General features: G+C 68.5%; 49 protein-coding genes (1 of these 49 cut by a window edge). 17 read left to right on the forward strand and 32 right to left on the reverse strand.

Annotated elements, in window-relative coordinates:
- Positions 1 to 2 carry a 2-nt sliver of an ABC transporter ATP-binding protein gene (locus E4J89_RS02980; RefSeq protein ID WP_136784635.1) on the forward strand. The gene continues 1,816 nt to the left of window position 1, outside the view, so only 2 of the gene's 1,818 nt are visible here; its start codon lies beyond the left edge, outside the window; only part of the stop codon is in view: it crosses the left edge, with 2 bases visible at positions 1 to 2.
- A gap of 92 nt (positions 3 to 94) precedes the next feature.
- Here the strand turns inward: E4J89_RS02980 and fdhA are convergent, their stop codons facing one another.
- The 8 genes from fdhA to E4J89_RS03020 all read right to left on the reverse strand — a co-directional run bounded on the left by fdhA (position 95) and on the right by E4J89_RS03020 (position 7,959).
- Positions 95 to 1,309 (reverse strand): formaldehyde dehydrogenase, glutathione-independent, encoded by a 1,215-nt coding sequence (gene fdhA / locus E4J89_RS02985; RefSeq protein ID WP_136784636.1) that lies wholly within the window; start codon positions 1,307 to 1,309, stop codon positions 95 to 97.
- Between the two features lie 81 nt (positions 1,310 to 1,390).
- Entirely contained in the window at positions 1,391 to 2,176 is a 786-nt protein-coding gene (locus E4J89_RS02990; RefSeq protein WP_136784637.1) for an MIP/aquaporin family protein, read from the reverse strand.
- Positions 2,177 to 2,413: 237 nt separating this feature from the next.
- A complete protein-coding gene (locus E4J89_RS02995) occupies positions 2,414 to 3,391 on the reverse strand; it encodes a glycosyltransferase (protein ID WP_136784638.1) in 978 nt (325 codons plus the stop codon).
- A 3-nt stretch (positions 3,392 to 3,394) separates the two neighbouring features.
- Positions 3,395 to 4,531, reverse strand: coding sequence for a glycosyltransferase (locus E4J89_RS03000; protein WP_240691672.1), 1,137 nt, complete (start codon positions 4,529 to 4,531; stop codon positions 3,395 to 3,397).
- On the reverse strand, positions 4,528 to 5,721 hold the full coding sequence (locus E4J89_RS03005) for a glycosyltransferase (RefSeq protein ID WP_169303911.1): 1,194 nt from the start codon (positions 5,719 to 5,721) through the stop codon (positions 4,528 to 4,530). The genes E4J89_RS03000 and E4J89_RS03005 overlap by 4 nt, the downstream gene beginning before the upstream one ends.
- Positions 5,718 to 6,101, reverse strand: coding sequence for a DUF2304 domain-containing protein (locus tag E4J89_RS03010; protein WP_136784640.1), 384 nt, complete (start codon positions 6,099 to 6,101; stop codon positions 5,718 to 5,720). The genes E4J89_RS03005 and E4J89_RS03010 overlap by 4 nt, the downstream gene beginning before the upstream one ends.
- 4 nt (positions 6,102 to 6,105) lie before the next feature.
- Complete coding sequence (locus E4J89_RS03015) at positions 6,106 to 6,744, reverse strand: glycosyltransferase family 2 protein (protein ID WP_136784988.1); 639 nt, start codon at positions 6,742 to 6,744, stop codon at positions 6,106 to 6,108.
- A 78-nt stretch (positions 6,745 to 6,822) separates the two neighbouring features.
- Positions 6,823 to 7,959 carry a glycosyltransferase gene (locus E4J89_RS03020; protein ID WP_169303912.1) on the reverse strand — a complete coding sequence of 379 codons (1,137 nt, stop codon included), beginning with the start codon at positions 7,957 to 7,959 and terminating at the stop codon, positions 6,823 to 6,825.
- 311 nt (positions 7,960 to 8,270) lie between these two features.
- Between E4J89_RS03020 and E4J89_RS03025 the strand changes: the two genes are divergently transcribed.
- Positions 8,271 to 9,410 carry a glycosyltransferase gene (locus E4J89_RS03025; protein ID WP_136784642.1) on the forward strand — a complete coding sequence of 380 codons (1,140 nt, stop codon included), beginning with the start codon at positions 8,271 to 8,273 and terminating at the stop codon, positions 9,408 to 9,410.
- 31 nt (positions 9,411 to 9,441) lie between these two features.
- On the opposite strand, the gene E4J89_RS03030 is transcribed toward E4J89_RS03025, so the two are convergent.
- The 5 genes from E4J89_RS03030 to E4J89_RS03050 all read right to left on the reverse strand — a co-directional run bounded on the left by E4J89_RS03030 (position 9,442) and on the right by E4J89_RS03050 (position 14,811).
- Entirely contained in the window at positions 9,442 to 10,662 is a 1,221-nt protein-coding gene (locus E4J89_RS03030) for a glycosyltransferase (RefSeq protein ID WP_136784643.1), read from the reverse strand.
- Positions 10,662 to 11,744 carry a Gfo/Idh/MocA family oxidoreductase gene (locus E4J89_RS03035; RefSeq protein WP_136784644.1) on the reverse strand — a complete coding sequence of 361 codons (1,083 nt, stop codon included), beginning with the start codon at positions 11,742 to 11,744 and terminating at the stop codon, positions 10,662 to 10,664. The genes E4J89_RS03030 and E4J89_RS03035 overlap by 1 nt, the downstream gene beginning before the upstream one ends.
- A gap of 2 nt (positions 11,745 to 11,746) precedes the next feature.
- Complete coding sequence (locus tag E4J89_RS03040; protein ID WP_136784645.1) at positions 11,747 to 12,841, reverse strand: DegT/DnrJ/EryC1/StrS family aminotransferase; 1,095 nt, start codon at positions 12,839 to 12,841, stop codon at positions 11,747 to 11,749.
- Positions 12,838 to 13,458, reverse strand: a complete 621-nt coding sequence (locus E4J89_RS03045; protein WP_136784646.1) for an acyltransferase — start codon at positions 13,456 to 13,458, stop codon at positions 12,838 to 12,840. The genes E4J89_RS03040 and E4J89_RS03045 overlap by 4 nt, the downstream gene beginning before the upstream one ends.
- A 63-nt stretch (positions 13,459 to 13,521) precedes the next feature.
- Positions 13,522 to 14,811, reverse strand: a complete 1,290-nt coding sequence (locus E4J89_RS03050; protein ID WP_136784647.1) for a nucleotide sugar dehydrogenase — start codon at positions 14,809 to 14,811, stop codon at positions 13,522 to 13,524.
- A gap of 155 nt (positions 14,812 to 14,966) precedes the next feature.
- Here E4J89_RS03050 and E4J89_RS03055 point away from each other — a divergent pair, with 155 nt between their 5' ends.
- Positions 14,967 to 18,857, forward strand: coding sequence for an FtsK/SpoIIIE domain-containing protein (locus tag E4J89_RS03055; protein ID WP_136784648.1), 3,891 nt, complete (start codon positions 14,967 to 14,969; stop codon positions 18,855 to 18,857).
- Here the strand turns inward: E4J89_RS03055 and E4J89_RS03060 are convergent.
- Positions 18,829 to 19,245: a hypothetical protein gene (locus tag E4J89_RS03060; protein WP_240691709.1), complete on the reverse strand. Its 417-nt coding sequence runs from the start codon at positions 19,243 to 19,245 to the stop codon at positions 18,829 to 18,831. The genes E4J89_RS03055 and E4J89_RS03060 overlap by 29 nt on opposite strands.
- A 271-nt stretch (positions 19,246 to 19,516) precedes the next feature.
- Here E4J89_RS03060 and E4J89_RS03065 point away from each other — a divergent pair, with 271 nt between their 5' ends.
- Positions 19,517 to 19,765: a WhiB family transcriptional regulator gene (locus E4J89_RS03065; protein WP_086994524.1), complete on the forward strand. Its 249-nt coding sequence runs from the start codon at positions 19,517 to 19,519 to the stop codon at positions 19,763 to 19,765.
- A gap of 82 nt (positions 19,766 to 19,847) precedes the next feature.
- Here E4J89_RS03065 and E4J89_RS03070 read toward each other — a convergent pair whose 3' ends face one another.
- The 4 genes from E4J89_RS03070 to E4J89_RS03085 all read right to left on the reverse strand — a co-directional run bounded on the left by E4J89_RS03070 (position 19,848) and on the right by E4J89_RS03085 (position 28,188).
- Entirely contained in the window at positions 19,848 to 21,323 is a 1,476-nt protein-coding gene (locus E4J89_RS03070; protein ID WP_136784649.1) for a PAS domain-containing sensor histidine kinase, read from the reverse strand.
- Position 21,324: 1 nt separating this feature from the next.
- Positions 21,325 to 26,157 carry an NAD-glutamate dehydrogenase gene (locus tag E4J89_RS03075; RefSeq protein WP_136784650.1) on the reverse strand — a complete coding sequence of 1,611 codons (4,833 nt, stop codon included), beginning with the start codon at positions 26,155 to 26,157 and terminating at the stop codon, positions 21,325 to 21,327.
- Positions 26,158 to 26,227: 70 nt separating this feature from the next.
- Positions 26,228 to 27,544 carry a chromosome partitioning protein gene (locus E4J89_RS03080; protein ID WP_136784651.1) on the reverse strand — a complete coding sequence of 439 codons (1,317 nt, stop codon included), beginning with the start codon at positions 27,542 to 27,544 and terminating at the stop codon, positions 26,228 to 26,230.
- Positions 27,541 to 28,188 (reverse strand): SAF domain-containing protein, encoded by a 648-nt coding sequence (locus E4J89_RS03085; RefSeq protein ID WP_240691673.1) that lies wholly within the window; start codon positions 28,186 to 28,188, stop codon positions 27,541 to 27,543. Before E4J89_RS03085 ends, E4J89_RS03080 begins: the two co-directional genes overlap by 4 nt.
- A gap of 242 nt (positions 28,189 to 28,430) precedes the next feature.
- Here E4J89_RS03085 and E4J89_RS03090 point away from each other — a divergent pair, with 242 nt between their 5' ends.
- Complete coding sequence (locus tag E4J89_RS03090; RefSeq protein WP_136784652.1) at positions 28,431 to 28,646, forward strand: helix-turn-helix domain-containing protein; 216 nt, start codon at positions 28,431 to 28,433, stop codon at positions 28,644 to 28,646.
- A 54-nt stretch (positions 28,647 to 28,700) separates the two neighbouring features.
- Here the strand turns inward: E4J89_RS03090 and E4J89_RS03095 are convergent, their stop codons facing one another.
- Positions 28,701 to 29,261, reverse strand: a complete 561-nt coding sequence (locus E4J89_RS03095) for a hypothetical protein (protein ID WP_136784653.1) — start codon at positions 29,259 to 29,261, stop codon at positions 28,701 to 28,703.
- A gap of 162 nt (positions 29,262 to 29,423) precedes the next feature.
- Between E4J89_RS03095 and E4J89_RS03100 the strand changes: the two genes are divergently transcribed.
- The gene (locus tag E4J89_RS03100) at positions 29,424 to 30,134 is read left to right on the forward strand and encodes a hypothetical protein (protein WP_136784654.1); all 711 of its coding nucleotides are present in this window, start codon (positions 29,424 to 29,426) and stop codon (positions 30,132 to 30,134) included.
- Positions 30,135 to 30,171: 37 nt separating this feature from the next.
- Positions 30,172 to 30,792 carry an Rv3235 family protein gene (locus E4J89_RS19640; RefSeq protein ID WP_240691674.1) on the forward strand — a complete coding sequence of 207 codons (621 nt, stop codon included), beginning with the start codon at positions 30,172 to 30,174 and terminating at the stop codon, positions 30,790 to 30,792.
- 15 nt (positions 30,793 to 30,807) lie between these two features.
- Here E4J89_RS19640 and secA read toward each other — a convergent pair whose 3' ends face one another.
- The 7 genes from secA to mtrA form a co-directional block, all read right to left on the reverse strand.
- The gene (secA, locus tag E4J89_RS03110) at positions 30,808 to 33,534 is read right to left on the reverse strand and encodes a preprotein translocase subunit SecA (protein ID WP_136784655.1); all 2,727 of its coding nucleotides are present in this window, start codon (positions 33,532 to 33,534) and stop codon (positions 30,808 to 30,810) included.
- Between the two features lie 39 nt (positions 33,535 to 33,573).
- The gene (locus tag E4J89_RS03115; RefSeq protein WP_136784656.1) at positions 33,574 to 34,830 is read right to left on the reverse strand and encodes a crosslink repair DNA glycosylase YcaQ family protein; all 1,257 of its coding nucleotides are present in this window, start codon (positions 34,828 to 34,830) and stop codon (positions 33,574 to 33,576) included.
- Between the two features lie 40 nt (positions 34,831 to 34,870).
- Positions 34,871 to 35,593, reverse strand: coding sequence for a ribosome-associated translation inhibitor RaiA (gene raiA, locus E4J89_RS03120; protein ID WP_136784657.1), 723 nt, complete (start codon positions 35,591 to 35,593; stop codon positions 34,871 to 34,873).
- A 126-nt stretch (positions 35,594 to 35,719) separates the two neighbouring features.
- Positions 35,720 to 36,616 carry a phosphoribosyltransferase family protein gene (locus tag E4J89_RS19525; RefSeq protein ID WP_136784658.1) on the reverse strand — a complete coding sequence of 299 codons (897 nt, stop codon included), beginning with the start codon at positions 36,614 to 36,616 and terminating at the stop codon, positions 35,720 to 35,722.
- Positions 36,617 to 36,832: 216 nt separating this feature from the next.
- Positions 36,833 to 38,560, reverse strand: a complete 1,728-nt coding sequence (locus E4J89_RS03130; protein ID WP_136784659.1) for an LpqB family beta-propeller domain-containing protein — start codon at positions 38,558 to 38,560, stop codon at positions 36,833 to 36,835.
- Positions 38,541 to 40,166, reverse strand: a complete 1,626-nt coding sequence (gene mtrB, locus E4J89_RS03135) for an MtrAB system histidine kinase MtrB (RefSeq protein WP_240691710.1) — start codon at positions 40,164 to 40,166, stop codon at positions 38,541 to 38,543. Before mtrB ends, E4J89_RS03130 begins: the two co-directional genes overlap by 20 nt.
- Before the next feature lie 69 nt (positions 40,167 to 40,235).
- Positions 40,236 to 40,913: an MtrAB system response regulator MtrA gene (gene mtrA / locus E4J89_RS03140; RefSeq protein ID WP_127511342.1), complete on the reverse strand. Its 678-nt coding sequence runs from the start codon at positions 40,911 to 40,913 to the stop codon at positions 40,236 to 40,238.
- A gap of 193 nt (positions 40,914 to 41,106) precedes the next feature.
- Between mtrA and E4J89_RS19880 the strand changes: the two genes are divergently transcribed.
- The 6 genes from E4J89_RS19880 to E4J89_RS03170 are packed head-to-tail and all read left to right on the forward strand — an operon-like array spanning position 41,107 to position 47,753.
- Positions 41,107 to 42,798, forward strand: a complete 1,692-nt coding sequence (locus E4J89_RS19880; protein WP_136784661.1) for a glycerophosphoryl diester phosphodiesterase membrane domain-containing protein — start codon at positions 41,107 to 41,109, stop codon at positions 42,796 to 42,798.
- Positions 42,786 to 43,475, forward strand: a complete 690-nt coding sequence (locus E4J89_RS03150; RefSeq protein WP_205754388.1) for a DUF4129 domain-containing protein — start codon at positions 42,786 to 42,788, stop codon at positions 43,473 to 43,475. The genes E4J89_RS19880 and E4J89_RS03150 overlap by 13 nt, the downstream gene beginning before the upstream one ends.
- A complete protein-coding gene (locus E4J89_RS03155; RefSeq protein ID WP_136784663.1) occupies positions 43,472 to 44,737 on the forward strand; it encodes a DUF4350 domain-containing protein in 1,266 nt (421 codons plus the stop codon). The genes E4J89_RS03150 and E4J89_RS03155 overlap by 4 nt, the downstream gene beginning before the upstream one ends.
- Positions 44,734 to 45,753, forward strand: a complete 1,020-nt coding sequence (locus E4J89_RS03160) for a MoxR family ATPase (protein ID WP_136784664.1) — start codon at positions 44,734 to 44,736, stop codon at positions 45,751 to 45,753. Before E4J89_RS03155 ends, E4J89_RS03160 begins: the two co-directional genes overlap by 4 nt.
- Positions 45,754 to 45,760: 7 nt before the next feature.
- Entirely contained in the window at positions 45,761 to 47,053 is a 1,293-nt protein-coding gene (locus E4J89_RS03165; RefSeq protein ID WP_136784665.1) for a DUF58 domain-containing protein, read from the forward strand.
- A 58-nt stretch (positions 47,054 to 47,111) separates the two neighbouring features.
- Complete coding sequence (locus tag E4J89_RS03170) at positions 47,112 to 47,753, forward strand: DUF4166 domain-containing protein (RefSeq protein WP_169303913.1); 642 nt, start codon at positions 47,112 to 47,114, stop codon at positions 47,751 to 47,753.
- Between the two features lie 145 nt (positions 47,754 to 47,898).
- Here the strand turns inward: E4J89_RS03170 and E4J89_RS03175 are convergent, their stop codons facing one another.
- The 5 genes from E4J89_RS03175 to E4J89_RS03195 form a co-directional block, all read right to left on the reverse strand.
- A complete protein-coding gene (locus E4J89_RS03175; protein WP_136784667.1) occupies positions 47,899 to 48,981 on the reverse strand; it encodes a hypothetical protein in 1,083 nt (360 codons plus the stop codon).
- Positions 48,959 to 49,324, reverse strand: a complete 366-nt coding sequence (locus tag E4J89_RS03180; RefSeq protein WP_136784668.1) for a chorismate mutase — start codon at positions 49,322 to 49,324, stop codon at positions 48,959 to 48,961. The genes E4J89_RS03175 and E4J89_RS03180 overlap by 23 nt, the downstream gene beginning before the upstream one ends.
- 73 nt (positions 49,325 to 49,397) lie before the next feature.
- The gene (mnmA, locus tag E4J89_RS03185; RefSeq protein ID WP_136784669.1) at positions 49,398 to 50,534 is read right to left on the reverse strand and encodes a tRNA 2-thiouridine(34) synthase MnmA; all 1,137 of its coding nucleotides are present in this window, start codon (positions 50,532 to 50,534) and stop codon (positions 49,398 to 49,400) included.
- An 80-nt stretch (positions 50,535 to 50,614) separates the two neighbouring features.
- Positions 50,615 to 51,838 (reverse strand): cysteine desulfurase family protein, encoded by a 1,224-nt coding sequence (locus E4J89_RS03190; protein WP_136784670.1) that lies wholly within the window; start codon positions 51,836 to 51,838, stop codon positions 50,615 to 50,617.
- A 45-nt stretch (positions 51,839 to 51,883) separates the two neighbouring features.
- Positions 51,884 to 52,549 carry a helix-turn-helix domain-containing protein gene (locus E4J89_RS03195; protein WP_136784671.1) on the reverse strand — a complete coding sequence of 222 codons (666 nt, stop codon included), beginning with the start codon at positions 52,547 to 52,549 and terminating at the stop codon, positions 51,884 to 51,886.
- 179 nt (positions 52,550 to 52,728) lie between these two features.
- Here E4J89_RS03195 and E4J89_RS03200 point away from each other — a divergent pair, with 179 nt between their 5' ends.
- The 3 genes from E4J89_RS03200 to E4J89_RS03210 are packed head-to-tail and all read left to right on the forward strand — an operon-like array spanning position 52,729 to position 55,714.
- The gene (locus tag E4J89_RS03200; RefSeq protein WP_136784672.1) at positions 52,729 to 53,964 is read left to right on the forward strand and encodes an FAD-dependent oxidoreductase; all 1,236 of its coding nucleotides are present in this window, start codon (positions 52,729 to 52,731) and stop codon (positions 53,962 to 53,964) included.
- Positions 53,961 to 54,905, forward strand: a complete 945-nt coding sequence (gene folP / locus E4J89_RS03205; RefSeq protein ID WP_240691675.1) for a dihydropteroate synthase — start codon at positions 53,961 to 53,963, stop codon at positions 54,903 to 54,905. Before E4J89_RS03200 ends, folP begins: the two co-directional genes overlap by 4 nt.
- The gene (locus E4J89_RS03210; RefSeq protein WP_136784673.1) at positions 54,902 to 55,714 is read left to right on the forward strand and encodes a pyrimidine reductase family protein; all 813 of its coding nucleotides are present in this window, start codon (positions 54,902 to 54,904) and stop codon (positions 55,712 to 55,714) included. The genes folP and E4J89_RS03210 overlap by 4 nt, the downstream gene beginning before the upstream one ends.
- Here the strand turns inward: E4J89_RS03210 and E4J89_RS03215 are convergent.
- A complete protein-coding gene (locus tag E4J89_RS03215) occupies positions 55,636 to 56,541 on the reverse strand; it encodes a diacylglycerol kinase family protein (protein ID WP_136784674.1) in 906 nt (301 codons plus the stop codon). The two genes, E4J89_RS03210 and E4J89_RS03215, sit on opposite strands and share 79 nt — an antisense overlap.
- A 134-nt stretch (positions 56,542 to 56,675) precedes the next feature.
- Here E4J89_RS03215 and E4J89_RS03220 point away from each other — a divergent pair, with 134 nt between their 5' ends.
- Entirely contained in the window at positions 56,676 to 57,611 is a 936-nt protein-coding gene (locus E4J89_RS03220) for a J domain-containing protein (RefSeq protein WP_136784675.1), read from the forward strand.
- Positions 57,612 to 57,671 lie beyond the last annotated feature (60 nt).

Genomic DNA, 57,671 nt, shown 5'->3' on the forward strand with positions numbered 1-57,671 from the left:
GAGGCGGCGGTACGCGAACGCCGCTAAGACGGCGGTGGCTGCGCCCAGGTACCGGACCTGGGCGCAGCCACCACTTTGTGTCTGGACAGCCGTCCTACGCGGGGACCATCCCATGCGGATCGATGACGTACTTCCTGGCCGCGCCCTTGTCGAACGCCTGGTAACTCTCAGGCGCCTCGTCCAGGCTGATCGTGGTGGCATTCACCGCCTTGGAGATGTCGGCCTTACCGGCCAGGATCAGTTCCATCAGCCGACGGTTGTACCGCTTCACCGGGCACTGTCCGGTGGTGAACGAGAGCGACTTCGCCCAACCGGTGCCCAGTTGCACGCCGATTTGGCCCACCTTGGCGTTCTCGTCGATGCCGCCCGGGTCACCGGTGACGTAGAGGCCCGGGATACCGAGGGCACCGCCCACCTGGGTCACCGACATGATGTCGTTCAGTACCGTGGCCGGCGCCTCTGCAGCATTGGCACCGTGCCCGCGGGCCTCGAACCCGACCGCGTCCACCGCGGCATCGACCAGCGGGACGCCGAGGATTTGCTCGAGTTTGTCCGGCAGCGAGCCTTCCTTGCTCAGGTCGATGGTCTCGCAGCCGAAGCTTGCGGCCTGCTTCAGCCGGTCGGCGTTCATGTCGCCCACGACGACCGCCGAGGCGCCCAGCACGTGTGCGGAGAATGCCGCGGCCAGTCCCACCGGCCCTGCTCCGGCGACGTAGACGGTGGAACCTGTGGTGACGCCGGCGGTAAAGGCGCCGTGGTAGCCGGTGGGGAAGATGTCCGAGAGCATGGTCAGGTCCAGGATCTTCTCCAGCGCCTGGTCCCGGTCCGGGAACTTGAGCAGGTTAAAGTCCGCATACGGCACCATCACGTACTCGGCCTGTCCGCCGATCCAGCCTCCCATGTCCACGTAGCCGTAGGCTGCGCCGGGCCGGGCGGGATTCACGTTGAGGCAGACGCCGGTTTTGCCTTCGTTGCACATCCGGCAGCGGCCGCAGGCGATGTTGAAGGGCACCGAACAAATATCGCCCTCCTTCACGAAGAGCACGTCGTCGCCGGTCTCGACCACTTCCCCGGTGATCTCGTGGCCAAGCGACTGGCCGACCGGCGCGGTGGTGCGCCCGCGGACCATGTGCTGGTCACTGCCGCAGATGTTGGTAGTGACCAGCTTGAGGATCGCGGCGTGCGGTGCCTTCTGCTGGATTCCCATTTTGCTGGCGACTTCGGACGGCAGTTCCAGCTTGGGGTAGTCGATCGTTTCAACCGCAACTTCCCCTGGGCCCTTGTAGACGACTACACGATTTCCCGTCATGGTTTTTCCCTTTCGTATTTATCCCTCAACCGCGCTCAAGCCGACGGGCCCGCGCAGCCGCGTTATTTTTCTGCGTGTTTTCTATCCTTTGTCGGAATCGGGTCTCTTGTCCTTCTCCGCCGAGACTGCCCGGTCGTCGGCGCGTGGCTCGCCTTCCGGGACTTCGCGCGGGCGGACCACCAGGTCGTAGACAACGGCGGCGGCAACGCTGCCGATGAAGGGACCGAGGATGTACAGCGGGTACTGGTACCACTCGACCGTGCCGCCGAAGATGGACTGCACCAGGTTGGGGCCGAAGGTCCGGGCCGGATTCAGCGACCCGCCGGTCAGCGGAGCCATCACAAAAATGGCGGCGGCGACAGCGAGCCCGATGATCAGGCCCGCCCAGCCCTTCGGTGCCCGCCTGTCCACCGCCACGGCCATGATCGAGAGCATGAGCAGGAAGGTTCCCACCGCCTCCGCCACGATGCCTTGGCCGTAAGAGACGTCCGGCCCCAGTGCGGTCGCGCCTCCGCCAAAGTCCACCGCCCGTGTCCCGAACGACGCGACCAGCAGCAGGCTCCCGATGGTGGCTCCGACCAGTTGGGCAACGATGTAGGGAACCACTTCTACCCAGGAAAAGCGCCTGGTCACCGCCAGTGCGAAGGTCACAGCCGGGTTGATGTGGGCGCCGGAAACCGCCAGGAATGCATAGATGGCCACGGCAATGGCAATGGCGAACCCCAGGGAGATAAACCCGATGCCCGGATAGGTGATCTCCCCGGCGCCGACCGTGAACGCCGCGATCACCGACCCGACGCCGAACGTCACCAGTATTGCCGTGCCGATCACTTCGGCTGCAAGCCGCCGCATTAAGGTGGGGGTCATTTTGCACCATTTCATGTAGATACGAGGAAATGTCACGAAAATGGAACGAGCTGGAAGTTCAGCGAGTCTAGGCGGGACCGCGGAAGGGCGTCAATAGGGCGGGTGGTTGGCACCTTTAACCATAGCCAGCACGATGTGCGGCTGATTATGCCCAGCTGCAGCGGCCCGGCGGATTATCCCGCGGTGGCCTGCGGAGCGGCCTGCTCCCGCGGCGGCGCGACGAAGCGGTCGGGCGGACTAGCCTGCGGCGGCGTAGATTCCAGCGAGCCGGTGCACTAGGCGCACCGGATCGTGGTGTTCCTGGAGCCAGCTTCGGGCGGCCAGGGCGGCGGAGGTGCCGGACGGGTCGGCCAGCGCGGCGGCGGCCGCAGCGGCCAGCGCCTCGGCGGAGTCCCCCTGCAGCACCGGGGGCGACTGGTAGTACCCCTCCCCCAACGGCATGACGACGGGAACGCCGATGCCCATGGCCTGCAGTTCGCTCATGGCCAGGATGCCGGCGCTCTGGCCGATCGCCACGTGAGCCGACGCGAGCCAGCGCAGGTACTCCGGCTTGGCCATTTTCGGCACCAGGTTGACGCCGAGCTCGGCTGCCTGCGGCGCACCGTCGCCCCAGTCCAGCCCCTGCAGTTCCACGTCCGGCCCGACGGCGGCGCGCAGCACCCGCACCAGCTCCAACTGCTGCTGGCCTCCCTTGGAGGAATGCCAGCGGGAGGCGAAAACAATGCGGGGTCGGCCGGCGGGCCGCCACTGGGGCAGTTCCTCCAGGTCCACCGGGTTCGGCAGGTACACCGCGTCGGACCGGGCGGACTCGGCGTGTTCGCGCAGGTCCGGGGTGGAGTACAGCACCGTGACCGCATGGTCGGCGCCCCACTGCAGCGCCGGCCGACGGGCGGGGTCGTAGTACTGGGTGCGGATGTCCGTGCCGTGGAAATGCAGCAGGAACGGTTTGATCGGGCGGGACCGGACGACGCCGATCCGCGAACCGGAATGCACATGCAGCAGGTCCGACCGCAGGATGGCGGCCGTCCGCCGGGCCTGCCAGAGTGCACCGGCGGCCAGTTTCCCGGCGCGGGCGGCCGCCGACGGTGCCGCTCCCTCGGGCGGTAGCGCGGTGAAGTGGCGCCATGGCCGCCCCTCGCGCCGGCTGTACTTGACCAAGGTGGCACCGACGTCGGCCGCGTCATAGATGTGCAGGACGCGCGGGTCTGCGGCCAAGGCTCAGGCCTCCTGCGGGGTGAACAGGCTGGCCACCGCTTGCTCCCAGCCCTTGATCTGGTGCTCGGAGGACAGCTCCCGGGCGGCGGCGTGTGCGTTCGCTTTCCAGCCGTCCACCATCTCCGGTGTCAGCGTCTTGAGCACCTCCACCAGCGCCGCCGGGCTGAAGTCTGCGGTGACGGCGCCCAGTCCGTGCCGGCGCAGCAAGGTTTCCATCGCCGGCGAGGGGCCGATGATCAGCCCGGTGCGGGCTTGGACCGCCTCGAAGAACTTGTTCGGCAGGGCGTGCGCCAGGTTGAAGTTGGTGGGCGGAATGATGGAGATGGCAACATCGTATTCGGCCACGGTGTCCACCAGTTGGTCGTACGGGACCGGTTCGCGGAAGCGCACCCGCGGCAGCTCCTCGCCGAGTGCTTTGAGCTCGGCGACGTAGGCCGGTTCGTTCGGCATCACGATCAGGTCCAGTTCCAGGTGCTCCGGAGCGCCGCGCATGGCTTCCATGATGTCTTCGATCTTGCGGTACCGCTGACCGGCGGAGCTGTAGATCATCCGGATCTTCTCGCCGGTGGGCCGCGGCTGCTTGTCCGCGTACGGGGCCGCGTTGGTGACCACCGAGGCCGCGACGCCGAAGTCCTTGGTGTACTGCTCCGCAATGCCCTCGGCCACCGTGGTGACGGAGCGCACCGCCGGCAGGTAGGTGCGGCAGAGCCAACGCACGTACGGGGCCACCAGCGCCCGCCAGGCGGGCTTGTTGAAGTGTTCCTTCGGCGCGAATTCATGCAGGTCCGCGTGCACGCCGTGCTTCGGTTTAAGGCTCAGCGCCAGCGGCACGGTGTTGGTGTCGTTGGCCAGCACGGCGTCGAATTGCTGGCCGCGCAGCAGCTTGCGCGCCTGCGCCACGGCGGCAATGTTCCAGTACACGTCGGTGTAGCGCCGCAGGGCCAGCCGCTGCGGATCGCGCGGCCAGCTCGCCAACCCGGTGTCCAGTTCAACGTGTCCGGCGACGCCGTCCGGCGCCGGGCCGAACCCGCAGGTAATGACCCGGTACTGGTCGCGGAACAGTGTGATCTGCTTGAGCACCCGCGGGTCGCTGCGCAGCGGCGAGAGCGAGAGGATCAGCAGGGAGCGGGGTCCGGTCAACGTGGCTGCCTTCCGTCGGTTCTGTCGGGTGCAGGTGCCGGTGCGGGTGCCGGTGCGCCGGATGTTGCCGCACCTGCGGCCGCGGCGCGGGCCGTGGGCAGCATGCCGTGAAGCCGGCTGGCCGCGCTGAATATGAGCGAGTTCAGGTTGGTCCGCAGCGGTGCTTCACGCCGGAGGTTCGCCAGCCAGCGCCGGGTGAAGGTGCGCTGCAGCGCCCCGGCGGCCGCCCGCCGTCGTACTTCTGCTGCTATGTCCGTGCCGGATACCGCGTCGCGCAGCGCCAGCAGCAAGCGTTCGTCCGGGGCGCTGAGCAGGTGCGGCGCGCCGGGTGCGGCGGCGGTCAGGGAACGCACGACGGCGGAGATCGCCTTCCGGTCCTCGGCTCCCCATACGAACTCCCCGCCTCGGCGGACGGCCGCGCTGATCACGTGGCCGCGCAGCAGCTTCACCGCGATGGCTTCGCGCTGGGCGGCGGGCAGTGCCGGGAACCAGGCGCCGGAAACCAGCCCGGTGACGTCCTGGAACTGGGTGTCCAGCGGCAGCACGGCGGACGTCACACGTTCGTCCGCGTCCTGTCCCACCAGGTAGGCCGGGGCGTGGGCCGGGTAGGCGATCCTTTCACCGGAGAACCACAGCCGCAGGCCGAATTCCAGGTCCTCGCCGGTGCGCAGCCCTTGGCGCAGCCGCAGCCCGAGCCGGTTGAGTGCCTCACGCCGGATCAGTCCCAGCGGCGCGGTCCGGTAGGCCAGCCGGTCGCGCAGCGGATCCACCAGCGGGCCGCGGAACACGCGGGCCCGCGGGGTCAGGATCCGCGCGCCGCCGCGGTAGCGGACCGGCGCGATGACGGCGGCAGCGCCGGTGGCCTGCGCAACGTCCAGCCAGGCGGACACCGCACCCGGTTCCAGTGTGTCGTCCGACCCCATGATCCCGACGAACCCGGCACGTGCCTGGTCAAGGCCAAAGTTGAACGGGCCGGCCGGGGACGGAATGCCGTCGGCGAGTTCGAGCAGCCGCACGGTCTCCGGCAGGCCCGCCAGTTGTTCGCGCACCGGGCCGGGGTCCATGTTGTGGCACACCACCGTGGCGCCCACCCGTCCCGGCGCGGCGGCCAGCACGGATTCCACCGCCCGCCTGACGGGCCGGTCCGCCGTGTGGACGGCAATCACGATTTCGGCTTCCGGAGCCGTCACGGGCCGTCCCCCGGCCGTGCCGCTTCCTCGGGGCCGGCGGCCTCTTCCGGGCGCGGCGCTTCGTCCAGCGCAATCCGGCGGGCCAGCTTGGTGATCCGGGCCTCCAGCTGGCGCGTCCGCTGGAACGAACTGGCCATGAAGATCAGGAAACACACGATCAGCCCGTACAGCACCAGGTCGGTGCCGCGGCCAATGCCCAGCGCGTTCGCGGCGGCGGTCAGCATGCGGGGGAAGAACACGGACAGCGCGGCCAGCACGGCGAAGAGCATCAGCAGGATCCGGCGCACGGCCTGGTGGCGGGCATTCTGGCCGCCGCGCATGAGCGCCAGGGCGCCGAGGGCGACGGCCAGGACCAGGACAATTTGGACGACTATAAGCATGGGTTCACCGGAAGAAGAGGTCTGCGAGGATGTTGACTCCATTGAGCAGCGACTGCCCCTTGGATTTGGAATATTCCGTATAGACGATGTGTACCGGCTGCTCCACCACCCGCGCCTCGAGCGCGGAGAATTGATGGATCAGCTCGGAGGCGTGTGCCATCCGATTCTGCGTCAGGTGGATGTTGCGCACCACGTCGGCGGACAGCGCGCGCAGTCCGTTGTGCGCGTCGGTGAGGCGGTAGCCGGTGGACAGCCTGGATTGGACGGCAGCCGTGCGCAGCACCAGCCGCTTGAGTGCCGACACCTCGCCCCGGCCGTCGAGGAACCGGGAGCCCAGCACCACGTCGGCCTCGCCGGCCCGGACCCGTTCCAGCATGGCGGCCGCGTCCTGGACCCGGTGCTGGCCGTCGGCGTCGAAAGTGATGACCGCGTCCAGGTTCGGATCCTGGGCGGCATATTCGAATCCGGTTTGCAGCGCGGCGCCCTGGCCAAGATTCACCGGATGGGCCACGACGACGGCGCCCGCTTTGCGCGCCATAGCGGCGGAATCGTCGCTGCTGCCGTCGTCGACGCAGACCACGTTCGGAAAGGTCTGCAGTAGCTCCTGGATGACCGAGCCGACAACGGTGGCCTCGTTATACATCGGCACGACGACCCAGCAGCGACTCACCCGCCTAGTATTCCACAATGGGAATGGTCCAGGTCGCAGCAGCACCGGCACCTAAGGCCGCCGCGGGGCCGGTGCCTGCGCTGCCAGATCCCGGTAGTGGCCATCCAGCTCCCGGACGCTGCCGGCCAGGCTCCGCTGGTCGACCACAAACTTGCGCGCATCCCGGCGCATGGCCAGGTATTCGGCGCTGCCCAACTGCAGTAATTGCTGCAGGCCGTCCTGCAGCTGGCGGAAGTCCGCTTCCGGCGCGAGCAGGCCGGTGACGCCGTCCTCCATCATTTCCGGAATGCCGCCGCTACGGTACGCCAGCACCGGAGTGCCGCAGGCCTGGGCTTCCAGCAGCACCAAGCCGGCCGCTTCCCGTGCGCCGCCGGCTTCCTGGCTGGGAGCCACCAGGATCTGTGCCTGCTGCATCCAGGCGCGGACACCGGCCCGGTCCTGGCGGCCCACAAAATCGATGTGCGGATGGCTGGCCGCGTGCTCGGCCACGGCGTCGCGCAACGGCCCGTCGCCGATCACCACCAGCCGGTGCCTGGCTTTGCGCCAGACGGCCAGCGAGGCGTCCAGCAGGTCACGGATGCCCTTTTGCATGTTCAGCGCGCCGACGAACAACACCACCGGCGTCTCGTCGGACTGATGGCGGGTGGGCACAAAGTAATCGGTGTCCACGCCTTGGTAGTGCACATGGATTTTTCCGGTATCGAGTTCCAGGTCGGCGGCCCGCCCGGCCATGTAGTTGCTGACCACCAGCAGGCGGGAGCTGTGCGCCGCTGCGGAGAGGACGTTGCGGTGGTGCCACCGGGCCATCATGGTGTCCGCCGGATTGGCCAGCGACACCAGATCGGAACCGTGCATGGTGGTGAGCAGCGGGGCTCCGGAGACGGTGGAGGCCTTGACCGCTGGCTCCGACCAGGTGGCGAAGTGCTGGTGGATAATGTCCGGGTTAAAGCGGGTCACCGCCACGGCCATGGACCGCATGAAGGCGGGCATCACCAGCTCGCGGCGGCGGAAGCCCAGCCCGGGAGCCGGGACAAAGTCGGTGACCGGGATCGTGACCGAAGCGTCCTCGATCTGGGCCACCAAGGTGAATACGTGGAAGTCGTGCCGGTCCTTCAACCGCTCGGCGTGCGCCGTGGCGAAGTACGTTGGCGGAATCCGCAACGTGCTCTTGGTGATGGCGATCTTCACGGGGCTCCTGGACCTTTTCGGCTGCAGCCGGCTGCGTCCGGCTTCCATCGCAATCCTAGCCCGGCGGCCTGCACGCCATCTGGTGCTTCCGCCCCGTGCCAAGCTCCGGCCATGCTCCGGCGGCCAGGCTTCGGCAGCCGCGCTTCAGCAGCCAGCTCCGGCCGCCGCGTGCCGGCCGCCGCCTGATGGCGGTGGGCGCGCAGGGTGCGGTGGTCGGCGCGCCGGGTGCGCTGCCCGCACCGCCAGCCGTTCGCCGGACGGTAATCTTTCACTGTCCGGCATCCGCCAGGCATCGGTGACAAGGAGCAGTAGTGGCCCAGCAGATCCTGTGTATCTCTTTCTCGGATATCCAGGCCGATTCCCGCGTGCTGCGGCAGCTGAAACTGCTGGCCGAAGCCGGTGAAGTCACCACGCTCAGCTACGGCGAGCGTCCGCCCGGCGCCACCCACCATCTGGAAATCGACGCCTCGCTGCCGTCGCTTCCGCAGACACCGCTGGGCGTCCTGCTGCTGGCTTTGCGCCAGCATTCCGCGGTGGAGCTCAGCGCTCCCGCGATCAAGCAGGCCCGCGCCCTCGTTGCAGGCCGCCGCTTTGACCTGGTGGTGGCGAACGAGGCCAGGGCCCTGCCGCTGGCCCACGCTCTCGCCCAGGGAGCACCGGTCTGGGGCGACCTGCACGAGTGGGCTCCGGAGGAACGCTCGCATGTGCTGCCGTGGAAGCTGCTGGTAGCTCCCTACATGCGCAGCATCTGCGCCAAGTATCTGCCGCGCACCACGGCGATCACGGCCGTCAACGCGTCCATCGCCCGGATGTATGCGGAACAGTTCGGCTGCACCGTCGAAGTGGTCCGCAACGCGGGGCCGTTCCGGCATCTGGAGCCGTCCCCGCCGCTGCCCGGGAAGATCCGGCTGGTACACAGCGGCGCCGCGGTGCCGGGCCGGAATCTGGAGGGAACCATCGAGGCGGTCAAGATGCTCGATGACCGCTTCACCCTGGACCTCTACCTGGTCAAGGCACGCGATGGCGGACGCTACTGGCAGCAGCTCAAGGACCTGGCCGCCAGCGACCCCCGCATCACCTTCCACGATGCCGTCCCGCCGGAAGAGCTGCCTGCCACGCTCAACGCCTACGACGTGGGGGTCTTCTCGCTGCCGCCGCAGACCATGAACCACCATTTCATGCTGCCGAACAAGTTTTTCGATTTCGTCCAGGCCCGGCTGGCCCTGGTGTTCAGCCCGTCCCCGGAAACCGCAGCCTTAATGCAGACCTACGATCTGGGCGTGGTGACCGAAGACTTCAGTACGGAGTCGCTGGCGCGCGCACTGGCATCGCTGACCACGGAGCAGGTGGACAAGTACAAGGCCAATGCTCACGGCGCCGCCGCAGCGCTCAGCTCCGCCGAAGACGAGGCCGTCACCCGCGGCATCCTCGCCGCCGTGCTCACCCCCTGACCTAGACGGTCCGGGCGCAGTCAGGCGTCAGCTAGCGCTGGCGGAAGGCCTCGGCGGCGTCGGCGATGGCTGCGGCCGCGCGGTTTCCCACGCTGCGCAGCGAGTAGTTTCGCTCCACCCATTCAGACAGTCGGCGGCGTTCGGCGTCGGACAAGGGCTGTTCCAGGGCCGTGGCCATCGCCTCGGCCGCTTGGCCGGCATCCCAGTCCACGCTCTGCCCCAGCCCGTGGTCGGCGACCAGCTGGCGCAGCGGTCCGACGCCGGCGTAGACCACCGGGGCTCCGCAGCTGAGCGAGACGAAGGCTTTGGTGGCGAAGGCGAAGTCATAGCCGCGGGCAGGCCGCACTGAGGCGAGGCCCGCGGTGGCGCTGCGCAGCGCCCGGGCGATGGTGCCGCCGTCGGCCGTTCCCATAAAGCGGATGCGCTCCCCCGCCGGCGCCGCACGCCGGCGCAGCTCCTCCAGCTCGACTCCGCCGCCGTACATCAGCAGCCGGGCATCTGGGTAGCGGTCCAGGATCTTGAGGAAGCCGTCCACGAAGACGCCCGCGCCCTGAATCTCGGACATGGTCCCCGCGTAGACGAAGGTGGGGCCGGGATGAGGATCTGCGGGGCCGGCCAGGCTGAAGGTATCCGTATCGATGCCGGTGCCGACTTCCGCCACCTTGGCCCGTCCAGCGGTCAGCCGGGCCAGCGCCAGCGTCACGCCGGTGGAAATACTGAGCACGCCGGACGCGCCGGTGATCACCCAGCGCTCCACCGCGCGCAGCACCGCGACCACGCGCGGATCCACCCCGATCCCGGCCGCAGCGTCGGAGCTGACGTCGGCGGAGAAGTAGACGTAGGGTCTGCGGCGCAGCGCGGCAGCCAGCCGGACCACCACCCCGGTGGTCGGCGGCGGTTCCACCAGCAGCAGATCGAACGGTTTCTGCGCCAGCAGGCGGAAGAACAGCGGGATGTCGAAGCTGGCGTACTGCAGGTAGCCGCGCACCGCACCGCTGGCATCCCGCAGCACCGGCCAGCGCAGAATCCGTGGGCCGTCGCCGGCCGCCGCTCCCTCCGCGGCCGCTGCCCCCTCCGAAGCACCGGCGGCCGCACCTCCCGCGGCGCGAAGTCCGCGCGGCGGACGGGTGGTCAGCACCGTCACGTCGTGGCCGGCCTCGGTCAGCGCCCGCACCGTCGCGGCCAGCCGGTAGGCGGCAGCGCCGGCCTCCGGGAGGAAAATCCGGCTGGCCAGCAGAATCCGCAGGCCCATCAGGCGTGCAGCCCGACGGTGCGGGATTCCTTTGCGCTGGCGATCATCGCTTCGGCCACGCGCAGCGTGTTCAGCCCTTCCCGCATGGTGACGATCCCGGCGGCAGGACGCTCGGGGCGGTCACCGCCGTCGTGCTCCGCAGCCGCACTACCGTGGGCATCCTGGGGCAGCAGCCCCCGGTTGGCCAGCACTGCGTCGCGGAACGCTTCGTGTTCCACCTTCAGCGGTTCGCGCTTGGGGATGGCCAGGCGGGTGATGTTGCCTTCGGAGACGCCGCGGAAGTTGGCCACGGACTCCCACTCGGTGTTGAAGGTGCCGTTCTCGTGGAAGGTCAGGTCGGCGGTCAGGGTGTCGGCCACAAACGCGCCGCGTTCGCCGGTGACCACGGTGACGCGTTCCTTCGTCGGCGAGAGCCAGTTCACCAAATGGCTGGTGATCACGCCGTTCTCCAGCAGCCCGGTGGCCGCCACCATGTCCTCATGCTCGCGTCCGGAGCGGATGGTGGTGTTGGCGCTGACGGAGGCGTAGCCGGCCTGCGCCAGCCAGGCGGTGAGGTCGATGTCGTGCGTGCCCAGGTCCTTGATCACGCCGACGTCGGCGATCCGCGCCGGGAAGGGACCCTGCCGGCGGGTGGCGATCTGGAAGATCCGGCCCAGTTCGCCGGCTTCCAGCCGCGCCCGCAGCGACTGCAGCGCGGGGTTGTAGCGCTCGATGTGGCCGACTGCGCCGACCAGCCCGCGGGCTTCGAACGCAGCAGCCAGCTTCTCCCCGCCGGCGACCGTGTCCGCAATCGGCTTCTCTACCATCGTGTGGACGCCGGCTTCGGCCAGGGCCAAACCGACCTCCACGTGCAGGCCGGTGGGCACCGCGCACATGGCGATGTCGATCCCGGCGTTGATCAGTTCCTCCACCCCGGAGTAGACCGGCAGGCCGGGTGCGGCGCCGTGCGGGTCGCCGTAGGCGTCGGCGACAGCCACCAGTTCCACGCCGTCGGTCTCCCGGAGCACGCGGGCGTGGTGCCGGCCCATCATGCCCAGCCCGATCAGTCCGGCGCGGAGCACGGTTTTTCCGTTCGCTGCCATGCTCAGGCTCCTGCCTTCGCCAGCGCGTTGACCGCGGTGGCGATCCGGTCCAGGTCCTCGGCGTCCAGCGACGGGTGCACCGGCAGCGAGAGCACCTCCGCGGCGGCAGCCTCGGTGGCCGGCAGGTCCGCGGTGATGTTGAAGGAGGGCAGCCGGTGGTTCGGGATCGGGTAGTAGACGCCGGAGCCGATGTTGTACTCGTCCTTCAGCGCCGCGGCGAACCGGTCCCGCTCCCCCGCGCCGATCCGCACCGTGTACTGGTGGTACACGTGCACCGCCCCGTCGGCCACCTTGGGCGTGGCGACGCCGGCCAGGTTCGCGTCCAGGAACGCGGCGTTGGCCTGGCGTTGTCCGGTCCAGCCGCCGACCTTGCCCAGCTGCACCCGGCCGATTGCGGCGTGCAGGTTGGTCATCCGGGCGTTGAAGCCCACCAGTTCGTTTTCGTACTGGCGTTCCATGCCCTGGTTGCGCAGCAGCTTCAGCCGCCGTGCCACCTCGTCGCTGCCGGTGGACACCATGCCACCTTCGCCCGAGGTCATGTTCTTCGTCGGGTACAGGCTGAACATGGCGAACTCACCAAACGTGCCGACCGGACGGCCTCCCAGCGACGCGCCGTGGGCCTGGGCTGCGTCCTCGAAGAGCAGCAGTGACTTCTCCGCGGCCAGCGCCCCCAGCGCGTCCATGTTGGCCGGGTGCCCGTACAGGTGCACCGGCATGATCGCCTTGGTCCGCGGCGTCACGGCGGCAGCGACCGCCTCCGGGTCCAGGCAGTAATGCTCCGGCTCGATGTCGGCGAACACGGGCGTGGCACCGGTCAGGGCCACCGAATTGGCGGTGGCCGCGAAGGTGAACGATGGCACGATCACCTCGTCCCCGGGTCCGATGCCGGCGGCCAGCAGGCCCAGATGCAGGCCCGAGGTGCCGGAATTGACCGCCACCGCATGCCGGCCGTCCAGCAGCACCTGCGAGAACTCCTGCTCGAAGGCGGCCACCTCGGACCCCTGGGCGAGCATGCCGGAGGCCAGCACCGCGTCCACCGCGGCCCGCTCTTCGTCGCCGATGATCGGCTTGGCCGCCGGTATGAAGTCCTTGCTCACTGCTGTTCTCCTCGCGTTTCGTGGCCAACTTCCTGCAAGATGCCCGCTTCCTCCCGGTACTGCGCGCCGGTGGCCGGACACACCCACAGCGCAGGGTCCGCCGGGTCCTGGCCCAGCCGCTGCCCGGCCCGGCCCACCCAGCCGATCCGTTTGGCCGGCACCCCGGCCACCAGCGCAAAGTCCGGCACGTCGCGGGTCACCACGGACCCGGCAGCCACCGTGGCCCAGGCGCCGATGGTGACCGGCGCCACGCAGACCGCCCGTGCACCGATCGATGCGCCGTCGCGGATCTCCACGCCCACCGGCGTCCAGTCGTCGGCGCTCTTCAGCGACCCGTCGGGCGAGACGGCGCGCGGGTAGGTGTCATTGGTCAGCACCACCGCCGGGCCGATGAACACGCCGTGGCCCAGCCGCGCCGGCTCGTACACCAGCGCGTAGTTCTGCACCTTGCAGTTGTCCCCGGCCTGCACCCCGGTGCCGATGTAGGCGCCGCGGCCCACGATGCAGTTTTCGCCCAACACCGCATCTTCGCGGACCTGCGCCAGATGCCAGATTTTCGTGCCCTCGCCCAACCGGGCGGCGGCGGCCACATCTGCCGAATCGGCGATGAACGCCATAGCTTCCCTCTTTCCGCTCACGGCCGCAGCCGCCGTCGTCAATTCTTTCCCGCGGCAGCGGGTTCAGGCCTTGCCGATCACCCGGTACGCCACGCCCGGCCAGCGCTCGGCCGAGCTGACCCGCCGGCCGTCGATGAACACCTTCACGCCGGGCAGGTCGTCCGGGCCCAGCTCCGCGTAGGCGGCGTGGTTGGCCTGCACCACGGCGGCGTCGGCCGGCTCGCCCAGATGGTAGGGCGTAAAGCCCAGGGCGCTGAGTTCCGCATCGCTGAACAGCGGATCATGCACGACGGCGGTGCCTCCGCGCGCGGTGATCGCCTCCACTGCGCCGAACACCCCGGAAAATGCGGTTTCCTTCACTCCGCCCCGGTAGGCCGCGCCGAGCACCACCACGCGGGCGCCGGCCAGGTCGCCGTAGGCACCCTCCAGCAGGCCGACGGTGTAGTCCGGCATGCCCGCATTGGCCGCGCGCGCCGCCGCCACCACCGTGGCCGACGGGTCATTCCACAGATACAGCCGCGGATACACCGGAATGCAGTGCCCGCCGACGGCGATGCCGGGCTGGTGGATGTGGCTGTACGGCTGGGAGTTGGAGGCTTCGATGACCTGGTAAATATCGATGCCGGCGGTGGCGGCGTAGCGGGCGAACTGGTTGGCCAGCCCGATGTTCACGTCGCGGTAGGTGGTCTCGGCCAGTTTGGCCAGCTCGGAGGCCTCGGCCGAGCCCAGGTCCCAGACGCCGTTGCCGCGCGCCAGGTCGGGGCGCTCGTCGAAATCCAGCACGGCCTCGTAGAACTTCTGCGCCACGGCGGCACCGGTCTCGGACAGCCCGCCGATCAGCTTGGGGTATTTGCGCAGGTCCTCGAACACCCGCCCGGTGAGCACCCGCTCCGGGGAAAAGACCACGTGCAAGTCCTGCCCCTCGACCAGTCCGGAACCGGCTTCCAGCATCGGCTTCCATCGGGTCCGGGTGGTGCCCACCGGCAGCGTGGTCTCGTAGGACACCAGCGTGCCCGGGGTCAGATGCCGGGCCAGTTCCTGGGTGGCGGCGTCCATCCAGCCGAAGTCCGGCTTGGCCTCGGCGTCGACGAACAGAGGCACCACCAGCACCACCGCGTCCGCTCCGGGCACCGCTTCGGCATAGTCGGTGGTGGCACGCAGACGGCCGGCCGGCACCAGTTCGGCCAGCTTTTCCTGCAGTCCCGCCTCGCCCGGGAACGGCTCGGTGCCCGCGTTGACCAGGTCCACCACGGCGGCGTTTACATCCACGCCGATGACCTGGTGCCCCTTCGAAGCAAACTGGGCAGCCAACGGCAGCCCGATCTTTCCCAGAGCAATGACAGCGATCTTCAAGAGCTAAGGCCTTTTCTCGTTAGGTCAACGTGGCGGCCGCTTCCGGCCCAGAGTCAAGCGTATCGCTTGAACCGGCAGCCTTGAGGTCCGGACGTTATCCACAGCTCGGGCGGCCGTGGAGGAAAGGGTCGCGGCAATCTGCCTAGGTTCTTGTCATGGTCCTTCAGCTGACGCTCGCGGCCGCGCCCGGCATCCCGGCCGCGGCTGCTGCCTGGATCGCCGGGAGTGCCGAAGCGGTCTGCGGACTGGAGGCCGGAAGCAGCGCTGCCCCGCTGGACCTGTGGCTGCGCGAGCGGCTGGCCGGCGTTGCCTTCACGGTGGCCGGCCACAGCCTGGCTTCGCTGACCGCCGGGATGCACCCGCTGGTGGACGGGGCCGTGGTGGTCTGTGCCCCGGAGGGCGCCTCTTTTCCGCGGCGGGACACAACCCCGCTGCCACCGCTGATGCTGGCCGTGACCGCCGGACCGGACGCCGGCCGGCTGTTCAGCCTGCAGCGCGGCAGGTTCACCGTCGGCCGGCACGCCTGCGCGGTGACGATCGCGGATCCTTCCTTGTCCCGGCTGCATGCCACGCTGGACGTGACCGACCGCCAGGTGCTGCTGCGCGACGCCGGATCGGCCAACGGCATCATCTCCGGCGGCAAGCGTACTCGGCAGGTGGCGCTGGCGTCCGGACGCTCCGTGTGGATCGGCAACAGCCAGCTTCGGCTGGTCCTGGGCAGCGAACCCGGCGAACCGTTCCAGCCGGAAGCCGAGCTGTCCGCTCCCGTCCCGGTGGCGGAAAAACGCCCGGAACCGCGGACCACCATGACCCTGCTGCTGGCTGGACTCCCGCTCATCGCCGGCCTGGCTCTGGCCCTGCTGACGGGCATGTGGTTCTTCCTGGTCTTCAGTGCCATGTCCCTGCTGGCCGCCGCCGTGCCTTACGCCGCCGGGCGCCGCCAGCGCCGACGCTACCGGGCGGCAGTGGCCGCGGCGGCTGAAGCCGATGCCCGCCGCCGCCGTCTGGCAGCCCCGGATGCCGCCGCCCTGACGGTGTCCCTGCTGCGTTGCGGTGCCCCGGCGCGCGGCCCGACTGCGCAGCCGCGCGAACACCAGCCGGGTCCGGACCATGTCTGGATACGTCTGGGGACGGCCAGCCTGCCGGCCCACATCGGCTCGGTGGAGGCACCCGTGGCGGAGCCTCCGCTGCTGGAGCATGTCCCGGTCTGCGTGGACCTGCTGGCCGAGCAGGGGCAGAAGTTCGAGGGCACAGCGGCAGGCTTGGACGGCATGCTGAGGTCGGTGCTGCTGCAACTGACCGCCCGGGCCGGTGGCAGCAGCGCGCTGCGGGTGGTCTGTTATGCCTTGCCGGAACCGATCCGGTCGGCGGCGCGGTTCCTGCCCGGGATCGGGCTCGCGGAGCGGCCTGGCCAGCTGGCAGAGTTGCTGTCCGCCGGAAGCGGCAGCGCCGTGCTGTTGGTAGCCGGTCGCCATGCCGAGGCGGCCCGGGTGCTGGCGGCCGGCGCTGCGCCGGCGGCGGCGCTGTGGTTCGGCGGGCCCGACGGACCGGCGACGCGGATCGTGCTGGCAGGGACGGAGAGCCTGCTGATCGGCGACGGGGCCAGCGACCGGTTTGCAGCCGACCTGGCCACCGAGGTGGTGCTGGACCGGTTCGCCCGGCGGGCGGCGGCAGTCTTCGGTGGCGGCGCGCAGGCCAAAGGTTCCGTGCCCGCCAGCTGCCGGCTGCAGGCGCTGCTTCCGCCGGAGCCGCTCGCCGAACGCTGGTCCCGCGGCGACCTCAGTCCCGGCCTGACCGCCATCCTCGGCGCCGGCGCTGAGGGACCGCTGGCGCTCGACCTGGCCGTGCACGGGCCGCATCTGCTGGTCGCCGGAACCACCGGGGCTGGCAAGTCCGAGCTGCTGCGCAGCCTGGTCCTCTCGCTGGCCCTGGCCCAGTCTCCTGTCGCGATCAACTTCCTGTTGCTGGACTTCAAGGGCGGTTCGGGCCTCGGCCCGCTCGCCCGGCTGCCGCACTGCGCGGGCCTGCTGACCGATCTCACCCTAGAGTCAGTGAACCGGGCGCTGGCCTGGCTGCAGGCGGAAGTACGTCGCCGCGAAACGCTGCTGGCCGGCCTCGGGGTGAGCGACGTTGCCGACTGCACGCCGGGCAGCTTGCCACGACTTGTCGTGGTGGTGGACGAGTTCCGGATGCTCGGCGAGGACGCGCCGCAGGCGCTTCCGGAACTGATGCGCATAGCCACGGTCGGCCGTGCCCTGGGCATCCACCTGGTCCTGGCCACGCAGCGGCCGCAGGGTGCGGTGTCCTCCGACATCCGTGCCAATGTGACCGCCATGATTGCGCTGCGGACGCAGAACACCGCCGAGTCGCGGGACCTGCTCGATGCGCCGGTGGCGGCGGAGATCCCGGTGACTTCACGGGGCAGGGCGTTTCTGCGCATCGGCACCGGGGATGCCGTGCCGTTCCAATCAGCATCCAGCACATTGCCGGCGCCGAGTTCCGAGGCACTCTTCCGAACCGTGGACGAATGGCTGCGGGCGGAAGACGGCCCGGCTCCGGACGACGCGCACGGCACCGGGCAGCTCGAGCAACTCGTGGCCGAAGCCGCCCGTGCCGCCGCCGGCCTGGGTTTGGCCGGCGCCCGGAAGCTGCTGCCGGCACTGCCGGGTCAGTTGGCCGTCTCCGATCTGGGCGGTGACCGGTTCCCGCCCGACGCGGGCGGCAGCATCGCCATCGGGCTGCTGGATCTGCCCTCACGGCAGCGGCAGGAGCTGTTGCGCTGGCTACCGGAGCGCGACGGGCACCTGGCGATTCTCGGCGTCGAAGGCGGCGGGCACCGGGAGTTCCTGCGGACGCTGGCGGCTCAGATCCTCGGCAGTCCGTCGGAGCGGCACTGCTATGTGCTGGACGGTGACGGTTCGCTGGGGCCGGTGTCCGGCGCGGCCCGTACGGGCGCCTACGTCGGGCCGGAGGACGTCGAGCGGGCCGCACGGGTCCTCCGCCGACTGGCCGGCGAGGTCTCCTCCCGGCTGGGCGCCCTGGCAGCGACGCCGGATCCGGCCGGTCCGGCGGCCGGTGTTCCAATGGTCCTGCTGGTGAGCGGATGGGGCCGCTGGCTCGGCGGCTTCCGCTCCGGCCGGCTCGGCTGGGCCGAAGACTGCCTGCAGGACATCGCCCGCGACGGCCCAGCGACCGGAGTCACCCTCGCCGTGACCGGCGAGCGCGAGCTGGCCAGCAGTCGGTTCCTGCCGCTGCTGGCCAACAGGATCCACCTTCCAGCCGGCGCCGGAGGGGAGACCTTGATGAGCTGGCCGCGGCTTCCTCCGATGGAACCGGTACCCGGCAGGGCGCTGGTGCTGGGGCGGATCGGCGGCGAGGGCGGCGTCTGCCAGCTGATCACGGCGGGGGCTCCCCCGCCGGCCGGGACCCGGATCCGCCCGTTCCGGGTTGAAGCACTGCCGCGGTCGGTTCCCGCGAGCGCACTGCCACGCGTTCGGCAGGGACACCCGGTGATCGGTGTGGAAGGCGACGAACTGGAGCCTTCCACCCTGCCGCTGCCCGCCGGCGACGTGTACCTGGTCCTCGGCCCCGAGGGCAGCGGGAAAACAAATCTGCTGGCGCTCCTGCGGCGGGCGCTCGACGGAGTGCGGCCGTGTTCGGGCCCGCTCGACGGCGCCGACGCCGACGGTTTCTGGTCCTGCCACTCCCCCGTGGCGCGGGGCACCGTGCTGCTGGTCGACGACGCCGCCAGTCTCGGTGCCCGGGCGCAGGAGTCCGTCGCCGCCCTGGTGGCCGGCGGCGCTTCGGCCGTCGTGGCGACCTGTCCGGGGCCGATGCTGCTGCAGCAAGTCCCGCTGGTCCTGCAGGCCCGGGCCGGTGGACGCGGCATGGTTTTGGCTCCGCGGGCAGCAGCGGATGCAGAGTTTTTTGGCGTCAGGCTGGACGACGGGTGGCGACCTCCAGGGCGTGCCTACCGGATCGGCTCCGGACGGGTCGTGCCGTTGCAGGTTGCGCTGGCTACAGGGCGCGCGGAGCGGCGCCTTTGACCAGGAACGCCGTCACTGGCTTGGTCAGCAGCAGCACGAAGGAGGCTCCGGCCGCCGCCAGCAGGATCGGGCCAAGCACCAGCTGGCCGGCCTGGATCATCGAGATGGCCACCACCACAACGAACACCTGCCACACCAGGGCAGCGGCCCGGGTCCAGCGGTAGCCGCGGAACAGGAAATGCCCGACCACCAGCAGCCAGCTGCCGAAGACCAGCATCAGGACCAGAAGGAAGACGCTTCCGGCGAAGGATATCGGGGTTTGCGTGGCCAGGCCGTAGCCATACAGGGCTGCCCCGGCCAGCAACACGAGCGCTTCCAGAACGACGGCGGCGGCGATGATCTTGATGGCAATCGGGCGGGAGGCAGAGCTGGACGGCGGGGCAGGCATTGACACATTCGCACCCTACCTTAGATAGTCAGGTATCGGCTTCCGGGCCGGAACCACACCAACCACCCGTGTGATGAATGACTCACGATCTACTGCCGGATAAGTCGGCATGACCCCTTGTTTACATGGATTTAACATGAAACGCTGGATGGCGAAGCAAAGGGGGCCGGTCCGGCTCCCTTTTCTATGAGTCTGTTCGTGAATGTTTTCACGAATCCCCCAGCCGGACACTATTTAACCCGGACACCATTTAGAGGAGTATGTGATCAGCATGGATTGGCGTAGCCGCGCGGCATGCCTGGATAAGGACCCCGAACTGTTCTTCCCCGTGGGGAACACCGGGCCGGCACTCCTGCAGATCGAAGAGGCCAAGAGCGTATGCCGACGCTGCCCGGTAATCGATACCTGCCTGCAGTGGGCCATCGAATCCGGCCAGGACGCCGGTGTGTGGGGCGGCATGAGCGAGGACGAGCGCCGTGCACTTAAGCGCCGCGCTGCCCGGGCCCGTCGGGCGTCCTGACCCGAACCCAGGTTTTACCAGAGGCCGCTGCCGATTCATTCCGGCAGCGGCCTCTGGCGTTTCCAGGCCCGGCAGCTCCGGCCTAACGGGCCGTGTTGTTGTTCAGCACCAGATCGATCCGCACGCAAGTTCCGCCACCATTCCGGGCCGTCCATTCGATCCGGCCGCCCAGTTCGCTGGTGACCAGGGTGCGCACAATCTGCAGCCCCAGGCCCTCCCGCCGAGGTTCATCGGGCAGCCCCACTCCGTCGTCTTCCACCGAGACGGTGAGCAGCTCTTCTTCGCCGCGCCGGGACCGCTCGGCCGTCAGCAGGACGGTGCCGTGCCGCCCGGCCAAGCCGTGCTCGACGGCGTTGGTCACCAGCTCGTTAATGACCAGCGCCAACGGGGTGGCGAATTCGCTGGGCAGCTCGCCGAACTCGCCGGTGCGTTCGGTGCGGACGGCCTGGGTGGGTGAGGCGACTTCGGCCGAGAGCCGGAACTGCCGCCCGATCAGTTCGTCGAAGTCGACATTCTGCGCCAAGCCCTGCGAGAGCGTCTCGTGCACCAACGCGATCGTTGCCACGCGGCGCATGGCCTGCTCCAGCCCCTGCTTGGCCTCGTCGCTGACCATCCGCCGCGATTGCATGCGCAGCAGCGCCGCCACCGTTTGCAGATTGTTCTTCACCCGGTGGTGGATTTCCCGAATGGTGGCGTCCTTCGACACCAGCTCCATCTCCCGCCGGCGCAGTTCGGAGACATCCCGGCAGAGCACCAGGGCGCCGAACCGCTCCCGTTCGTTCCTCAGCGGGATGGCCCGGAGCGAGAGCGAAACGCCGCGGGATTCGATTTCGGTGCGCCACGGCATGCGTCCGGTCACGACCAACGGCAGGGTCTCATCGACCATCCGGCGGTCCTTGAGCAGGGCCGTGGTCACTTCCGCGAGGGAACGGCCTTCCAATGACTCGACGTCGCCGAGCCGGCGGAAGGCGGAGACGCCGTTCGGGCTGGCGTACTCCACCACCCCGTCGGCATCCAGCCGAATCAGCCCGTCTCCGACACGGGGAGCGCCGCGGCGCGACCCGGTCGGAGACGCGAAGTCCGGCCATAACCCCAGCGTGCCCATCTTCAGCAGATCGTAGGCGCACTGCCGGTAAGTCAGCTCCAGCCGGGACGGCATCCGTGAGCTGGACAGATCCATGTGCGAGGTCACGATCGCCAGGGTCCGGCCGTTGCGGACCATGGGAACCGCCTCGACGCGCATGGCCATCTCCGTGGTCCAGTCCGCCTCCGACGACCGCTCGATCGTCTGCGACTCCCGCGCCGCGTCCACCAGCGGCTTCAGGTCCGCACGGATGCGCTCCCCGACGAAGTCGCGGTGGAACACGGTATGGGTGGTCGACGGCCGCACGTGCGCCAGGGCCACGTAGCTGCCGTCCGGCGTCGGGAACCAGAGGGCCAAGTCGGCGAACGCCAGGTCGGCGATCAGCTGCCAGTCGCCGACCAGGAGATGCAGCCATTCTGCATCGCCCGGCCGGAAATCGGCGTAGTCGCGGATGGGGTCGGTGAAGATCGCCAAGCTACCGCCGCACTGTCGAACGCATCAGGCGCAAGGCCACCGACAAGGAGGCCATGTCGTCCTGCTCGAGCTTGTTCACTTCTTCGAACATGTCCCTGGCACGCTTGATGTTCTCGGCGTTGGCCTGCTCCCACTCGTCGAGCCTGGCTTCCGCTTGCCCGTCCGGCTGGGTGCTTTGCATCACCGCAACGGTGATGTCGGTGACGGTGGTGTACAGGTCGTCGCGCATGGCGGCCCGGGCCAGCGACTGCCAGCGGTCTTCCCGCGGGAGCGCGGTGATGCGCTCGAGCAGATTGTCCACCTCGAACCGGTCGTAGATCGTGTAGTAGACGTGTGCGACCGACTCGACCGGCTCGTCCACCTGCCCGGCGATCCGGGCGACGTCGAGCAAGCCGAAGCTCTCGAACTGCTCGGCCCACTGCCGGGCGATCTCCTCCGGAAGCCCCCGCTCTTCCGCCCTGGCGAGCCATCCGCGCACCCGTTCCAGGTCCTCACCGCGCAGGTACTTGACCAGTTGGCTGCGCAACGGGTCCATCTGCGGCTTGAACGCGGCGATGCCCTCGGCGACCGGCGTGCCGCTGTCAACATGGTTGATGTACCAGCGCACCGTCCTGTCCAGCAGACGGCGCATGTCCAGGTGCACCGTGCACCACAGCTCCGTCGGGAAGCTGGCCGGCAGCTCGTTCAGCTCCTCCACGAGCTTGTCGAATTCAAAGATCTCGCGCAGCGCCACGAAGGCCCGTGCTACCTCGGCCTCCGAGACCGAGGTCTCCTCCAAGACGCGGAAGGCGAAGGTAATGCCGCCCATGTTGATCATGTCGTTGGCCACCACGGTGGCAATGATTTCCCGTCGCAGCGGGTGGCCGGACAGGTCGTCGCCGAACCGCTCCACCAACTCCTGCGGGAAGTAGCCGCGCAGTACCCGGTCGAAATACGGGTCGTCGGCCAAATTGCTGATGCTCAGCGCATGCGTCAATTCGATCTTGGCGTAGGCCGCCAGCACGGACAGCTCCGGCGAGGTCAGGCCCAGGCCTGCATCAATCCGTTCGTGCAGTTCTTCGGTGGTCGGCAGCGCCTCCAGCTGCCGGTCCAGTTCCGCATGGCTCTCCAGCCAGTCCATCAGGCGTTCAAAGCTCGGGCTTGCCTTGATAATCTGTTGGCGGTCATTGAGCAGCAGGACGTTCTGGTCGATATTGTCCTGGATCACCAGCCGGCCGACTTCCTCGGTCATCGAGTGCAGCAGGTCGGCCCGCTCCGCCACCGGCAGTTTCCCGGCGGCGACCATCTGGTCCACCAAAATCTTGATGTTGACCTCGTGGTCGGAGCAGTCCACACCGGCCGAGTTGTCGATGGCGTCGGTGTTGAGGATGATCCCCTGGCTGGCGGCTTCGATCCGCCCGCGCTGGGTCATGCCCAGGTTGCCGCCCTCGCCGATCACCTTGACCCTGAGCTCGCCACCGTTCACCCGGATGGCGTCATTGGCCTTGTCACCCACCTCGGCATTCGACTCGGTCGACGCCTTCACATAGGTGCCGATGCCGCCGTTGTACAGCAGATCCACCGGCGCGCGCAGGATGGCCTGCAGCAATTCGGGCGGGCTCATGCTGGTGACCTGCGGATCCAATCCGAGCACGGCCCGGACCTGCTCGGAGACTGGAATCGACTTCACCGACCGCGGGTAGACCCCGCCACCGGTGCTGATCAGTTTGTCGTCGTAGTCGGCCCAGGACGACCGGGGCAGCTCGAACAGCCGGCGGCGCTCCTTGAAGGAGGCAGCGGCGTCGGGGTCCGGGTCCAGGAAGATGTGCCGGTGGTCGAAGGCAGCGACCAGCCGGATGTGCTCGGACAGCAGCATGCCGTTGCCGAACACGTCGCCGCTCATGTCTCCCACCCCGACGACGGTGAAATCCTCGGCTTGTGTGTCGACGCCGAGCTCGCTGAAGTGCCGCTTGACCGATTCCCACGCGCCCCGGGCGGTGATGCCCATTTCCTTGTGGTCGTAACCCACCGAGCCGCCGGATGCGAAGGCGTCGCCCAGCCAGTGTCCGTACTCCAAGGAGATGTCGTTGGCGATGTCGGAGAAGCTCGCGGTTCCCTTGTCGGCGGCGACCACCAGGTAGGTATCGTCGCCGTCCATCCGAACCACCCGCTCGGGTGGCACCACTTCCTGGCCGGATTCGGTCCGGACCAGGTTGTCGGTGATGTCCAGCAAGCCGCGGATGAAGGTGCGGTAGCTGTCCTGGCCTTCGGCCATCCAGGCCGCGCGGTCCACCGTCGGGTCCGGCAGCCGCTTGGCGTAGAACCCGCCCTTGGCGCCGGTCGGCACGATCACCGCGTTCTTGACCGTCTGTGCCTTGACCAGTCCAAGGATTTCGGTGCGGAAATCCTCGCGCCGGTCGGACCAGCGCAGGCCGCCGCGGGCCACGTCGCCGAACCGCAGGTGGACGCCTTCGACGCGCGGCGAATAGACCCAGATTTCATACTTCGGCCGCGGGAAGGGTGCTCCTTCAATCTGCGCGGGACTGATTTTGAAGCTGAAGTACGGCTTGTTCTGGAAATAGTTGGTGCGCAGCGTTGCCTCGATCAGATTGGCCAGCGAGCGCAGCACCCGGTCGGCGTCCAGGGTCGGCACGGCCTCCAGGCCGGCTGCCAAGTCGGAACGGGCAGCCTCGATTGCCGCCTCGCGGTCACCGTCGAGATCCGGATCAAAGGTGGTGTTGAACACCGCCAGCAGTGCCCGGGCCACGGCGGGGTTGGCCAACAGCGTGTCCGAAACGAACGCGTAGGACACCAGGTTGCCCAACTGGCGCAAATAGCGGGTGTAGGCGCGCAGTACGGCCACCTGGCGCCAGCCGATTCCCTCGGCCAGCACCAGCCGGTCGAAGCCGTCCGACTCGCTACGCCCGGTGATGGCGGCGCCGAAGGCTTCTTCGAGCAGGCCGCCGGTGGCGATGGGATCAACGCCGGCAGGGTACCGGAGGCCGAAGTCGTACAGGAAGTAGTCCTCGCCGCCGGCCGTCAAGATCTCGAACGGCCGCTCGTCCAGCACTTCCAGGCCGGTGTTCTGCAGCACCGGCATGATGTTGCTCAGCGACCGTGCTTCCGGCAGGTACAGCTTCAGCCGGGCGTCGGCGGCCAGCACATCGTTCCGCTTCTCCGGGACATAGACATGCAGGACCGGGGCGGCCCCGGCTTCGCCGTCTTCGTAGCTGCGGAAGCGGCTGATGTCCTCCAGCGCGTCTTCCACTTCATAGTCCACCCGGTAGCTGGGCGGGAACGCGTCCTTCCAGTCCGCCGAAAGCCGGGCGGCGCTTTCGGCGTCGAAGTTGGCGCGGAGCACCTCGTCGATGCCCTCCGACCAGGACCGGGAGGCTTGTGCCAGCCGGCGCTCGAGGTCGGCGGCATCCACCTTGGGCACCCCGGAGTCCCGCTTCAACCGGATGCGGAAAAACAGCCGGGCCAGGGCGGATTCGGACATCCGCGCCTCGTAGTCAATGCTCTGCGGGTCAAAAGTGCGGCGCAGCTCGTCCTGGATGCGCAGGCGGACTGCGGTGGTGTAGCGGTCGCGCGGCAGGAACACCAGCGCTGAGACAAACCTGCCGTAGACGTCCGCACGCAGGAACAGGCGGGTCCGGCGCCGCTCCTGCAGCCGCAGGATGCCCATCGCCGTTGCTGCCAGCTCCTCGGTGTCCATCTGGAACAGCTCGTCGCGCGGATAGGTTTCCAGGATCGAGAGCAGATCCTTGCCGGAGTGGGAATCGGCCGGGAAACCGCTGTGCCGCAGCACTGCAGCGACCTTCTGCCGGACAATCGGGACGTTCTTCACCGAACGGTTGTAGGCGCTGGTGGCGAAGAGGCCGATAAAGCGGCGCTCGCCGTCGACGTTGCCCTGCGCGTCGAAGCTTTTCACTCCGATGTAGTCCAGATACGCGGCACGGTGCACGGTGGAACGCGAGTTTGCCTTGGTGATCACCAGGGCGCGCTTCTCCCGGGCCCGGGCGCGGCCTTCCTCGGTGAGGTGCTGGACGCGCCGTGCATCGCTGGTGCGGCGCATCATGCCCAGGCCGCTGTCCTGGCGGACCAGCAGGACATCCTCGCCGTCCTGGGTGACGAGGTCGTACTCGCGGTAGCCCAGGAAGGTGAAATTGCCGTCGTCGAGCCATTCCAGCAGGGCCTTGGCCTCGTTGAGGTCCGGTACCTCCTCGGCGCCCACCACCGAATCCAGCGACGCAGCGACCTGCCGCACCTGCCGGCGCATGGCCGGCCAGTCCTCAACCGAGGCGCGGACATCCGCCAGGACGCTCTTGAGCCCGGCTTCCAGCTCTGCGGCTTTCGCCGGGTCGATCCGGGCGGTTTCCACCGCCATCCAGGATTCGATCCGCAGGACCTTGTCGCCGCCGGCCTCGAACGAGGCCAGGTTGGGCAGCGCCGCCGTGTCGCCGCTGGAGACTCCGGCGCTGGTGGGAACCCGCTCCACGCCGGTCAGGTTGTGGCTGTCCCGCTCGCGGGTTGCCACAAAAGTCGGGTGCATGATCATCCGGATGGCAATGCCATGCCGGACCACCTCGGCCGTGACGGAATCCACCAGGAACGGCATGTCATCGGTGACGATCATGACGACGCTGGCGTCGGGTTCGTCATGGATCCCGATCACTGGTTGGGCCGGCGGCCGGTGGGCGGCCAGGTCGCGGTGTGCCAGCGCCCGGGAACTGAGCACATCGGGACTGTAGCTGGCCGCATCGTCCGCGGCCAGGTGCTCGTAGTATTTGGCGATGAATTCCTCATCGTTCGTTGCTGAGCTGGACAGATCCGCCATGCTGGATCCAGTCGACATGTAAAACGCCTCCGATAGGTGTGTCCAAACCGCGCCTTTGCGGTCCTTTCGCAAGCCTAACCCGGCAGGTTCAAAACTTCACTTTGGCCAAAGCCCGACGGCGGAGTCCCCGCCTTGGCGCCGGCAGCTGGCTGCCTGCCAAGCCGGCGATGGCATGGCGCAGCGCAGAGCCCGGCGCAGACTCCAGCAGCACCGAGCCGCCCAGCAACGCCGCATCGGCGGCCGTCGGATCGGCCGGGAGCAGGGCACGGATTTCGCGCACCGGCCCGAACCGTTCCCATGCTTCCCGCAACTGTGCCTCCGGCCGCGCCCCCACTGCCGCCGACCGGACCTTGTTGAGCACCACCTCCGCGGACGCCGAAGGCACGGCGTGTTCCAGCTCGTCCAGGGCCCGCACCAAGCGCGGCAGCCCGACCGCATCGGCGCTGCCCACGGCCAGCACCCGGTCGGCGAGCTCCAGCACCCGCAAGGTGGCACCGTTGCGCCGCGGAGCCATCGAATCGAAGCTCAGCTCCTCGTCGTGCTCGAGCGAAAACCCGCAGTCCACCACGACCACGTCCGCCACGCCGCGCGCCAGCTCCAGCACGGTTGCCAGAGCCGCTGGCCGCAGCTCGGTCCAGCGGTCCACCCGGGTAATCCCGGTCAGCACCCGCAGCGTAGTTCCGGTCACCGCCACCTTCAAGCAGACCCGCTCGAAGGCCTCCCGGTCCAGCACGCCCTGGTCCGCCATCCGGCAGGCGTGGGCCAAAGCCGCAGACTCGTCCAGCAGGCCCAGGAAAGCCGCCACGCTTGCCCCATAGGTATCCGCATCAACCAGCAGCGCGCGTTGCCCGGCGGCTGCGTATTCGGCGGCGAGGTTGACCGCCACCGTGGTGCGGCCGGGAGCCCCGGCCGGGCCCCACACCGCCACCAGTTGGCCCTGCGCGGCCGGCAGTCCGGGTGGCACAGGGTCGGCGTCGCGTGGCTGCAATGCCCTGGCTGGGTCGGCCAGCCCCGCCAGCCGCGGGATGCCGGAGCCCGCTGCTTGTGCCCCTAAGCCCTGCAGCTGGGCGGCCGACTCGGCCACCAGGGCTGCCAAGGCCTCGGGCTCGACGGATTCCGCGACGGTGCGGATGCCAAGCCCGTCAAGCCGGAGCCGTTCGCCGTCGTCGTCGGTGAGCGCCACCACGGAGACCTCTGCGCTGTGCAGCCGCTCCACCACCCCGCCGTCAAGGGCCTGGGTTTGGCCGGCGACAATGGCAGCGCGGGCCAGTCCGGACTGCGCCGCCGCCAGCATTTCCGCCAGTTCGGTGCAGCGCCGGACCACCGTTACCGGCCCGTGCAGCCGCTCCAGGCCGGAGACAAAGTCCGTGGCCGCCGTGCCCAGGGTCAGCACCGGCAGGCTCACGACGTGCCGCCCGGATTAAGCACCACGGTAATGCGGGCACCGTTGGCCAGCGCGTGCAGCAGCGCCGGCATGGACTCATCACCGACCAGCACGTGCAGCCGTTCCGCACCGGACGAACCGAACGCCGAGGCGGTGTCGGCCAATTGCGACACCTCGGCCGCGGCGAGCAGCAGTTCCGGCTGGTCGAAGCCGTTGCGGCCATCGGGCAAGGACACCCAGACGTCCACCCTGGAGCCGGGGCCGGCGCCCTCCGGCAGCGGGCTGTCAATGTTCAGTCCGATCGGTTTCCGATCCAGGTCGTCAGCTGTGCCCAGCACCGACGCCGGCAGCAGTTCCCCGCCGCGGACCAGCCCGGTGGCCACCGCGCCTGCCGGCAGCCCGGTGTCCGCCGCCAGGTAGCGGGATGCGGCCTCGCCCAGCCTGACGTCCACGACCACCAGGTCATCAGCGGTGACGGGCTGCCCTACCGCAATGTCCGTTCTGGCTGCCAAGACGCCTACGGTCTGGTCCGCCGTGGCCACCAGCGCGGAAACACCGGCGACTGACGCCAGCACCAGCAGCAGTCCCACCAGCAGCCGTGGGTCTTTCCAGGACGGGCGCTTCAAGCGTGGCGCCGCGGCTTTTTCCGCGATGGCAGCAGTCAAGGATCTCCCCCTCAGTCCCCCGCGTCCGGACGGACAGCGATGCTGCGGTCCGAACCTTTGCCCCGGGACCGCGGGTGGCACCATTCTGGTCGAGCCGGTGCCGCTTGGGAACCACACCCGCCTGTTCAGGACGCCAGCTGTGGAAAAACCCTCGGTATGAACAACTGCGCCTCAGCTCCGTCAAACGGCATCAAACGGTGCCATAATGGGGAAAACTTGTTCCCGCTCCAAAGGATCTGCCCATGCCACGGTTCCTCACTTTGGCCGACGTGGCCGAAGAACTGCAGATTTCCTCGTCCCAGACCTACGCCCTGGTGCGCAGCGGAGAGCTGCCTGCCATCCAGATCGGCGGCCGGGGCCAGTGGCGGGTGGAGCAGGTCGTGCTGGACCAATACATCCAGGACAAGTACGCGCAGACGCGCCGGTTGATCGAAGAAGCCAAGTCGAACGCCGAGTGATCATCCGGACACGGCGCCGCGCAACGAATGCCGCAACTGCAGTGAACGGCGCCGTCACGTCAGGCGTCGCGAAACGAGCGCCGCAATAGCAGTGAACGGCACAGTCAAGACCGAACGGACGTTCGCCGCGCGCCGGTCCTCTCCGGACGGCACAGCTGCAAGGTCGAAGGAATCGGCGCCGACCCTGTCGATCACGCCCTCGGCCGCCACCGTGCCGGAACTGCCCGCCAGATAGACGCCGATCGCGGCCCGGTCCCGGCCGAGCCCGCGCAGCGCCGAGCCCAGCCCCAGCCGGCGAGCGGCAGACACCTCCGCCGCCGCATGCCGGCCCATGCCTTCGATCAACTGCACGGCAGCCAACGGCACGAGCACGTTCCGGCTTCCCTCGTTGAGCACCAGCCACGTCGACCCGACGTGGGAGAGCGCTCCGTCGAACCCGAGCTGGTTGCCGACACTGACGCGCAGCTGGGTCCCCAGTTGTCCGCGCAGCCTGTTGGCGAGATCCACGGCGGCCAGCTCAATCCGGGCGCGTTCGTTGACCTCGGCTTCCAGCTCCAGCCGGTCTGCGGCGTGCAACTGGGCCTCCAGATCCTCGAACAGGGCGTCCCATCGCATGGCGCAAGCCTAAGAACGTCGGCCAAACAACGTCAATCGTCCACAGCCCTTTACAACCAACTGCCCTGAGTGCCACGATGTGGACTCCTCTAGTTGCAAACGCAACTAAACAGCATCAAATGACATCAAAGACTGCTCAGAGGGGTAAGGAAAGGGCATCCGATGCGCAGAATGATCTCCGACCTCGTCACCACCGGGCTGATCCTGGCAAGCGGCGCAGTGCTGGTTCTGGCCGGGACGAGGATCAGCCCCGGTTCGTTGTGGCCGCCGCGCAACTACCAGGACGCGCTGGCGCTTCTGTCCCTCGGGGCCGGTGCCGCTGTGCTGTGCTGGCTTCTCTTGGGCTTCTCAGCAGCTGCGGCCGGCGCCATGCTGGCGAAGTCCGGACACCTCCGGCTGGCAGCGCTCTCCGCCGCAGCGAGTCCGGCCTTCCTGCTGCGGTTGGCGGGCGCCGTCGTCGGACTGAATCTGATGGTTCTTCCGGTCGCCCATGGCTCCGCCGCGGCGGGCGTGGCTGGACCGCCGGCTTCCACGGCCCCAGCCGATGCGGGTGTCATCGATCCACGGTGGCAACCGGCCGGTCCCGCCGACGACGCCGTGGACCCTGCGTGGCAACCTGCCCCTCCGGCAGCGTCACCCGGCCTGGTCGCCAAACCGCTCACCCGGCATGACCCTCGCAGCGTGCGGACCGTAACCGTCACGGCCGGCGACTCCCTGTGGCAGCTCGCGGCTGCCGAGCTCGGCCCGCTGGCGACGGATGTGGAAATAGCCGAACGGTGGCCGGACTGGCATGCCGCCAACCGGGCCACCATCGGCCAGGACCCCTCACTGATCCGGCCGGGACAGGTTCTCGCCGTTCCCCCGCCGCGTTAGGACACCAGGCACCACCAATGGAAAGAAAGGGCAGGACATGGACAACGTACGACGGCTCCAGGCGGTACCGGCCGAACACGCTGAAGCTGCGGCCCAGGCCGACGCGCTGGCACCCGCCAGCGGCGCGCCCCGGCCGCTGACGGTCCGGCGGGTCACTCCGCCGGGACCTGACAGCTACTACGCTCCCGTCATCCGGCTGCAGCCCAGGAGACCGGACCCTGCAGCGGACCGGCCAGCCGGGCCCAGGGCTGCGGCTCCGCCGGTCCTGCTGCATCCCCCTGCTGCCCCGGTTGCAGAGGCCGAAGTGCGCCAGGTGACGGCTACGGCCCGGTCCGTGGCGCAGGCCTGTCTGGAAGCGGTCGCCGGTACTCGGCCTGTCCAGCAGTTGGCCCGCTGGCTCGACCCCGCCTGCTACGAAAAGCTGGTGCACCGGGCAGACATCGTCAAGGCGCACCAAGCCAGACTGCGGTCCACCGGAGGCGCGCCGCTACGGCTGCACCGCAGCACCGTAGTGAGGTCCTCCCGGGTCTGCCGGGCCGCCGAGGGCGCCTACGAAGCGTCGCTGGTGGTCGCCGAAGCCCGGCGTGTGCGCGCCATAGCCCTGCGGCTGGAACTGGTCCGTGGGCTGTGGAAAGTCACCGCACTGGAGATCGGCTGACCGGCAGCGTGCCTGCTACTTCCGCCGTTTGCCGCTCTTCGCGGGCCGCTTGTCCTTGGCGGAATCGGCGGTCTTGGCTGTGTTTTGGCGCTCAACCCGGGTTTCGGCCTCTCCGGATGCAGTCGGTGCCGTGAACTGCAGCGAGGCAGGACGCTGCGGCGCTTCCAAACCTGCCGCCGTGATCTGCGGACCTGCTGCCGCCCGGGCGTCAGCCACACCCGGTGCGGACACCTCGGCGGGCTGCTGGACCTGGACCTCAAGGTTGAAGAGGTAGCCGATGCTCTCTTCCCGGATGGACTCCATCATGGTCTGGAACATGACGAATCCCTCGCGCTGGTATTCAACCAGCGGATCGCGCTGCGCCATGGCGCGCAGGCCGATGCCTTCCTTGAGGTAGTCCATCTCGTAGAGATGTTCCTGCCACTTCCGGCCGATCACCGACAGCACCACGCGGCGTTCCAACTCGCGCATGGTCTCCGATCCGAGGGTTTGCTCGCGCTGTGCGTAGGAAACCTTGGCGTCGGAGACAATTTCTGCGCGCAGGAAATCCGCGGTGACCTTGGATTGGCCGCCTGCTTCCTCGAGCACTTCGTCGATCGTCAGTTCAATCGGGTAGAGCTGCTTGAGGTTGGTCCACAGCTGCTCATAATCCCAGTCGTCGCCGTGGCCTTCCTGGGTGGCTTCGTTGACCATCGCGGTCACCACGTCTTCGAGGAAGAAGGAGACCTTCTCGTGCAGGTCGTCGCCCTCCAGGATCCGCCGCCGGTCGTTGTAGATGGCTTCGCGCTGCCGGTTGAGCACGTCGTCGTACTTCAGCACGTTCTTGCGCTGCTCGGCGTTGCGGCCCTCGACCTGGGCCTGGGCGTTCTGGATGGCCTTGGAGACCATCTTGGACTCCAGCGCCACGTCGTCGGGCATCCGCGAGGAGTTCATGATCCGCTCGGCGGCACCGGCGTTGAACAGCCGCATCAGGTCATCGGTCAGGGACAGGTAGAAGCGCGATTCGCCGGGATCGCCCTGCCGGCCCGAACGGCCGCGCAGCTGGTTGTCGATGCGGCGCGACTCATGCCGTTCCGTACCCAGCACGTAGAGCCCGCCCAACGCCCTGACGTCGTCGTGCTCGGCCTGGACTGCCTTCTGCGTCGATTCCAGCACCGCGGGCCACGCGGCCTCGTACTCCTCCGGATTCTCGGCCGGGTCCAGGCCGCGGCGTTCCAGTTCGGCGACGGCGTTGAACTCGGCATTGCCGCCGAGCATGATGTCGGTGCCGCGGCCGGCCATGTTGGTGGCCACCGTGACCGCACCCTTGCGGCCGGCCTGTGCGACGATCGCCGCTTCACGGGCATGGTTCTTCGCGTTGAGCACTTCGTGGCGGATGCCCTGCTTGGCCAACTGCTTGGACAGGTACTCGCTCTTCTCCACGCTGGTGGTGCCGACCAGGACCGGCTGGCCCTTCTCATGGCGCGAGGCGATGTCCTTCACCACCGCGTCAAACTTGGCGATCTCGTTCTTGTAGATCAGATCCGACTGGTCGATGCGGGCCATCGGCTTGTTGGTCGGGATCGGCACGACGCCCAGCTTGTACGTGCTCATGAACTCGGCGGCTTCCGTTTCGGCCGTACCGGTCATGCCGGACAGCTTCCCGTAGAGGCGGAAGTAGTTCTGCAGCGTCACGGTGGCCAAGGTCTGGTTCTCGGCCTTGATCTCAACGCCTTCTTTGGCCTCGATCGCCTGGTGCATGCCTTCGTTGTAGCGGCGGCCGGCCAGAATGCGGCCGGTGTGCTCGTCCACGATGAGGACCTCGCCCTTGAGCACCACGTAGTCCTTGTCCCGCTTGAACAGTTCCTTGGCCTTGATGGCGTTGTTCAGGAACCCGATCAGCGGTGTGTTGGCCGACTCGTAGAGGTTGTCGATGCCGAGGTAGTCCTCGACTTTTTCAATGCCGGACTCGAGCACGCCGACCGTGCGCTTCTTCTCGTCGACTTCGTAGTCTTCGGTGTCCTTCAGCCGCATCACCACGCGGGCGAATTCCGTGTACCAGCGGTTGACGTCGCCGGAGGCCTGGCCGGAAATGATCAACGGGGTGCGGGCCTCGTCGATCAGGATCGAGTCAACCTCGTCCACGATCGCGAAGTGGTGTCCGCGCTGCACCAGTTCGTCGCGGCTCCAGGCCATGTTGTCGCGCAGGTAGTCGAAGCCGAACTCATTGTTCGTGCCGTAGGTGATGTCCGCGGCATACTGTTCGCGCCGTGTGGCCGGGTTCTGGTTCGCCAGGATGCAGCCGCTGGTCAGGCCGAGGAAGCGGTAAACGCGGCCCATCAGGTCGGACTGGTACTCGGCCAGATAGTCGTTGACCGTCACGACGTGGACGCCCTTGCCGGTGAGCGCGTTCAGATAGGCCGGTGCGGTAGCCACCAGCGTCTTGCCTTCACCGGTCTTCATCTCCGCGATGTTGCCCAGGTGCAAGGCAGCCCCGCCCATGAGCTGGACGTCGAAGTGGCGCAGCCCGAGGGTGCGGCTGGCGGCTTCGCGGACCGCGGCGAATGCTTCAGGGAGCAGGTCATCCAGCAGCTCCCCGTCCTGGTAGCGCTGTTTAAGCGTGTCGGTTTCCCCGCGCAGCTCGGCGTCTGTGAGGGACTTGAAGTCCTCTTCCAGCACGTTGATCGCATCGGCGTAACCGCGCAGCCTCTTCAGCGTCTTCTTGTCGCCGGTACGAAGCACACGCTCGAGAATCGTTGGCACTACATTGCTCCCAGTCAGTCGCGCAGAATTCTGGCTTGTTCAGTCTACGTGAGAGACGTGCCGCGCACTGTTTTGGTTCCCCCGAGCCCGTCTCGCAACTTCCCGACCCAGTCCGGCAGCCAGATCCCCGCTGTCCTCAACCGCCACAGTGTCCAGCTTCAACCACCCGGCCATCGCTGCGAGTTCGGCTGCCAACTCCGCAGCCGTTTCGGCCGGAGCGTCGGCTTCGGAATGCGCAGACCTGACCACCAGCCTGCCGGTTGACCGGTCTGCCTTCAAATCCACCCGGGCGCACAACCGGTCCCCCAGCAGGAACGGCAAAACGTAGTAGCCGTAGGTCCGCTTCTCCGCCGGGGTATAGATTTCGATCCGGTAGCGGAAGCCAAACAGTTGTTCGACCCGCTGACGTTCGAAAACCATTGAATCGAAGGGGCTCAGCAGCGCCCGGCCGGCGACCCGGCGCGGCCGCGCCGCGTCGCCGTGCAGATAGACGTCTGCCTTCCAGCCGTCCACCTGTACGCGTTCCAACGTTCCATCGGCCTCCAGCGCCTGCACCGCGCCGGCCGCGGCGCGTGCCGGGACCCGGTAGTAGTCGGCAAAGCATTTGACCGTCCCAATGCCATGGGCGCGGGCCGCGGCTTCGATCAGCCGCAGCATCGCTTCTTCCGGATGAGGCCGGTGCGTGGCCTCGTACGGTGCCGGCAGCACTTTCTCGGTCAGCGTGTAGAGCCGTTCGAATTGCGGTGTCCGGGCGGCCGCGCTGACCAGTCCCTCTTCGAAGAGTGCCTCCAGAACCCGCTTGACCGCGTTCCAGTTCCAGCCCCAATCGGTGGTGGACCGGGTCTCTTCATGGCCAATCCGGTCTGCCACCGCCCGCGCGGTCAGGCCGCGCGACGAGGCCAGCGCGGCCAGGATCCGAGCCGTCAAATCCTGGACAACGTCCGGATCCATTCCGGCAGCACCCACCCAGTGGCGCCGCTGCCATTGGCGCAGATCGGCAAAATCCTCCGGCTTGATGTAGCTGGCTTCGTGGGCCCAGTACTCGATCATCCGGCGCGGCGCCTTCCCGGCCAACCGGTGCAGGATGTCGACGTCGTAGCCGCCGAGCCGGGAGAAGAACGGCAGGTAGTGAGAGCGCACCAGCACATTCACGGAATCGATCTGCAGCAACCGGATGCGGTCAAAGGTCCGGCCCACCTGCCTTGCGGTAACAAGGCCGGTGGGCCGTTCCTTGGCCAATCCCTGGGCTGCCAGCGCAATGCGGCGGGCCTGGGCCGGACTGATGCGGGCTGTCATGCCTTCATACTAGGCATCCATGTGGCAGCCGCTGCTGCAATCAGGCGGTGGCGTCCTCACGGGAGCGGTAGGCCAGCAACTCTTCGCGCGCCTTGGCTTCTTCGGCGCTGCAATCGGCATCGAGGGTAATCACGCCGTAGGTCCAGCCGCGGCGGCGGTAAACCACACTCGGCGCGCTGGTCTCCTTGTCAATGAACAGGTAGAAGTCGTGTCCCACCAGTTCCATATTGTCGACGGCGTCGTCGAGGGTCATTGCCGCAGCCGGGAAGACTTTGCGGCGAATCAGCACCGGGGAGTCTCCGGCAGGGACGTCGTTTTCAATCTCGTAGCCGGTCCGTTCCTCGGCCGGTTCCTGGCGGGCGGCCGCAGAGGCCATCATTTCGTGCAGCGGCACATCGGTACTGGCTGGTTCCAGCGTGGCGGTGGCCTGGTGGACGGCGGTCGGAGTGTGGCGTCCGTGATGGACCTTGCGGCGGTCCCGGGCGCGGCGCAGGCGCTCCAGAAGCTTGTTGTAGGCGATGTCAAAAGCTGCGAACTTGTCCGCCGCCTTGGCCTCGGCACGGACCACGGTGCCTCGACCGAGCACGGTGAGTTCAACCGTCATCGAGCTCTCGGCATTGCGGGCATTGGCTTCTTTGGTGACTTTGGCATCAAGCCGTTGGACCTTGTCGCCCAGCTGCTCGATCTTGGAGATCTTCTCCTCAGCGTACTCGCGGAACCTATCGGAAACAGACAGGTTGCGGCCGTTGATGTTGAATTCCATGGTGCCCTCCATAGTTGCCTAGATGACACAACAGCGACCGAAAGAGAAACTCCTTTCAGCCGCTGAAGACGGGAACCCTCCCTTACGGGAGCCCATACCTCACGTTAGATCACGGATGCTTTTTATTCACCCTTTAGACGATTTATCTCCAACATTTCCTGCGGATTCTTCCCGGTCACCCGAACCGCCCGGCGCTGGAGGGGAAGGCGCGTCGGCGTGTCCAGCCGGTGCCGAGGCAGCTGCCAGCACCGCTCCTCCCAAGGGGACTCCGCCGGCGGCACGGAGCGCTCTGGCCAGCTCGGCCATGGTTGCCCCGGTGGTGAGCACGTCGTCCACCAGAAGGCAGCCACGGCCGGCGATCAGCGGGATGTATCGAGGCGGCACGGCCATGCTGCCGGCCACGTTCCGTTGCCGGGCGGTTCGGCCCAGCGACTTCTGCCCGGCCGAAGTCCGCCACCGTATCAGCCGTTTCCCGGTTGCCACCGGGCGTACGGCCGGCAGCAACTGGAGTCCGGCCGGCAGCAGGTCCTGGCGTTCCATCCGGGCGAGCAGCAGTTGCAGCGGATCATAGCCGCGGCGACGGCGGGACGTTCCGCGCGCGGGCACCTGCACCAGCACTGCGGCGACTGGCCCTCCGGCACGCTCGGCCGCCGCGTCCACGGCAGCCGCCAAGACAACGGCCAGGACCTGGGCCAGCTCGGTCCGGCCATGGTTCTTGAAGGCCAGGATCGCCTGCGACAACTCGCGCCGATAGGGTCCGCCGGCCGTCACCGGCAGAGGCAGGCCGGCCTCGTCCAGCGGCAGCGATTCGGCCGTCTCCTCGGCCGCCACGGGGCGCACCGTGGCGCGGCGCAGTCGCCTCCTGCAGCCTGCGCACAGCACTTGGTCCGGCGCGCCGCACGCCACGCAGTCTGTCGGCAGCAGCAGCCGTCCAAACTGCCCGGACCAGATCCGCAGTGCCTGGACGGTCCGGCTGAAGTACAGCCGGTCCAGCCTGCTGCCCACTTCCGTCGTCGTGATCACCGCCGTTGTCCCGCCATGCACCAAGCCTTGCCGCGCCGGTTCCTTCCGGCCACCGGTATGGGGCGGATGTGGACAAGGCTGTGGCCGGCGCGGCCTGTGAAGGAGCGCTTACCCGGGGAGGTGCGGAGCGGCTTACCCGGGGAAGGAAGGAGCGGCTTGCCCGGGGAAGGAGCGGCTTGCCCGGGGAAGGAGCGGCTTACCCGGGGAAGGAGCGGCTTACCCGGGGAAGGAGGGGTCGATCACCAGCGGCGAATTGCGCTGCGGGGCCCAGCTGTTGCCGACCCGGATGTAGAGCATCTCGTTCGTTTGGGCGTAGACGTCCTGGTCGCCGTTGCCCGCGCTGATCTCTACCATGCCCTGCAGTGGTGCGGTCCTCTGGCTGCTGCCGTCCAGATGCAGAATTTCCGCGGTGACTGCCTCTTCCGCCGAGGACTTCATGACGATGACGGTATCCTCATCCGCCCAGACGCCGGTGTCGACCGGAACCGACGCCTTCAGCCGCTTGGGGGTGGTGATACCGCGCGGCCGCCCGTCCCGGTCGCGGACCACACCGGCGATGTAGACGGCAGCGCTCTCGCCTTCACGCGCGATGATCAAAGCCCTGGAACCTTCGCGGGAGATCTGCAGCTCAGTCACCGTCCGCTCGTTCAACCACTGTGCACCCACGGCGACCACTTTGTCCGGCTCCTCCACGGAGACCGCAAATACCTTCCCGCTGGCATCGCCGGCGGCGGTCCAGGCCCAGCCGAAGGGATCGACGCTGGGGCCGGTCAGTTCCCTCCCGGACGCCGCCTGCACCGCCTTGCGGTCCTCGCCGATCACAAACATCCGGTTGTGCTCGGCGGTCAAGAAGGCGAAGCGCTCCTGGTCCAGCGACATCGCCGGTTCGCGGGGGCTCAGCTGGTCGACCGAGGGCAGGCCCTCGGGCTTGACCGGCCGCGACCCCTCGTAGAAGACCAGTTCCTCATTCAGGATCCCGATCTGTACATTGCCGACGGCCGGGTCCGTCACCGCGGCTTGAAACTCGGGATCGGGCCCCGTGCCCAGATCCACGTCCCGCTGGTCCACGGTCATCCGCACGGTGGAGACCGTATTGAGCTCGCCGAGCGTCAATTCCAGCTGCTGCTGCATCTGCTGGCGGCGCAGGAACGTAGTGCCGGTCAGGACTTCGGCGGAGAGGTCGACGCTGGCAGCGCCTGATTCGATGGGCACGGCACGGCGCACCAGCTGGGACCCTTCCGGGAAGGCGCTGATCACCGCGCCGGCCAGATACGGTGCGGGTCCCTCCAACATGGCGGCCACGATCGCCGCAGTAATTCCCTGCCGGTTGGCGAACCAGCGCACATCCGGGACGGCGTAGGTGTAGGTGGGGTCGTAGAAGTACAGGTTGTAGGGGGAGAACAACGTGCGGAAGTCCACGGTGGAGACCATGGTTCCGTCCGGAATGCTGGAGATCCGCCATTCGCCGTCCACCTCCGTCAGTTCCACCGGCAGCGATTCGGTGGCGCCCTCCTCTGCCACCGTCCGCACGCCTGATTCGTTGATGGAGGTGTCGACTTCGACTTGCAGCACGAACTCGGTTTCGGACGGCGATCCGACGGTCTTCACGACGTTTCGGTACACCAGCGTCCGTTGCACCGGTTGCCATTCGCCGGCCAGATCGGGGGCCAGGAATTCCCGCGCTATCCGGTAGTCGTCCTGGGGCGCTGTGCCGGCCTGGATGAACCCTTCGACGATTTCCTTGGGGTCGTCCCCGGGCGTCGGTCCCGGCGGGTTGAAGGTGTATCCGGTCCCCTGGCTCGCGCCGGAGTCGGCCTGGACCGTCGCCACCGGCCCCGACATCGGAATCGAGGAGCAGGAGGCCAGCGCCAGCATGGCCAAGACCATGACGACGACGGTGCGCAGCCGGCTCATGCGGGCGGGGTCAGCTGGGGTCCGGAACACCGTTTTCCTCCTGCTGTTCAAGAAGTATGTTCTCCGCCGCCAGGTGCCCGTGCAGGCCGTTGGCGCCGGCCGGCGGCAACGGCAGCGGCGAATGGGTCAGCGTGCCGCCGCTGTGCCGCGGCAAGGTAAGCCGGAAGCAGGCACCGTTGCCGGGCTCGCCCCAGGCCTGGAGCCAGCCGCCGTGCAGACGCGCGTCCTCGGTGGAGATCGACAGTCCCAGGCCGCTGCCGCCGGTGGTCCGTGCCCGGGCCGGGTCGGCGCGCCAGAAGCGGTCGAAGACCCTGGACGCTTCCATCGGCGTCATGCCGATGCCGTAGTCCCGGACCGCGACGGCCACCGCGTCCTCGGTGGCGCCGACGGTGAGTTCCACCGGGTTGCCCTCTCCGTGTTCCAGGGCGTTGACGATCAGGTTCCGCAGGATGCGTTCGATCCGGCGGCGGTCCATGTCCGCGATACAGCGCGGTTCCAGCGCGATCAGGCGCAGTTCAGAACCGCAGTTGTCCGCCAGCGGCTGGGCGGCGTCCAGCGCGGTGCGGGCAATTTCCACCACGTCGGTGGGCTCGGCGTCGAGCGCCGCGGCGCCGGCGTCGAACCGCGAGATTTCCAGCAGGTCGGCCAGCAGCGCCTGGAACCGCTCCACCTGGTTGTACAGCAGTTCGGTGGAGCGGGCGTTGATCGGATCGAAGTCCTCGCGCGATTCGTACAGCACCTCGGCGGCCATCCGGACCGTGGTCAGCGGAGTGCGCAGTTCGTGCGAGACATCGGAGACGAACCGCTGCTGCATCTCGGACAACGTGGCCAACTGCGTAATCTGCTCCTGCAGGCTGCCGGCCATGTGGTTGAAGGAGGCCCCCAGCCGGGCCAGCTCATCCTCGCCCCGGACTTCCAGCCGTTCCTGCAGCTGACCGGCGGCCAGTTTCTCCGACACGATGGCCGCCTGGCTGACCGGGTGCACCACCGCCCGGGTCAGCAGCCAGACGATGCCGCCGACCAGCAGCAGCAGCAGTGCGCCGCCGATCCAGAGCACCCGGTGGATAAAGTCCAGGGTCTGCTGCACGGAAGAGAGGTCATAGACCAGGTACAACGCGTAGGCGTTGCCCGGCGGCAGTTGCACCTGGGTGCCGAAGCCGATGGCCGGCACGTCGCTGTCACCGACCGGCAACGCCAGGGCTTGGCGGTACTGGCCGCTGCCGGTTGCGACCTCTTTTGCCAGCCCCTCCGGAATGATGTTGGCGGTGATGGAGGTGTTGGACTGGCTGAACACATAGAGGTTCTGCCCGCCGGGCAGCGGTGTCAGCAGGTAGTAGCGCGGGGCTTCCGCGCCGGTGCCCTCCAGCAGCTTCAGCGTATCCCCCACCATGCTGGCCACCGTGGCACGGTCGCTGGCGGACGAACTCTCGAAGATGGTCTTGACCTGGGACAGGCCGCGCCTCGACTCCGCCTCGGCCTGGTTCACGCGCTCCTGGTAGAGCCCGGAGGCGATCTGGCTGGAGAGGAACGCGCCCACGCCCAAGAATGCGAAGGCGGTGAGCAGGACGGCCGCGGTGACCGTTCGGAACTGCAGCGAGCGTCGCCATTTCCGATTCAGGAAATCGCGGCCCTGCAACGTGGCATGCCAAGCGGCCTCAGCTGCCGCCTTCAGCTTGGCTTTCCACCGGTTGAGAACCGGCTCCACTTACCCTTGGCCGGCCTTGTATCCGACGCCGCGCACCGTGAGCACCACTTCGGGGGCTTCCGGATCGCGCTCGATCTTGGAGCGAAGCCGCTGGACATGCACGTTGACCAGCCGGGTGTCTGCGGCGTGGCGGTAGCCCCAGACCTGCTCCAGCAGCAATTCACGGGTGAACACCTGCCACGGTTTCCGGGCGAGTGCCACCAAGAGGTCGAATTCGAGCGGGGTCAGCGAAATTCTCTCGTCCCCGCGGTGCACCACGTGGCCGGCAACATCGATGACGACGTCGGCAATCCGCAGTGTCTCCGGGGCCCGCTGGTCTCCCGGGCGCAGCCGCGCCCGCACACGGGCCACGAGTTCGGCCGGCTTGAACGGCTTGGGTACGTAATCGTCGGCACCTGATTCCAGCCCGCGGACCACGTCCGAGGTGTCCGCCTTGGCCGTCAGCATGACAATCGGGACGTCCGATTCGCCGCGGACCTGCCGGCAGACCTCGATCCCGTCCAAGCCGGGCAGCATCAGGTCGAGCAGCACCAGATCGGGCTTGCTGCTGCGGAAAACCTCAAGGGCCTGGGAACCGTCCGCGCAGAACACCGGATCAAAACCGTCGTTGCGCAGCACGATGCCGATCATCTCGGCCAGGGCCTCGTCGTCGTCTACGACCAGAATGCGTGCCTTCATATCTCCTAATTGTCCCCTATTTCAGTGAGATCCTGCCGCAACGGCGCACCGGGGCGCACGAAAAGCGACCCACGGCCGGCCCGGCCCCGGGATTCTAGGAACTCGCGGACCGAAACTATAGGCTGATGAGAGGCTAACACTTCGCCGACGGCGTCCCGCAGTCGGCCACACGAGACCAGAAAGACGGAACGCGATGAGCCACGGGGCCAACGACGCCGGGCATGACAGCAGGAATCCGCAACGGCAGGGCTCCGGCGGCACCAGGCCTGATGGCGCCGGCCCTGATGGCACTGAGCCTCGAGGCACTGAGTCTCACGGCGCTGAGGCTCATGGCGCTGGCATCAACGGCACCGGGCGTTCCGAACCGGGCTGGCAGGGCAACGACGCCGGCCTGCAGCAGCCCGCCCAGCAGGATGCGGCCGCCCAGCAGCCCTGGAGCCAGCCGGCAGCGCCGGCCGCGCCCGGTCAGCCGACCTGGGGGCAGCAGCCCGCTTGGGGACAGCAACCGGTGTGGGGCCAACCGGGACCGGTGCCGCAGCAGCCGACATGGGCACAGCCGGGCCAGCAGCCGCGGCCCGCCCAGGCCGGTTGGAGCCAGCAGCAGTGGGGGCAGCCCGCGCCTGGCCAGCCGTGGGGACAGCCCGGCCAGACATCCGGACAGCCCGCTCCCGGCCAAGCGTGGGGACACCCCGCGCCCGGCCAGCCGTCCGGGCAAGCCGGCCAGCAGTGGGGGCAGCCCGCTCCTGCCCAAGCGTGGGGACAGCAGTCCGGACCGTGGCAGGGCCAGCAAGGCGGCGGCTGGCCGGTTCCGACCGGTCCCGGTCCGTACCGCGGCTATGTGGCTCCGCCGAAGCCGGGTGTCATCCCGCTGCGCCCGCTCGGTGTGGGCGAGATCCTCGACGGCGCTTTCCAGGCTGCCCGCAAGAACGCCGGGGCCGTCTTCGGCACGGCGGTGCTGCTCCAGGTAGTGGTCAGCGCGCTGGCCTGGCTGGTCGGCGGACTGATCATTTCGGCCTTCGGCGGCCTGCAGGTCATGGCCAACGAGGAACTCACCGACGAATCCGCGGTGGCTTTCGGCCTCTCCATCATCATCTCCTCGCTGGTCCTGGGCCTGTTGTCCAGCGTCGGCGTCCTGGTCCTGCAAGGCGTGCTTGCCATCCCCACGGCGAGGGCCGCGGTCAACCAGAAAACCGGCTTCCGCCTGATGTTCGCGCTTGCCAAGGGCCGGATCGGAGCCTTGGCCGTGCTGGGCCTGCTGTATCTGGCCCTGACAGCCGTCGCGCTGGTGGTGATTATCGCCGGCTCGTTCTTCCTGGCCGACCAGCTGGGCGTTTCCTCGGTCTGGATCATCGTGCTGATCATTCTCGGCCTGACGGCGGTGTCCATCTGGATCGGCATCAAACTGATGCTGGCCCCGGCAGTCATCATCATGGAACGGGCACCGCTCTTCCGTGCGCTCGCCCGGTCGTGGCAGCTGACCAACCACAGCTGGTGGCGGACTTTCGGCATCATCCTGCTGTGCACCATCATCGTCACCGTGATCACCTCCGTGGTCAGCATGCCGATTTCGTTCATCATCGGGCTGGCCGGCCCGCTGATGGGCGATCCGACGTCGGCCGAGAGCATGCTGGCCACCATGGGCCCGCTCACGCTGGTGTCGATGCTGCTCTCGTCGATCTTCTCGGCCATCGGCTACGCCTTCCAGGCCGCAGTGATCGCACTGGTCTACATCGACCTGCGGATCCGCCGCGAGGGCTTCGACGTGGTGCTGCTGCGCGAGCACGAAGCCTCCGGTGGCCAGGACACCCGCAGCATCCCGGGACTGGGCGCCGGATCAGCGCACGGCTCCGCGGTCCCGGGGCGGTCCGGGCCGTGGACGCCGTGACTGCGGTTCCGGCGGCACTCGCGTTCGCGGCCGCCCTGGTCAATCCGGGTCCGGAGGAAGCACGCGAACTGCTGGTCCGCGAACTGGCCAAGCAGGAGTACCAGGATGCCCGCCCCGGAGTCTTGGAATCGGTGCTGCAGGGCATCCTCGACTGGTTCGCCGAGGTGATCTCGCAGTTGAACGGCTTCAGCCCGAACCTGGGCACCCTGATCCTGGTCCTCGCCGTCCTGTTGGTGATCGGCGCGGCCGTGTGGGTGGTCAAGCCGCGGCGCAACGCCCGCCGTCGGGCAGCAGCGGAGATTTTCGACGCCGCCGCCCCCCTCACCGCCGACGAACACCGCAAGAATTCCCGCGAGGCGGCCGCCCGAGGCGATTGGGACACTGCCCTCACCGAGCGGTTCCGCGCGCTGGTGCGCTCGATGGAAGAGCGCGTGGTGCTGGATCCGCAGCCCGGCCGGACCGCCGACGAGGCCGCCGCCGGGATCGCTGCTGCGTTCAGTGCCGAGGCAGGCCGGCTGCGGGCCGCGGCCAATCGTTTCGACTCGGTGCGTTACGGCAAGGTGCCTGCGTCCCGCGACGATGTCGAGCGGCTGGCAGGCCTGGATGATTCCTTGGCTGCAGCATCGCCGGTTTCGGCCGGCGACACCAGCCTTCCGCCGCTGGCGGTTCCGCGATGACGCCGGCTGGAACAACGGCGGCACCGGCAGCGGTTCCCGCCGGTCGGCCCGGAAGCCCAACTGCCGGAGCAGCGGGCCACGAATCCGCGGACCGGCCGGAAACGGTGGGCGACGGCGGCAGCGTGTGGTCCACGCTCCGTAACCGGCTCCGCCGGTGGAGCTTCTGGCTCATTTTGCTGGTGCTGCTCTGCGGCGTCGTCGCACTGGAGTTGCTCCGCGGCCCGGCGGCCGACCGTGCCGACCTCTCCCCCGGGAACGCCGCGCCCAACGGCGCCAAGGCCGTGGCCGAGGTACTCCGCCAGCAAGGCGTCCAGGTTGTTGCTACCGACTCGCTGCAGGAAACGCGCGACCAACTCCACGCCGCCGGCGGCACTCTGCTGATCCATGATCCGAACGGTTACCTGTCGGCGGAGCAACTGGAACCGCTGAAGGCACAGGCCGGCCGGATTGTGCTGCTGGAGCCCGGTTTTGAGGCCCTGCGGGCGCTCGCCCCGGGTGTCCGGGCGGCAGGCGTCATCCCTGCCGACGGCGGAAACTTGCCCGCCGACTGCCGTCAGCCCGGCCCCACCACCGCCGGCGAGATCACCCGGGGCGGATTCTCCTACCGCGGTGGCAGCGACATGTGCTTCGCCGTCGATACTGCCGCCGGGGACGCAGCGCCCTACGTGCTCTCCGACGACGGTGCCACCGTTGTGCTGGGGGCCGGCCACGTGCTCAGCAACGAAGCCATAGTCCAGGCCGGCAACGCGGCGCTGGCCCTGAACACTTTGGGCGCCACGGACCGGCTGGTCTGGTACCGGGCGGGCCCGCAGGACGTGCCCGTGGCCGACGCACCGGTCAACCCGATGAGCCTGCTGCCGGAATGGGTGCTGCCGGTATCCCTGTGGCTGATGGCCGTCGGCGTCGTTGCCATGTTCTGGCGCGGCCGACGGCTCGGTCCGCTGGTGTCCGAGCCGCTGCCGGTCTTGGTCCGCTCGGCCGAGACGATCGAGGGCCGCGCCAGGCTCTACCAGAACGCCAAGGCCGTGAATCACGCCGCGGACAACCTGCGCGCCGCCACAATGACGCGGCTGGCCGCCCAACTGCGCCTGCCCGCGGGAGCCAGCAGCGCCGACGTCGTGAATGCGGTAGCCCGGAACAGCGGCCGCTCACGGGCGGAACTGGAACGCCTGCTGCGCCACGAGGAGCCCGGAACCGAAGCCCGGCTGGTGGCCTGGGCCCAAGAACTTCAGCAGCTAGAGAAAGAGGTAACGCACCGATGAGCGAACAGACTGGACAGTGGCAGGCAGCCCAGTACGGCGGCGGCCCCGCCGTGGCCACACCGCCCGACGACCGCCTGCGCCAGGCCCTGCATGATGTGCGCGGCGAGGTGGCCAAAGCCGTCGTGGGCCAGGACTCCACCGTGACCGGACTGCTGATCGCGCTGCTCTCGCACGGGCATGTGCTGCTCGAAGGCGTTCCCGGAGTGGCGAAGACGCTGCTGGTCCGTTCGCTCTCCGCCGCGCTGAGCCTGGATACCAAGCGGATCCAGTTCACCCCGGACCTGATGCCGGGCGACGTGACCGGCTCGATGATCTACGACACCCACACCTCCGAATTCCGGTTCCGCGAGGGGCCGGTGTTCACCAATATCCTGCTGGCCGACGAGATCAACCGCACGCCGCCGAAGACCCAGGCGTCGCTGCTGGAGGCCATGGAAGAGCGCCAGGTCTCGGTGGACGGCACGTCGCGGAAGCTGCCCGAACCGTTCATCGTGGCGGCCACCCAGAACCCGGTGGAATACGAGGGCACCTACCCGCTGCCGGAAGCCCAGCTGGACCGCTTCCTGCTGAAGCTGACCATGAACCTGCCGGACCGCGACGCCGAAATCGAAATCATCCGCCGCCACAGCCTGGGCTTTGACCCGCGCGACCTGCAGGGCGCCGGAGTGCGGGCCGTCGCCTCGGCCGAGGACCTGGTCCAGGCCAGGGCCGCCGTGGCCAGGGTGGCGATCGCGCCCGAGGTTGTCGGCTACATCGTGGACCTGGTCCGGGCCACCCGGTCGGCGCCGTCCTTCCAGCTGGGCGTCTCGCCGCGCGGCGCCACCGCGCTGCTCAACACCTCCCGGGCCTGGGCCTGGCTGAACGGGCGCGGCTTCGTCACTCCGGACGACGTCAAGGCGCTGGCCCTGCCGGCGCTGCGGCACCGGGTCAGCCTGCGGCCGGAAGCGCAGATGGACGGGGTCCAGGCCGACGACGTGCTGCAGAGCATCCTGGCCACCGTGCCGGTCCCCCGCTGAGCACGCCGTGGCGATCACCGGGCGTTTTGTCCTGCTGGCCCTGGCGGGCATTCTCCCGCTGCTGCTCTTTCCGCGACCGGCCACGGTGCTGGTATGGTGCCTGCTCCTGGCAGTGGCAGTGACTGTGGACCTTGCGCTGGCCGTGTCTCCGCGCCGGGTGGGGCTGCAGCGGCGGCTGCCGGCGAATGTCCGGCTGGGCGAATCCGTGACGGCCCAGCTCCTGCTGGCCAATCATGGCCGCCGCCAGTTGCGCGCCGTGCTGCGCGACGGTTGGCAGCCCTCGGCCGGTGCCGTGAATCCCGACCAGCGGGTGCGGATATCCCCGGGCGAACGGCGGCTGCTGCAGGTCCAGTTGACGCCCCTACGCCGCGGCGACCTCCTGGCGCACCACGTGGCCATCCGGTCGCTCGGTCCGCTCGGCGTGGCCGCCCGGCAGATCACCATCAGCCTGCCGGGCCGGCTGCGGGTGCTGCCGCCGTTCCACTCCAAGCGGCATCTGCCCTCCAAACTGCGCAAGCTGCGCGAACTGGATGGACGCGTTGCGGTGCAGATCCGCGGCGCGGGTACGGAGTTCGACTCGCTGCGCGATTATGTGCGCGGCGACGACGTGCGCTCCATCGACTGGCGCGCCACCGCCCGGCGGCAGGCCGTCGTCGTGCGCACTTGGCGGCCGGAACGCGACCGCCGCGTGGTGATCGTGCTGGATACCTCCCGCACCTCTGCCGCCCGGATCGAAGACGAGCCGCGGCTGGACACCGGGATCGAAGCGTCCCTGCTGCTGGCGGTGCTCGCCGAACGCGGCGGCGACCGGGTGGACTTCCTGGCCTTCGACAGGCGGCCGCGCGCCAAAGTCGCCTCCGCGGCCAAGGGCAATCTGCTCAACCAGTTGGTCAACGCCATGGCCCCGCTGGACCCGGAGCTGATCGAAGCGGACTGGTCGCAGATACCTGCCGAGATCCATGCCCTGTCCTCGCACCGGTCCCTGGTGGTGCTGCTCACCGCACTGGATTCCGGCGCGGCCGAAGAGGGGCTGCTGCCGGTGCTGGCCCAGCTGACCGCGAAGCACACCGTGGTGGTCGCCTCGGTCAACGATCCGCACGTGGACCGGCTGCGCACCGTCCGCGACACCGCGGACGACACGTTCCGGGCAGCGGCCGCGGAACGGGCCATGCTGGAACGGGCCGCCGTTGCGGCCCAGATCCGCCAGCTCGGCGCCGAAGTGGTGGACGCTCCCCCGCACGAGCTGCCGCCCCAGCTGGCCGATATGTACATCCGGCTCAAAGCCGCCGGCAGGCTCTAGCCGCCATGGGATCTGTCAAGGAAAAGCCCGCCATGGATCTGGCTCCGGAGGTGAGACAGTGGCCTCTGTCTACCAGTTAGCGCTGGGACCGGACTTCCGGTTGCTCCAGCCCGAGTTGCAGCAGTACTTCTCGCTATCGCCCGCTGCGCAGAACGACGGCGGTGCGACAGTCAGCGGCGTCGGTTCCGGAACGTTCGACGTGGCAGGTTGCCCGATCCCGGTGCTGCGGCCATTCCTCACCCTGGCCAGCAGCGACAACGCGTTGTTCCCCGAATACCAGCACCAGGTACCCTTCACCATCGAGAATCGGGCCTCGCTGGCTGCGGGCGGCCATCCGCAGCTCACCGCCGTCAGGACGCTCCACTTCGAAAACCGGACCCGGATCATGGAGGACCGGACCAGCTGGGACGATGCCCTGGGCACTGCGGTCGGTGCGCTGGGGCGGAGCGGCCGCTTGCTGACGGACGTGACGTGCTCGGTCGGCGGCGGGGGCAGCATGCGGATCGTCTCGCGCCGCAGCCGCCTGGCCACCGGCCGCCGCTCAGTCCGGCTGCCGCTCTTGTTCGACGCGGCGGCCTTCACCGAACAATGGTGGGACGACTACGACCAGCGCTTCCGAATTCGCACGAAGGTCATTCAACGGCAATTCGGGACCGTGCTCGAATACGACGGGTCCTTCACCTATTCGGCACCGGCGTAGTCCGCGCCTGCGGCCCCGGGACACGGCCGAGGACTGCGGACCACACCGGACACGCTCCCGGCCGGCATGCTCACGCTTCCGCGCCTGCGGCCCCGGACACGGCCGAGGGCCGCGGAACACACCGGCACGGTCCCGACCGGCATGCTCACGCTTCCGCGACGACCTGGTTCAGTGCATCCGCCGTCTGCGTCAACCGCTTCACCACCGAGCGTGCTGCTTCGGGTGCCGACCCTGCCAGTCCGGCGGACGGCGTGATCCGCAGCTGGGGCAGGCGTTTCAAGGGCAAACCCAGCTGCCGCCACGGCCGAACTACTGACTCAACCAATGCCGTCACCTGCGGGATTCTTTCGACCGCAGGGTCGATCAGGCCCGCCCAGATGCGCCGATCGGCTTCCACCGCCGCAGCAATGGTTTCCCATTGCCGGGCCTTCAGCCCACCCACCGGGATCGCAAAGCCGTCCAGGCTGCTGCTTGCCACCGCATCCAGCGCGGAATCGGCGGCCGGTAGCTGCGCCACCACTTCCACGGCACCGGCGTCGCGCAGGGCGGATGCCACCAAGTCCCAGGCGGAGAATACTTCCGACGCTGCCACCGAACGCAGGGTCCGGTAGCCGCTGGCGGTGGGAATGCTGCCGGCCAGGACGGCGTCGACTTCCGGCTCGTCCAGCTGGACCACCAGCTCCGTGCCGGCCGGCAGCGAGGCCCTGACCTGGGCAAGGTGCCCCGCCGCGCCGTCCGCCAACGATTGGGCAAGGTCACGCCGGGCGCCGGCGTCGATCAGGGCCCGTTCGCCGTTGTGCAGGTAGAGGTTGGCGGCCAGCGACATCGGACCGCGCAACTGGACTTTGAAGTGGTTGCCCGGCCTGTCCTCGGCACCAACCACATCGGCCAGCACGTTCAGGTCGGTGCGCAACGCGGAAACAGCCCGGCGGTGGTCCTGGCCCGGGCGGTTTACCAGCCGCCAGCCGTGCGGCTGCAGGTCAATGAAGAGTTCCGCCAGGAATCCGGCGGTCCGCGCGACCGGATCGGCCCCGACACCGCGGTCCGGCAGCTCGACCAGATGCGGCAGGTTCGGCTCGCCCAGTTCACCGCGGATGATCCGGGCCGCCTCCGCCGGGTCCGTTCCGGGCCAGCTGCCCAGTCCGGTGGCGCTCACTTGGCTGGGCCGCGCCTCGGCGGCGGCCGCATCGGAGCCGACTGTCACGTCAGTTGCCGCCGTTGTGCTCATCGGAGATGGCCTGGTGGTGCCTGATGACCTCGGAGATGATGAAGTTCAGGAATTTCTCGGCGAAGGCAGGGTCCAGATGCGCTTCCTCGGCGAGCCGCCGCAACCGGGCGATCTGGGCGGTTTCGCGGTCGGGATCGGCCGGGGGCAGCTTGTGCCTTGCCTTGAGGTAGCCCACCCGCTGCGTCGCCTTGAACCGCTCGGCCAACAGATACACCAAGGTTGCGTCGATGTTGTCGATGCTGCCGCGCACCGCCAGCAGCTCCGCCATCACCTCGGGAGCCACCTGGTCGGAGAGTGAGCTGGCGGTCGGGTCAAAGTCATCGGCAAGGCGGGGCTCGGTCATGGTCCCAGTTTATGGTTCGGCCCGCACCGGCATTGCACCGGTTACTCCTGTGTGAAGCCCGGGGCAGCGAGTGTCAGGAAACCTTGGCCGGGTCCCAGCTCAGCGAACGCGCCGAATCGATCGTGGCCTGGCCCAGCACCCGGGTGCCCTGGTAGAGGACCATGGTCTGGCCGGGAGCCACACCGCGCATCGGTTCGATCAGCGTGACCACCAGCTGCTGCCGGCCGTCGTCGTCGAGCTCCGACTGGGCCCGCGCGGCCACCGGGTCGCCGTGCGCCCGGACCTGCACCATGCAGTCGAAAGCCGTCTGCGCTTCCACCTCGGGCAGCGGCAGGCCGGCCCAGGACACTTTGATGCCTCGCATCTGGTCCACGGCCAGCAAGGCCTCCGGCCCCACCACCACCTTGTTCTCCTTGGGCCGGATCTCCAGCACGAACCGCGGCTTGCCGTCCGGCGCCGGCCGGCCCAGCTTCAGTCCCCGGCGCTGGCCGACGGTGAAGGCGTTCGCCCCCTCGTGTTCGCCGACGACCTGGCCGTCCTGGTCGACGATGGATCCGGATTCCATCTCGATCTTCTCGGCCAGCCAGCCACGGGTGTCGCCGTCGGAAATGAAGCAAATGTCGTGGCTGTCCGGCTTGTTCGCCACGGAGAGCCCGCGCCGCGCAGCTTCGGCACGTACCTCGGCCTTGGACGGCGTTTCAGCCAGCGGAAACATGGAGTGCTTGAGCTGCTCGTGGGTCAGCACGCCCAACACGTAGGACTGGTCCTTGGCCCAGTCGGCGGCGCGGTGCAGTTCGCGGTTGCCGTGCTCATCCTCGATGACCTTGGCGTAGTGGCCGGTGCACACCGCGTCGAAGCCCAGCGCCAGCGCCTTCTCCAGCAGGGCGGCGAACTTGATCCGCTCGTTGCAGCGCATGCAGGGGTTCGGCGTCCGGCCGGCAGCGTATTCGGCGATGAAATCATCCACCACGTCTTCCTTGAACCGTTCGGAGAAGTCCCAGACGTAGTACGGGATGCCGAGGATGTCGCAGGCGCGCCAGGCGTCACGCGAATCCTCGATGGTGCAGCAGCCGCGGCTGCCGGTGCGGAGCGTGCCGGGCATCCGGCTCAGGGCCAGATGCACGCCCACCACGTCGTGGCCGGCCTCCACCGCCCGTGCCGCTGCCACGGCGGAGTCCACGCCGCCGCTCATCGCTGCCAGTACCTTCATGAATTCGTTTCCCTACTGATGTGTTGTCTGTGTCAACCGCGGCACACCGTTTGCGCCGTCGGCCCGCGCCGCAGCGCCGGTCAACCCGCCTGTGTACCGGCGGTCTGGATGCTGGAGACGTGCCCGGCCATGCCGGCCTTTTTGGCACGCGCGTACGCCTCGGGCAGCGCAGCCACCAAGGTGTCAACGTCGGAGTCGGTGGTTGTATGCCCGAGCGTGAAGCGTTGTGCGCCACGGGCTTCTTCTTCGCTGAGCCCCATGGCCAGCAGGACGTGCGAGGGCCGCGGCACTCCTGCGGTGCAGGCCGAGCCGGTGGAGGACTCGACGCCGGCCAGATCCAGCAGGAACAGCAGCGAATCCCCCTCGCAGCCCGGGAAGGTGAAGTGCGCGTTGCCCGGCAGCCGCCGGCCTTGCTGTTCCCGGTCCGGAGTCCCTCGCAGGACCGCCTCCGGAACGGAGCGTACGACGCCGGCGATGAGTTTTTCGCGCAGTCCCGCCAACCGCCGGGCTTCGTCCGGCAAGTGTCCGACGACGGTCTCCGCCGCGGCGGCGAAGGCGGCAATCGCCGGGGTGTCCAGGGTGCCGGACCTGATGTCGCGTTCCTGTCCGCCGCCGTGCTGGACCGGAGTCAGCTTCACGTCCCGGCGGACCAGCAGCGCGCCCACCCCCACCGGGCCGCCGATCTTGTGCCCGGTGATCGCCATGGTGTCCAGTCCTGATGCCTTGAAGTCCACCGGCAGATGACCGAAGGCCTGGACTGCGTCGGAGTGGACCGGGATCCCCTGTGCTTGGGCGGCAGCAACGATCTCCGCCACCGGCTGGACGCTGCCGACCTCGTTGTTGGCCCACATGACGGTAATCAAAGCCACGGCTGCGGGGTCCGCGTCGATTTCGCGCTGCACGGCCTCCACCGGGACCACGCCGTCGGAATCGACCGGCAGCCAGACCGCCTCGGCCCCCTCGTGCTTTTCCAGCCATTCCACCGTGTCCAGCACTGCATGGTGCTCCACCGGCGAACACAAAATCCGCCGGCGCCGGGGATCGGCGTCGTGCCGCGACCAGTAGAGCCCCTTGACGGCCAGATTGTCGGCCTCGGTGCCGCCGGAGGTGAAAATCACTTCGGACGGATGGGCTCCGGTTGCGGCGGCGATGGTCTCGCGGGCGTCCTCGACCACCCTGCGGGCGCGGCGGCCGGAGCCGTGCAGCGATGAGGGGTTGCCGCTGCGGCTGAGTTCATGGGTGAGTGCGGCCAGGGCCTGCGCCAGAATGGGCGTGGTCGCCGCGTGGTCAAGGTACACGGGCACGCCAACATTTTACATGCCCGAATGTCCCCCGTGCGGGGCTCTGGGTCAAGCAGGCCGCTTGCGGTTGATTCTGGCGCAGCAGAACGGTCCGTCCGGATCTGCGGCGATGCTGTGGTCCCGGTCCGCGCAGCCGGCCAGCATTCCTTCCAGCAGGGCCAGGTTCAGCCCGCACACGGTCTGGGTGTGGCTCCGGGCCAGCAAGTGGAACGGGCAGTTTCCCAGCGCGAAGCCGGCAGCATCGGGCAACGGCCGGTAGCCCGCCGATGCCAGTGCGGCTTCCAGGCCGGCCGCGCCGGCCCCGAGCTCCTGGCCTTTGGCCCGGGCCGCCTCGGCCACCAGCTCATGCGCCGGGCGCGCCGTTTTGGCTGATTCCTCCACCGCCGTGGCCAGCAGGTCACCGGCCAGGTCGTAGGAGCGTTCCGGCACCGAGGCGGAGACTTCCGGCACCGCGGCCGTGTAGACCTTCGACGGACGGCCGGAGCCCGGCCCGGATTTGCCGCTGAGTTTGCGGAACTCCACGTTTAGCAGCCCGTGCCCGGCCAAGGCGTCCAACTGGAGGGACACGGTGCTGCGCGGCAGATCCAAGTCGGCGGCGGCCTGGTCCCGGGTCACCGGTTCGGCGCTGTGCCGGACAAACTCGAACAGGCGGCGGCGAACGTCGTCGCCCAGGGCGGTGACGGCCGAAAGTCCGGGTGACGGCTGGTAACTCATGGCGATCTTTCCGGTGGCGGGTGCATTGACTTATGCGATGCGGATTTCTAAAGTCGAACATACCTATTTTAGAACATCTGGCCCTGCCCCAACAGGCAGCTGCCAGTGCTTCCATCAGATCGGCAGCCGCCGGGGTTCGGCCCGCAAAGTGCCTGCCGGCATTGTGAAGGAGCGCTGCCATGGCAGAGAACCCGATCGTTATTGCCGGAGCCGGACTCACCGGCGCCACCGCGGCCGAGGCGCTGCGCGCCGGCGGCTACAGTGGTGAACTGGTGCTTGCCGGCACCGAGGACCAGCACCCTTATATCCGGCCGCCGCTGTCCAAGGATTTCCTGGCCGGGCGCGAGGACGCGCAGGCGGCGCTGGTGCAGCCGCCGGGCTGGTATGCCGAGCACGGCGTCCGGCTGCTGCGCGGCACTACGGTGGAGTCCTTCGATCCCGGCGCCCGCACCGTGACGTTCTCCGACGCCATCACCCTTCGGTATTCGGAACTGCTGTTGGCCACCGGGGCGTCGCCTCGGCGGCTGCAGCTGCCCGGCGCCGAGCTGGAAGGCGTGCACTATTTGCGCACGCTCGGTGAGAGCGAATCGCTGCATACCGTGCTGGCCGCGGGATCCCAGCGGCTGGTGGTGCTCGGCATGGGCTGGATTGGCATGGAGGTTGCCGCCACAGCACGCCAGCTGGGCAACGAGGTAACCCTTGTGGGCCGCGGCGAGATCCCGCTGGCCTCGGCACTGGGCGGAACCATTGGCAGCATCTTCGCGGACACCCATCGCCGCGAGGGCGTGCTGCTGCGCACCGGGCGCAGGCCCGTGGAAATCCTCGGCGAGGCCGGCAAAGTCAGCGGTGTGCTGCTGGACGACGGCGAGCGCGTGCCCGCGGATCTGGTGCTGGCAGCCATCGGCGCCGTCCCGAACACGGCGGTGGCCGAAGCCGCCGGTCTGGCGGTCTCCGACGGCATCACCACCGACCAGCAGCTGCGTACTTCAGCCGAACACGTCTTTGCCGCCGGCGACGTGGCCCGCGCCTTTCATCCGGTCTACGGTGCGCCGCTGCGCAGCGAGCACTGGGCGAATGCCATAGCGCAGGGCAAAACTGCCGCTGCCGCCATGCTGGGCCAGGATGCATCCAACGACGACATCCCGTACTTCTACACCGACCAGTTTGGTATCGGGATGGAATACTCCGGTTATTTCCCGTGGGCGGCAGAAACCGAACCGGTATTCCGTGGCAGCTACCAGGACCCGGACAAGTTGGAGTTCATTGCGTTTTGGCTGCGCAATGGCAAGGTAGTGGCTGGTATGAATGTAAACATCTGGGACGTCCAAGAACCCATCCAGGACCTGATCCGGTCCGGCCGCACCGTGGCTGCCGCGGACCTGTCCAACCCTGACAAGGAGCTGACCAGCCTGTGAGCCAACCTGCGACGGACCAGACGCCGTCCGGCGCCTTCCTGCCCGAACTGCACCATCCGGTGCACGAATTCGGCTCCCGCCGGATCGATTTCCGCTCGCAGGTGGCGCTGATGGCCATCGTCAACCGGACGCCGGATTCGTTCTACGACGGCGGCCGGACGTTCGCGCTGGACGCCGCCATCGATGCCTCGATGCAGGCGGTGGCCGCGGGTGCGGACTGGGTGGACATCGGCGGGGTGCCCTTCGCGCCCGGGCCGGCCCTGTCCGCGCGCGAAGAAGCGGAACGGATTGTTCCGGTGATCGAGGCGGTGCGGGCGGCGTCGGACGTGGTGATCTCCGCCGATACCTTCCTGCCGGAAGTGGCCGCGGCGAGCCTCCGGGCCGGCGCCAACGTCATCAACGACACCACCGGACTGCACGATCCGGACATGGCGGCGGTCGTGGCGGAAGGTGGGGCCCATCTGGTCATCACCCACTCGCTGGCCGCTCCCCGCACGGTGTATCCGCGGCCCCGCTACGGCGACGTGGTCGAGGACGTTGTCGGCTTCCTCCGCCGCAAGGTGGACCTGGCCGTGGACCTGGGCATTCCCGCGGAGAAAATCATCATCGACCCCGGCCACGACCTGAACAAAAACACGCTGCACTCGCTGGAAATCACCCGCCGTTTCGGTGAAATCGCCGCGCTCGGCTATCCGGCGTTGGCGGCGGTGTCCAACAAGGACTTCATCGGCGAAACGCTGGACCAGCCAAAACAGGAACGGCTGTCCGGCTCGCTGGCGGCAGCCGTCATCTGCGTCATGAACGGCGCGCGGATCCTGCGCATGCACAACGTGCCCGAAGCCAGTGCCGCCATCCGGATGGCCGAGGCGGTGCTGGGCTGGCGCGAACCGTCCTATCTCAAGCACAACATGGGCGAAGCCAACGAACCGGCGGCGCCATGACCCGGCCGATCCGGCGCATCCTGCCGCCGGGGCCGGAGCAGGCCACCGACCAGGACCTGCTGGACTGGTACGGCGAACTCCCCCGGACCGGGCCATGGGTCCGGTTCAACTTCGTCGCCAGCCTGGACGGCGCGGCCACCTACCAGGGCCGCTCCGGAACGCTGGGCGACGCCGTGGACCAGCGGGTCTTCCTGCTGCTGCGGCGGCTGGCCGACGTCCTGCTGGTCGGGGCCGGAACCATTCGGGCAGAGGGATATGGCGGCGAGTTGCTCTCGGCCGAGTCACAGGCCTGGCGCACCGCCCGGGGCATGAGCCCGCATCCCCCGGTGGCGGTGGTCTCCGCCTCGCTGGACCTTGATCCGGACAGCGAGTTCTTCACGGCAGCACCGGTGCGGCCGATCGTGTTGACCAGCGCGGCGTCCCCCGCGACCCGCCGCCGCGCGCTGGAACCGATGGCGGACGTGGTCGACGCCGGCACCAGCCGGGTGGAACCGGCGTTGATCGTGAAGGCCCTGGCGGACCGTGGTTACCAGCAGCTACACAGCGAGGGCGGCCCCACCCTCTTCGGCAGCTTCCAGGCCGCAGGACTGGTCGACGAGCTGTGCCTGACCATCAGCCCGCTGCTGGCCGGCGGCACCGCCAAGCGGATATCGGACCATGTGCCGGGGCAGTCGCTGCAGCGGCTGGAATTGCGCCAGGTACTGGAGTCAGGATCCATGCTGCTGTTGCGTTACACCGCGGCACACAACGCCCCGGGCACCACGTCGACCGACACCGGCAACCTGCCGACCGGCTCGCCGTCGGCATAAGCGGTGACGCCGGCCGCCTCCAACCGGACCGTCCGCACCCGCTCGATGTGGACCGCAGGATGGCTGGTGTGCCGGCCGGCGTAGACGCGCGGAAAGATGCCCAAAAAGGCGGGACGAGACAGCGGCGAGACAATGAACAGGTCCAGCGCGCCGTCGTCGTACGCGGCCTGCGGAACAATGCGCATCCCGCCGCCAATCGACCGGCCGTTGGCAATGGCAACCAGCATTGCGTCGGTCTGCCGCGGCACCCCGTCCACCACCAGGCTGTAGCTCAGCGGGCGGAAGGAGGCCAGTTCGCGCAGCATCGCCAGCGGGTAGCGCAGGCGGCCGCGCGGAAAGCGCCAGTGGTTGGCCCGGTCGTTGACCGCGGCGTCGAAGCCTGCGGAAAGGACCCCGGCGAACCAGCACGCGGTTCCGTCCTCACGGGTCACCCGGCCCAGGTCCACCCTCCGCGGCTGCTCCAGTGACTGCAGGAAGTGCCCGACGGCGGTGCGCGGCTCCGCGGGCAGGTTGAACAACCGGGCAAAATCGTTTCCGGTCCCCGTGGGCACTATGCCCAGCGGAACCTGCGTGCCCGCCAGCGCGTTGACTGCTAAATGAACCATTCCGTCCCCGCCCACCACCAACAGGGCGGAGATTCCCCGGCGCAGCTCGCCGGCCACCCGGTCCGCGAGCGCGGACCACGTCTCTGCCCGCAGCTCGACGGCGTTCCGGCCGTATCGGGCCAACTCTGCCATCACTTCCGCACCGGCGCGGGCAGTGGCCCCGAACGCGGCATGGGGATTGATGGCGACGGCGATTGGGGCGGAGGACGGCAGCGAAGTCACAGCAGTTCATTGTGGCAGCACGACCGGCTGCAGCCGCGGCACGACACAGGCGGCCGGTTCCCGGCGGTTACGGCGGTTACGGCGGTTACACTGGGCTTCGCGCAGGACCCCCAGACCCTACAGAGAGGCGGCCGGTGACTCCCCCATCCCACTACGATGCCTTGGGGCTGCCGGTCAATGCCACCGCACAGCAGATTAAGGCCGCGTACCGCAGGGCCGCACGCGCCACGCATCCCGACCACGGCGGGGACCCCGCCGAGTTCCGCCGCGTTAGCCTTGCCTACGAAGTGCTGAGCAACCCGCAGACCCGGTCACGCTATGACCGCTCCTACGGCGCTGCCACGGCCCCGCCGGCACGGACGGACAGCGCCGAATCCTTCGCGGCGTCTGCTGCCCCAGCCGCGCCCCGGCGTGCGCCCGGACAGCGCGGGCCCTCGGCCGCGGACGCGCCGATCTACGTTCCCGCCTATGGCTCGGCCGAGGCTTCCACCGGGCTGGCCGAGAACATCGCCCGCCAGCAAATCCACGGAGTGCCGCGCAAACGCGGCATCTTCGGTGCCGGTGCCCGGCTGCGTCGCGAAGCGCTGAGCGTGCAACTGATCAGCCGGCAGATCCTGCCCGCCATTCCGTCGGCGCGTTTGGTCAACGGTCTGCACTCGCCGGCCGACAACGGTTTCATCGACCATGCGCTGCTGGCCGGCTACCGGCTGGCTCTGATCGATTCGATGCTACTGCCGCGCGGGAACTTCCGCTGGGACGGCCGGACCCTGCACAAGGACGGCCGGGTAGTGGAGCCGCCGCTGCTGGCACCGGCGGTCCGGCGGATGCAGGAGCTGTTCCCGGAGCTCAATGTCACCGGCTGGATCGTGCTCCACTCTGCGGACGGGAATCTGCACGAACCGGTGATCGACTACACGCGCGGCTACGATCCGGACGGAATCGCCCCGGTGCACGTGGTCAACGCCGCCCGGCTGGTGCGCGAAGTCAAGCAGTTCCTGTCCTCCGGACCGGCACCGAACACCGTGCACGTCCCCTCGCTGGCCCGGCTGCTGGCAGGCATGCACAGCTGACCGGCGTCAGTTCCCGGGCCGACCCGCACGGCCGGTGCTTCGAGGCGGGTCGGTGCGGCC

This window comes from Arthrobacter sp. CAU 1506 (genome assembly GCF_005047635.1).
Lineage (GTDB): Bacteria > Actinomycetota > Actinomycetes > Actinomycetales > Micrococcaceae > Crystallibacter.

What these genes read in the sequence shown, in the direction of transcription:
- fdhA (WP_136784636.1), bottom strand. Translation starts at nt 1,309, where the DNA reads ATGACGGGAAATCGTGTAGTCGTCTACAAGGGCCCAGGGGAAGTTGCG.
- E4J89_RS02990 (WP_136784637.1), bottom strand. Translation starts at nt 2,176, where the DNA reads ATGACCCCCACCTTAATGCGGCGGCTTGCAGCCGAAGTGATCGGCACG.
- E4J89_RS03010 (WP_136784640.1), bottom strand. Translation starts at nt 6,101, where the DNA reads ATGCTTATAGTCGTCCAAATTGTCCTGGTCCTGGCCGTCGCCCTCGGC.
- E4J89_RS03015 (WP_136784988.1), bottom strand. Translation starts at nt 6,744, where the DNA reads ATGTATAACGAGGCCACCGTTGTCGGCTCGGTCATCCAGGAGCTACTG.
- E4J89_RS03030 (WP_136784643.1), bottom strand. Translation starts at nt 10,662, where the DNA reads ATGGGCCTGCGGATTCTGCTGGCCAGCCGGATTTTCCTCCCGGAGGCC.
- E4J89_RS03035 (WP_136784644.1), bottom strand. Translation starts at nt 11,744, where the DNA reads ATGGCAGCGAACGGAAAAACCGTGCTCCGCGCCGGACTGATCGGGCTG.
- E4J89_RS03045 (WP_136784646.1), bottom strand. Translation starts at nt 13,458, where the DNA reads ATGGCGTTCATCGCCGATTCGGCAGATGTGGCCGCCGCCGCCCGGTTG.
- E4J89_RS03055 (WP_136784648.1), top strand. Translation starts at nt 14,967, where the DNA reads ATGGTCCTTCAGCTGACGCTCGCGGCCGCGCCCGGCATCCCGGCCGCG.
- E4J89_RS03060 (WP_240691709.1), bottom strand. Translation starts at nt 19,245, where the DNA reads ATGCCTGCCCCGCCGTCCAGCTCTGCCTCCCGCCCGATTGCCATCAAG.
- E4J89_RS03065 (WP_086994524.1), top strand. Translation starts at nt 19,517, where the DNA reads ATGGATTGGCGTAGCCGCGCGGCATGCCTGGATAAGGACCCCGAACTG.
- E4J89_RS03075 (WP_136784650.1), bottom strand. Translation starts at nt 26,157, where the DNA reads ATGTCGACTGGATCCAGCATGGCGGATCTGTCCAGCTCAGCAACGAAC.
- E4J89_RS03090 (WP_136784652.1), top strand. Translation starts at nt 28,431, where the DNA reads ATGCCACGGTTCCTCACTTTGGCCGACGTGGCCGAAGAACTGCAGATT.
- E4J89_RS03095 (WP_136784653.1), bottom strand. Translation starts at nt 29,261, where the DNA reads ATGCGATGGGACGCCCTGTTCGAGGATCTGGAGGCCCAGTTGCACGCC.
- E4J89_RS03100 (WP_136784654.1), top strand. Translation starts at nt 29,424, where the DNA reads ATGCGCAGAATGATCTCCGACCTCGTCACCACCGGGCTGATCCTGGCA.
- E4J89_RS19640 (WP_240691674.1), top strand. Translation starts at nt 30,172, where the DNA reads ATGGACAACGTACGACGGCTCCAGGCGGTACCGGCCGAACACGCTGAA.
- E4J89_RS03115 (WP_136784656.1), bottom strand. Translation starts at nt 34,830, where the DNA reads ATGACAGCCCGCATCAGTCCGGCCCAGGCCCGCCGCATTGCGCTGGCA.
- raiA (WP_136784657.1), bottom strand. Translation starts at nt 35,593, where the DNA reads ATGGAATTCAACATCAACGGCCGCAACCTGTCTGTTTCCGATAGGTTC.
- mtrA (WP_127511342.1), bottom strand. Translation starts at nt 40,913, where the DNA reads ATGAAGGCACGCATTCTGGTCGTAGACGACGACGAGGCCCTGGCCGAG.
- E4J89_RS19880 (WP_136784661.1), top strand. Translation starts at nt 41,107, where the DNA reads ATGAGCCACGGGGCCAACGACGCCGGGCATGACAGCAGGAATCCGCAA.
- E4J89_RS03155 (WP_136784663.1), top strand. Translation starts at nt 43,472, where the DNA reads ATGACGCCGGCTGGAACAACGGCGGCACCGGCAGCGGTTCCCGCCGGT.
- E4J89_RS03160 (WP_136784664.1), top strand. Translation starts at nt 44,734, where the DNA reads ATGAGCGAACAGACTGGACAGTGGCAGGCAGCCCAGTACGGCGGCGGC.
- E4J89_RS03175 (WP_136784667.1), bottom strand. Translation starts at nt 48,981, where the DNA reads ATGAGCACAACGGCGGCAACTGACGTGACAGTCGGCTCCGATGCGGCC.
- E4J89_RS03180 (WP_136784668.1), bottom strand. Translation starts at nt 49,324, where the DNA reads ATGACCGAGCCCCGCCTTGCCGATGACTTTGACCCGACCGCCAGCTCA.
- mnmA (WP_136784669.1), bottom strand. Translation starts at nt 50,534, where the DNA reads ATGAAGGTACTGGCAGCGATGAGCGGCGGCGTGGACTCCGCCGTGGCA.
- E4J89_RS03195 (WP_136784671.1), bottom strand. Translation starts at nt 52,549, where the DNA reads ATGAGTTACCAGCCGTCACCCGGACTTTCGGCCGTCACCGCCCTGGGC.
- E4J89_RS03200 (WP_136784672.1), top strand. Translation starts at nt 52,729, where the DNA reads ATGGCAGAGAACCCGATCGTTATTGCCGGAGCCGGACTCACCGGCGCC.
- E4J89_RS03210 (WP_136784673.1), top strand. Translation starts at nt 54,902, where the DNA reads ATGACCCGGCCGATCCGGCGCATCCTGCCGCCGGGGCCGGAGCAGGCC.